Genomic DNA, 57671 nt, shown 5'->3' on the forward strand with positions numbered 1-57671 from the left:
CTGAAATCGACTATGATAAAGTAAGTAAAGTACGAGGAATGGATATCGTTATCGTTACAACTGCTAACACTGACGAGGAAGCTCGTGAATTGTTAACACAATTCGGTATGCCATTTCAAAAGTAATCTCTAATTATAAAGGAGGCTAATTAAGTGGCTAAAAAATCAATGATCGCTAAACAACAACGTAAACAAAAATTCGGAGTTCGTGAATACACTCGTTGTGAACGTTGTGGACGTCCACACTCAGTATATCGTAAATTCAAACTTTGCCGTATTTGTTTCCGTGAACTAGCATACAAAGGCCAAATCCCTGGCGTACGTAAAGCTAGCTGGTAAACTCAAAAGAATGAAAGGAGGAAACACAAATGACAATGTCAGATCCAATTGCAGATATGTTAACTCGCGTGCGTAACGCAAACATGGTACGTCACGAAAAATTAGAGTTACCTGCATCAAACATTAAAAAAGAAATCGCAGAAATCCTTAAAAAAGAAGGATTCGTAAAAAGCGTAGAATATATCGAAGATGATAAGCAAGGTGTTATCCGTATGTTCCTTAAATATGGTCAAAACAACGAGCGCGTTATCACAGGATTAAAACGTATTTCTAAACCAGGTTTACGTGTATATGCTAAAGCTGACGAACTTCCAAAAGTTCTTAACGGTTTAGGTATTGCACTTGTTTCTACATCTGAAGGTGTTTTAACTGATAAAGATGCTAGACAACGTGGAATCGGTGGAGAAGTATTAGCTTATATCTGGTAATTATAAAATTATAAGGAGGTGCCCACATAATGAGCCGTGTTGGTAAGAAAATTATTGAGATCCCTTCAGACGTTACAGTTACTATCGAAGGTAACACAGTAACAGTTAAAGGATCTAAAGGTGAATTAACTAGTACTTTTAATGAAGAAATGACATATAAACAAGAGGACAACAGCTTAGAAGTTGTACGTCCATCTGACTCTAAAGAACATAAAACAATCCATGGTACAACTCGTGCGTTAATCGCTAACATGATTGAAGGTGTATCTAAAGGTTTCGAGAAAAACTTAGAACTTATTGGTGTTGGTTACCGTGCCCAAATGCAAGGTAAAAATATCATCTTAAACGTTGGTTATTCTCACCCTGTAGAAATCGTTGCTGAAGATGGAATCACATTATCAGTAGAGAAAAACACTAAAGTTAAAGTAGAAGGTATTTCTAAAGAACGTGTTGGTGCAATTGCATCTTATATCCGTTCAATCCGTCCACCAGAACCTTATAAAGGTAAAGGTATTCGTTACGAAGGCGAATATGTTCGTCGTAAAGAAGGTAAAACTGGTAAGTAATCATTAAGATAAGAAAGGAGCACTAACATGATCGCTAAAATCGACAAAAATAAAGTTCGTTTGAAAAGACATGCTCGTGTACGTGCTAAATTAGCTGGTACAAGCGAAAAGCCACGTTTAAACGTATATCGTTCAAACAAACATATTTATGCTCAAGTAATTGATGACTTAAACGGTGTAACAATCGCTCAAGCATCAACTGTAGATAAAGAATTTAATTTAGAGCAATCAGGTAATGTAGAAGCAGCTGCTAAAGTAGGCGAAATCGTTGCAAAACGTGCCGCTGAAAAAGGCGTTGACGCTGTAGTATTTGATCGTGGAGGATATTTATACCACGGACGTATCAAAGCATTAGCTGATGCAGCTCGTGAAAACGGACTTCAATTTTAATTTAAAGGAGGGACACTCATGCGTCGTAAAGAACAAGAAGTTAAAGAATTTGAAGAGCGCGTAGTTACGATTAACCGTGTAGCTAAAGTAGTTAAAGGTGGTCGTCGTTTCCGTTTTACAGCTTTAGTAGTTGTTGGAGATAAAAATGGTCGCGTAGGTTTCGGTACTGGTAAAGCTCAAGAGGTACCTGAAGCTATTAAAAAAGCAGTAGAAGATGCTAAGAAAGAATTAGTAACAGTTCCACGTGTTGAAGGAACAACTCCTCACCAAGTTATTGGACGTTTTGGTGCAGGTCGTGTTTTAATTAAACCAGCAGCACCTGGTACAGGTGTTATTGCAGGTGGACCAGTTCGTGCCGTATTAGAACTAGCTGGTATCACTGATATCTTAAGTAAATCATTAGGTTCTAACACGCCAATCAACATGGTTCGTGCTACAATTGAAGGACTTAAAGAACTTAAAAATGCCGAAGAAGTAGCTAGTCTACGCGGTAAATCAGTAGAAGAATTATTAAATTAAGGAGGGAACAAACACTATGGCTAAATTAGAAATTACCCTCACTCGTAGCGTTATTGGTCGTCCTGAAACTCAACGTAAGACAGTTCAAGCGCTAGGACTTAAAAAAACAAACTCAACTGTAGTAGTTGAAGATAATCCTGCGATTCGTGGGCAAATCAACAAAGTAAGTCACTTAGTAAAAGTTACTGAAAAATAAATTCATCTAAAGTATTAAGGAGGTGCCAAAATGAAATTACATGAGTTGAAACCAGTTAAAGGTGCTCGTAAAGAACGTAACCGTGTAGGTCGTGGTATGGCTACAGGTAACGGTAAAACAAGTGGTCGTGGTACTAAAGGTCAAAAAGCACGTTCAGGTGGCGGTGTTCGTTTAGGTTTCGAAGGTGGTCAATTACCATTATTCCGTCGTTTACCAAAACGTGGATTCACTAACATCAACCGTAAAGAATATGCAATTGTTAATCTTGATCAATTAAATCGTTTCGAAGAAGGAACTGAAGTTACACCAGCGTTATTAGTAGAATCAGGTGTTGTTAAATCTGAAAAATCTGGCGTTAAAGTTTTAGGAAACGGTTCATTAGAAAAGAAATTAACAATAAAAGCTCATAAATTCTCAGCTTCAGCTATTGAAGCAATCGAAGGTAAGGGCGGAACGCATGAGGTGATCTAATGTTTGAAACGATCATTAGTTTTTTGAAGACTAAAGATATTCGTAACAAGATATTATTCACACTAGCAATGCTCGTTATATTTAAAGTTGGAACTTACATTCCAGCTCCTGGTGTTAATCCAGATGCTTTTAATCAAAATAAAGGTTCGCAAGGTATTACCGATTTGTTTAACACATTCGGTGGAGGTGCCTTGCAGAACTTCTCAATTTTAGCGATGGGTATTATGCCTTACATTACTGCTTCAATCGTTATGCAATTATTACAAATGGATGTTGTACCTAAGTTTACAGAATGGTCTAAACAAGGTGAAGTTGGTCGTAAAAAGATTAATCAATTTACACGTTACTTCACAATTGTATTAGCCTTTATTCAAGGCTTAGGTATGTCGTATTCATTTAATAATATGCTTGGTGGTAATTTAATTCAAAATACTTCAGTGTTAAATTATGTGTTAATAGCACTTGTTTTAACTGCAGGAACAGCTTTCTTAATGTGGTTAGGTGAACAGATAACACAATTTGGTGTAGGTAATGGTATTTCTATTATTATCTTCGCTGGTATTTTATCTTCAATGCCAAACTCATTAATTCAGTTCTACCAACAAAGTTTTGTTGGTGCAGATGATACAACTATGGCTTGGTTAAAAGCGATTGGTTTATTCGTAGGTATGATTTTACTAACTGTTGGTGCAGTTTATGTACTACAAGCAATTCGTAAAATTCCTATTCAATATGCTAAACGCCAAACTCAAGGTGCAGGTGGTTCATTATCTGCAAACGCAACATACTTACCTTTAAAAGTTAACTCAGCAGGTGTAATTCCTGTAATCTTTGCGATGGCATTCTTCATGCTTCCGAAGACATTAACATTGTTCTTCCCGGATCAAGAATGGGCGCAAACAATTACAAATTATGCTGATCCATCACATAATATTGGTATGATTGTATATGTTATTTTAATTATAGCTTTCGCATACTTTTATGCATTTGTTCAGGTTAATCCTGATAAGATGGCTGAAAACTTACAAAAACAAGGTAGTTATGTACCAGGTATTAGACCTGGAGATCAAACTAAAAAATACATCACTAAAGTGCTTTATCGTTTAACGTTTGTGGGATCAATTTTCTTAGCATTTATTGCTATTATTCCGATTTTAGCAATTAAGTTAATGAATTTACCTCAAGCAATACAAGTTGGTGGTACTAGCTTACTAATCGTTATCGGTGTTGCAATTGAAACAATGAAAACTTTAGAAGCTCAACTCAATCAACGTGAATATAGAGGCTTTAGAAGACGATAAGCAAGTAGGAGGGTTTTTATGAACATCATTTTAATGGGTTTACCTGGAGCAGGTAAAGGTACTCAAGCGAGTGAAATTGTTAAGAAATACCCTATTCCTCATATCTCAACTGGTGATATGTTCCGTAAAGCGATCAAAGAAGAGACTGACCTCGGTAAAGAGGCTAAATCTTATATGGATCGCGGGGAACTTGTACCAGATGAAGTGACTATAGGTATCGTTAGAGAAAGACTAGCTGAAGAAGATGCGAAAAAAGGATTTTTACTAGATGGTTTTCCTCGTACAGTTGAACAAGCTGATGCATTAAATGAAATTTTAAGTGACTTAGATCGTAAAGTAGATGCTGTTATCAACATCGAAGTTGCAGAAGAAGAACTTATGAATCGTTTAACTGGTAGAAGAATTTGTGAAGTATGTGGAACAACTTATCATTTAGTATTTAATCCACCAAAAGTTGAAGGTGTTTGTGATCTTGACGGTGGTAAATTATATCAACGTGAAGACGATAACCCTGAAACAGTAGCAAATCGTTTAAGTGTCAATGTTAAACAAACTAAACCACTTTTAGATTTCTATGAAAATCAAGGTGTCCTTAAAAACATCGATGGTTCTAGACAAATTGATAATGTTACTGAAGATGTTATTCAAATTCTTGAATCATTATAGTAATGACGCTTTCACCCCGAATTCGCCTAACTTTAGGTGATTCTTGAACGCGTGAATGCGTTCAATTTTAAGAATCAAGATAGTATTTAGGTTTTTGAAATACAATCGGAGTGATTACAAGAAGCGATAAGTATTTGAAGTGTTGTCGAATGCAAATCTTAAGTATTAAATCATCCCAATTTTATAAACCTGTGCTTATTCTATGTGATTTAATCACCTAAAGTATGTCTCTAATTTTGGACCAGGTTTTAAAACATGAAATACTTTTGTATTTCACTAGAATGAATAGAAAAAGGGGGAAATGATCATGGCTAAACAAGATGTAATCGAATTAGAAGGTACAGTATTAGATACTTTACCAAACGCTATGTTTAAAGTAGAATTAGAAAATGGACATGAAATTTTAGCACACGTTAGTGGTAAAATCCGTATGAACTATATTAGAATTCTACCTGGCGACAAAGTAACAGTTGAAATGTCTCCGTATGACCTAACACGCGGAAGAATCACTTATCGTTATAAATAATCGTCACTCCAAATACAAGGAGGTATACAAAGATGAAAGTAAGACCATCAGTAAAACCAATTTGCGAAAAATGTAAAGTTATTCGTCGTAAAGGTAAAGTAATGGTGATTTGTGAAAATCCAAAACACAAACAAAAACAAGGCTAATAAAAGAGAGGTGTAAATAAATGGCTCGTATTGCAGGTATTGACGTACCACGTGAGAAACGCGTAGTAATCTCGTTAACTTACGTATATGGTATCGGAAAAACAACAGCACAAAAAATTCTTAAAGAAGCAAACGTATCTGAAGACACACGTGTTCGTGATTTAACTGATGACGAATTAGGTCGTATCCGTGAAGTTGTAGATGGTTACAAAGTTGAAGGTGACCTTCGTCGTGAGAAAAACTTAAACATTAAACGTTTAATGGAAATCGCTTCATACCGTGGAATTCGCCACCGTCGTGGTTTACCAGTTCGTGGTCAAAACACTAAGAACAATGCGCGTACGCGTAAAGGACCAGTTAAAACAGTAGCGAACAAGAAAAAATAATAAGTAAAGGAGGCACATATAAATGGCACGTAAACAAGTTTCTCGTAAACGTAGAGTTAAAAAGAATATTGAAAGTGGTGTAGCTCACATCCGTTCAACATTCAACAATACAATCGTAACGATCACTGATGATTTCGGTAATGCATTATCATGGTCTTCAGCAGGTGCGTTAGGATTTAAAGGTTCTAAAAAATCAACACCTTTTGCAGCTCAAATGGCTTCAGAAACAGCTTCAAAAGCTGCTATGGAACACGGTTTGAAAACTGTAGAAGTAACAGTTAAAGGTCCTGGACCAGGTCGTGAATCAGCGATCCGTGCGTTACAATCAGCTGGATTAGAAATCACAGCAATCAAAGACGTAACACCAGTTCCACATAACGGATGTCGTCCACCAAAACGTCGTCGTGTATAATTTTTGTTAGTTCTAATGTTCAAGAGTCACTGGATAGAAATTAATAAAGTTTAATCGACGTTTATAAGGAGGATATATTTAAATGATTGAAATCGAAAAACCTAGAATTGAAACAATAGAAGTTAGTGATGATTCTACATTCGGTAAGTTCGTTGTTGAACCGCTAGAACGTGGTTATGGTACAACACTAGGCAACTCCTTACGTCGTATCCTATTATCTTCATTACCAGGTGCGGCAGTTAAAAATATCGAAATTGAAGGTGTACTTCACGAATTCTCAGCAGTTGAAAATGTAGTTGAGGATGTTACTACTATCATTATGAACATCAAGAAATTAGCTATAAAAATCTACTCTGAAGAAGACAAAACACTTGAAATCGATATTAAAGATGAAGGTGAAGTTACTGCGAAAGATATCATGCATGACAGTGATGTTGAAATTTTAAACCCAGATTTAAAAATTGCAACAGTTTCTAAAGGTGGACACCTTAAGATGCGCTTAATTGCTAATAAAGGTCGCGGATATGCTTTAGCTGAACAAAATAACACAAGTGATTTGCCAATTGGTGTCATTCCAATCGACTCACTTTATTCTCCAGTAAATCGTGTGAACTATACAGTTGAAAATACACGTGTAGGGCAAAGTAGTGATTATGATAAATTAACAATCGATGTGTGGACAGATGGTTCATTATCTCCTCAAGAAGCTGTTTCTTTAGGTGCTAAAATCATGACTGAACACTTAAACATTTTTGTTAATTTAACAGATGAAGCACAAAATGCTGAAATCATGATTGAAAAAGAAGAAGATCAAAAAGAAAAAGTACTTGAAATGTCTATCGAAGAATTAGACTTATCAGTACGTTCTTATAACTGTCTAAAACGTGCAGGAATTAATTCTGTACAAGAATTAGCAGACAAATCTGAGGCAGATATGATGAAAGTTCGAAACTTAGGTCGTAAGTCTCTTGAAGAAGTTAAATATAAATTAGAAGATCTTGGTCTTGGTTTAAGAAAAGAAGACTAATAAAGGAGGTTAATTCATGGGTTACAGAAAATTAGGTCGTACTTCTGATCAACGTAAAGCAATGTTACGTGACTTAGCTACTCAACTTATCGTTTCTGAACGTATCGAGACTACAGAAGCTCGTGCTAAAGAACTTCGTAAAGTTGTTGATAACTTAATTACTTTAGGTAAAAAAGGTGATCTAGCTTCACGTCGTAGAGCTGCTCAAACGATTCGTGACGTTAAAATCTTAGAAGATGACAAAACAATTACTGCATTACAAAAATTATTCAATGATGTTGCGCCACGCTATGAAGAGCGTCAAGGTGGATATACTCGTATCATGAAAGTTGGTCCACGTCGCGGTGACGGTGCTGAATCAGTAATTATTGAATTAGTATAATCTATTCTTTATTGGAGTGACGAAAGTCACTTCAATCATTTCTATATAAATACAATTTATTTCACACACACAAAGCAAATGAGTGCAATGATAATGTTTACCACACATAGATATTGTCTAGCTCAGAGTACTCCACCACATTTGAATGACTTATTGCGTGAACTCGTCTATGGTGGAGTGCGCGCTTTTTTATTTTAAATCCGTTTATACGGATTTTTTTTATTGCATTTTATTTTATAATAGGTAATATGTTTAAAGTAATTAATGCTTACAATTTCGTATGTATACTGTAAAATATATAGTAATTAACTTGTTGAAGGATGAATGTTATGGTGCAGGAAAATTTGATTAGGTTCTCGAACGTTACATTTAAATATGATGAAAATGAGCCAGCTGCACTTCGCGATGTTTCGTTTAATATACAAAAAGGCAAGTGGACATCCATTGTCGGACATAACGGTTCTGGAAAGTCTACAATTGCTAAATTAATGATGGGTATTAATCAAAATTATGAAGGTGAAATCATTGTTGATGGCATCTTACTGTCGAACGATACAATTGATGAAGTGAGAAGACATGTAGGTATTGTATTTCAAAATCCTGATAATCAATTTATTGGTTCAACTGTAGAGTATGATGTAGCATTCGGTATGGAAAATCAAAGTATAGACTATCACGTTATGCATGAAATAGTTGATGAGGTATTAACAGAAGTTGGCATGTCAGACATGAAAACATTCGAACCAAGTCATCTTTCAGGTGGACAGAAACAACGTGTCGCGATTGCAGGTATATTAGCGATGTCACCAGACATTATGATTTTAGATGAAGCGACAGCTATGCTTGATCCTGAAGGTAAAGAGAGTATTATGAACTTAATTAAATCTATTCAAAGTGAACACCACTTAACAGTTATCTCCATTACACATGATTTAGAAGAAGCTGTTAATGCTGATGAGATTATTGTGATGAATAAAGGTGAAGTTTATAAACAAGACATACCTGAAGAAATATTTAAGCAAGGTGCCTATTTAACTGAAATTGGCTTAGACTTACCTTTTGCTATGAGAATGAACTACTTGCTCAATCATAATTATGAATATACAACATTCGAACAGTTGGTGAATCGATTATGAAAATAACGTTTGATCACGTCACTTATGACTACAGTATAAAGACACCATATCAATATAGAGCTTTAAATCAAGTTTCTACAACATTCACAGAATCTAAATTTTATGCTATTGTTGGCCAAACAGGTTCTGGTAAATCAACATTAATTCAGCACTTAAATGCTATATTAAAGCCGACAGAGGGACAATTAACAATCGGTGATACAAACATTACGAAGAAGACGAAATCAAAGAAATTAGCGCCAGTGCGTAAAAAAGTAGGTATCGTCTTTCAATTTGCAGAACATCAATTATTTGAAGATACAGTTGAAAAAGATATTATTTTTGGACCGCTCAATTACGGTATGAATAAAGAAGCAGCTATTCAAAAAGCAGAATCTCTAATGGATTTGTTAAACATGGATCGTAGCTTATTAAAGAAATCGCCATTTGAGCTCTCAGGCGGTCAGAAACGACGTATAGCCATTGCAGGTGTATTAGCTATGGAACCTGAAATACTTGTCCTTGACGAGCCTACAGTAGGCTTAGATCCGAAAGGGCAACATGATATGATGGAACTCTTCAATGACATCCATGAAAATCTCGGTATTACGGTTATCTTAATTTCACACCAAATGGATATCGTACTTAAATATGCGGATGAAGTTAAAGTCATTAAAGCTGGTGAAATCGTTGCAGAAGATAAGCCAGTTAATATTTTTACAAATGAAGAACTTCTGAATCAAACGCATCTTGAACCACCTAATATTATTAAACTTCAACAAGCAGTTGAAGCTAAATATAATATGAAGTTTGATCAAATCGCGACAAGTGAAGAGATGTTTAAAGATATGTATGAAAAGCAGGTGAAGCCTCATGACTGATAAGTTAATAATCGGGCGATACATACCTGGTAATACAATAATCCATCGATTAGATTCACGCATGAAAATGCTGTATGTATTTATATTTATGATATTAATATTCTTTTGTAATTCATGGGCATCTTATGGCTTTATGGTGTTAACAGTGTTAATCATTATGTATTTAGCACAAATAAGATTCTGGTTCTTAATTAAAGGACTAACACCTGTTATGCTGCTGTTTATTTTTACGTTCATCATGCATTTAATTGTGACTAAAGGCGGACCAGTCATTATTGATTTAAAACTATTCACAATTGAACAAAATGGTGTTGTACAAGGTGCATTTATTGTTTTAAGACTTGCACTTTTAGTGATGATTTCAACAATCATGACGTTAACAACAAGTCCGATAAGCTTAACAGATGCAATAGAATCAATGTTGAGACCATTAAAAAAGGTTAAGTTCCCAGTACATGAACTCGCAATGATGATGTCCATATCCCTTAGATTTATCCCAACATTAATGGATGAATTAGATAGAATCATAAAAGCACAAACATCAAGAGGATCTGACGTAACAGCAGGTAGTATATTTAACAGATTAAAAGCTATTATTCCACTACTCATACCAATGTTCATATCGGCGTTTAAACGAGCAGATGATTTAGCAGTTGCTATGGAAGCTAGAGGTTATAATGCTTCAAATCAACGAACAACCTATCGAAAATTAAAATGGAAACTAAGAGATAGTATTGGACTCGCAACAATTATTGTTGTAGCGATAGCATTATATTTATTAAGGAATTGAGGTGCAGACTTTGAGAATGTTAGTGAAAATTTCATATCACGGTGGACAGTTTATGGGATTTCAAATTCAACATCATGAACGAACTGTGCAATATGAATTTGAGAGAATTCTAAAAAGAATGCATCAAACATTTGTAAGAATACATCCTTCAAGCAGAACTGATAAAGGCGTGCATGCAATAGAGCAGTATTTTCATTTTGATACACCATTAAATATTAAACCAGATAAATGGGAATATGCTTTTAATTCAGTATTGCCTAAAGATATACACGTACAAAGTGTAGAACAAATTGATGAAGATTTTCACTGTAGATATGATTGTGTCGGTAAGAAATATCGTTATAAAGTTTATATCGATCCAGAAAGACATGTATTTGAACATGACACAAAAGTACAACAAAAGAAACCCGTTGATATTGATTTGATGAATCAAGCTGCACAACATTTTATAGGTACACATGACTTTACAAGTTTCTGTTCACAAAAGACTGAAGTGCAAAATAAAGAACGTACCATTTATCAAAGTGAAGTCGTTGAAACAGATGACGGATTTGAATTTATCGTTACAGGATCAGGCTTTCTATATAATATGGTAAGAGTCATGGTCGCTTATTTAATACTCGTCGGTGAAGGGAAGAGAAGCGGTGATGATATTCATCAGCTTCTAGAAGAAAAAGATCGAAACAAAGTACCACATACAGCACCAGCACATGGGCTATATTTAGAAAAAATTTACTTAGATAAAGCAGAACTTATCAAAGAGTTCGGAAATGATATCAAAATATATAATAAAAAGTCTTCAGAAAATGTTTAAAACCAATTGACAAAAAGACAAATAAATTATATTATAGACAACGGTATTGTTTTATATCACCACCACGATAAGCCCCGGAATCTTATTGTGTTTTAAGATATAGAAGCAGGAATCAGACTAAGGAAATAAGATGTATATATGAAGCTTTGGTACAGGTTAATATATACATCTTAACCCAGAACTTTTTTAAAATTTAGGAGGACACTATAATGCGTCAAACATTTATGGCTAATGAAGCAAACATCGATCGCAAATGGTACGTTGTTGATGCTGAAGGACAAACGTTAGGTCGTTTATCATCAGAAATCGCATCAATCTTACGCGGTAAACATAAAGTAACTTACACACCACACGTTGATACAGGAGATAACGTTATCATCATTAACGCTGAAAAAATCTACTTATCAGGTAATAAAGAACAAGATAAAATTTACTACCGTCACTCAAATCACCCAGGTGGATTAAAATCAGTATCTGCTGGTGAATTAAAAGAGAAAAACCCAGTTCGTTTATTAGAAACATCTATCAAAGGTATGTTACCTAAGAGCAAACTTGGTGAAAAACAAGGTAAAAAATTATTCGTATATGCTGGTGCAGAGCATCCACATGCTGCACAACAACCTGAAAACTACGAGTTACGTGGTTAATTAAGAGGAGGATACTACATTGGCACAAGTTGAATATAAAGGCACAGGTCGTCGTAAACATTCAGTAGCACGTGTACGTTTAGTACCTGGTGAAGGTAACGTAACAATTAACAAACGTGACGTACGTGACTACTTACCATTTGAATCATTAATTTTAGATTTAAACCAACCATTTGATGTAACTGAAACAAAAGGTAACTACGATGTTTTAGTAAACGTTCAAGGTGGAGGTTTCACTGGACAAGCACAAGCTATCCGTCACGGAATTGCACGTGCATTGTTAGAAGCAGATCCAGAATACCGTGGATCATTAAAACGCGCTGGATTACTTACACGTGACCCACGTATGAAAGAACGTAAGAAACCTGGTCTTAAAGGTGCTCGTCGTTCACCACAATTCTCAAAACGTTAATATCCCAAAGTTGTTGCGAACTTGTTCGCTTACAAATTTGGTACGCAAATTGCATACGCAATTTGTGTTCAACAGAATATACGTTTCAACACTTCTCGAACAACTTCGAGGAGTGTTTTTTTATTTTATGGACTAGTTGTATTGAGTTTGTCATACTGATAGAAGTTATAATGGTTTCAAGTAAGTTTATTCTTAATAAAAGTTAAATTAAGGAGATATTATGAATGTAATGAGAGGTCAGTATAAACGTATTTCTGCAGGATCAAGACATGTGCTTATTCGTGAGAAGGATAATAAAGTAATAGCTAAAGGTAATAATAAAAATGGGCAATGTAATGTTGATTTATGGAGTAATATTAAACTACTTAGTGCTGGGAATGTACATAAAGCAAGAAATACTGGTAATACACATTCAGTAGGATTAATGCACAGTGGTTCAGTTATTGGAAGCGGGAATAATCAGCATGGACAAATTGACGTACATGATTGGCAAAATGTAATAGATATAGATTGTGGTTGGATGCATACAGTAGGTGTATTGAAAAATGGCAGCGTGCAAGCAATCGGGAGAAATACTGAAGGTCAATGTAATGTATCATCTTGGAATAATATCATTCAAGTTTCTGCTGGAGATTGGCATACATTAGGTTTATCTATAAATGGTTCAGTTGTTGGTGCTGGCAATAACACAAGAGGACAGATTAACGTTTCAGACTGGAACCATATAAAACAAATTTCAGCAGGATATCTACATTCATTAGGATTAAAACAAGATGGAACAGTTGTAGCAACAGGAGATAATAAATATGCTACTTGTGATATAGAAGATTGGAAGAATATCGTGTATCTTTCAGCAGGTAGTTATCATTCTGTAGGATTAACTCAATCAGGAAACGTAGTAGCAACCGGGAAGAATGATAATGGGCAATGTGATACAACTGAATGGGAAAATATCATTTGTGTAAGTGCAGGATCAGACTATACTATTGGTATGAATAAAGATGAAGAAATTTTAATAGCTGGAAATGATGAATGGATTAGCGTGTAATATAAATTGTATAACTTTAAAACACTTCTCGAACAACTTCGAGGAGTGTTTTTTTGTAAGTGGAAATTTAAATAACTAAAATGTGATGTAAATCATATTAGGAAAAACATTTTCTCTTTATAATATATTAATAATTTTTTTAAGGAGAAAGCCGATGATTAAAATATTATTACAAAGTAAGAAATTTATTTTAGTAACGGTATTAATGACTATCGTCACATCATTATTAACAGTTGCTATTCCTATACTCCTTACACAAGTATTCTATTCAAATTATAAGTTAAATACTAATGCACTCTATTTAGTCATTATATTCATGTTTATAACTTATATGTTACAAATATTTATGGTAATTATTAGAGAAAATTTTGCCTTAAGTTTCAATAAAAACTATGCTACTGATTTGTATAAAAAAGTATATGATATGAAATATGATGAAATTTTAAAAAAAGAACCAACATATCTTATTGATCGTGTTGGTCAGGTGGTTATCAGTTTATATTTTTTTGTAACAAAATCGTTAATTGGTACATTAAGCAATATCATCATATTAATAACGTGCTTAATAATAGTTTTTTATATCAATATTTATATAGCGATAACACTGCTTTTATTGATTCCATTAAACTATTTTGGCTATAAAATGATTAATACAAAACTTCAAGAAAAAAGTTTGCAAATGCAAAAAGAGACTTCTACAGGATATAAGGAAATTATCGCTGTTTATAAAAATATAGATATGATGAAACAAGAAAGCTATGATAGAATTGAAAATTTGATTTCTCCATCAATTGAAAGAATATACAAATCGATGGCTGAGGTTAATAAATTTGGTCAGAGTACTAGTTTAGTAATAGAGTTAATTAATACTTTTGTCCAAAATTTAACGTTTTTCATATTAGCATATCTAATCATAATTGGAGAAACAAAAGTAGAAGATTTAGTCATTATCAGTGTGATACTACCTATTTATTTCATATCATTGCAAGCTTTTACCAATGTAAATCTTGAATTACGAGATCTACTTGCTTCTAAAGAATTTTTGGATACAGAAGTTCAAAATAATCAAGAAGCCACAAGTGATTTAAAACTAGATACTATAAAATCAATAGCATTTAATAATCCTACAATAACAATAAATGAAAGAGAATTTAGATATCATTTTAGTGAAGAGTTTTATCATGGTGATATCGTTTTTCTTGAAGGGCATTCTGGTTCAGGAAAAAGTACGTTAATGAAGTCATTGCTAAACTTTAGAGAGAGTTCAGGAATTCGAATTAATAATATAAATGTATGTGATATTGAAAAAAATAGTTTGAGAGAAAAAATTCTTTATATTTCTCAAGATATGTCTATTCTTCCAATGGAATTAAAGCACAACATACTCTATGGTAAGAAAGATGACAATATAAATTGGGATACATTAAAAGAAAACATCATTCTAAAAAGTATTTTAAAAGATAAAGACATTGATGATACTGTCTATGAAGGTGGAACTAATTTTTCAGGTGGAGAAAAACAAAGATTGATGCTATCAAGAGTATTGCATGAAAAGGTAGACTGCATTATATTAGATGAAGCAACTAGTAACATTGATAAAGCATTAGAAAATGAGATCTTTAAATTTATAACAGAACGATATTCAGACAAAATTATTTTTATCATTTCCCACGATTTAGAAAACAAGAAGTATTGTAATAAAGTTATCGAATTGAATAATAATATTAATACCTAAATCTTCAACACTTCTCGAACAACTTTGAGGAGTGTTTTTTGTGATGATAAAGGTATCTGAAAGAAAATTTTTTATCTTAAAAGTTGTTGTAGTTTAAATCATCTGAACCAGTATAACAATATATATAATGAATGTATTTCTATCTGTAATATTTATACAGAAAATAGATTTTCAAAATTTAATGGGAATTACTTTAAATTATTAATTATTATAACTCATAAAAAAATAAAGAAAATTAACTGAATATTCTATATAATAATGATATATTATATAGAAAGTGAGAGGTGATTAATATGGTTATAGGATCAGTGAAAAAAATAGAAATTAACCCTCCCTTGGGTATTAATTTTATTGGTTATCATCGTGATAAACCTATTTTAGAAATTTTACATAATATATATGCTATTGTGCATTATATTAAAGATAGTAAAAAAGAGATGTTGTTTATATGTATAGATAATGTGGGCTTATTAAAAGAATTTAGCGATGAGATAAGGAATAGAATTTCTGAAGCTCATGATATTGAATTTAATAATATTATATTGAATTTCAGTCATACTCATTCTGGTCCAGCAACAGCAGATGGGAAACAAATTACCATTAAATATAATCAAGAGTTAATAAATAAATTATTAAAAGTTTCATTAGACTGCATAAAAAATGCTGAACCTATTGAGATTTCGTGGAACCTTGATCAAATAGAAATTTCTGATAACCGAAGAGAAATAATAAATGGTTTAGCCACTATGGGAGTAAGAAAGAATACATCAGTGGATAATAGAATCGGATATTTAAGTATTAGAAGCAAAGATAGTAAAGAAAATTTAGGATTATTGATATTTATGTCATCACATCCTAATATTTTGAAAAGTAATAGTTATGTCCTTTCCAATGATTATATAAGTGTCATAAGAAAAAGATTAGAAAGTAAACATGCTAATGTTTCTGTGGTACAGCTAGGTACAGGAAATTTAAATCCTAAATGGCGTGGTAATCGAAAAGATTTAAGTATTGTTGCTAAAAAAATAGAAGAGTCATTTAGTAGTCAAACACTTATTTATGAAGACGTAGAATCATTTAGAATCTTTAATAAAAAGTATGATATTGAGCTTATGAAGGCTCAAACGTTTATTCAAATAAAAGAACAAGCAAAATATGCATCTAATATCTGGAATTTAAATACAACAAAATGGGAATCTGAAATGCTGAAAAGAATTAATGAACCAATGTTCTTAGAATTTGAAATTAGTGGTTTCAAATTAAATGAGGGTATATTTATAGGTATTCCTTTTGAACCATTCTATGAAATGTCGCTAGAAGTCAAAGAATTGTTAGAAAATGATTTTAATTTTTTCGGTGGATATACTAATGGTTATTATGGTTATTTACCATATAAAACAGAATATCAGTATAGAGGTTACGAAGTAGATATTAATCCTGTTGTATATGGTCCACTAACAGGAATGTGGATGCCTGTATCAATTGAAGAGTCAAATAACGTGATTGTTAATACAATTAAATTAATAAAAGAAACTAATTTGATTTGAAATGTTATATGAATTAGAACAATTATGGATATCGAGTAGTAAATTAAATTTTTTTGTGGTGAAAGTAATTGTGAAGTCAGTTTTAATTTTTAATTCAGTAATTGAGATACTTTATATCTATAACAATAATTAACGAATATTTGTATAAAGTAAATCACTGTCATAAAAAGTGTTATTAACATAGTTAAAATGAAAAATAATATAAAGTAGTTTGTATATAAACCAATATGAAAGGGAGTAAGTAAATGGTCGGAAATAAATGGTATAAGTGTGATCTTCACATACACTCAACGGCAAGCAAATGTTTTCATGATAAATCAGTCACTGCAGAGCAATGGGTTGCAAAGTGTAAAGAAAAAGGACTGGATTGTGTTGCTTTGACTGATCACAATACGGGTGCTAATATCGATGAATATAAAGAAGTAGCCGAAAAAAATAATATTATATTGTTTCCTGGTGTTGAGTTAACCTGTGGAGAAAGTAAGACGCATTTATTAGTCTTATTTGATCGTAATTCTGGAACTACAGAGGTAGAAGATTTTATATTGAAAATGGAGATTGAAAGGGATAAGATGGCGTCATCAGATGCAAATTCACCAAAAACTGTTTTAGAGGTGATAAACTATGCTGAAAGACATGGATTAGTCGTTATTCCAGCCCATATTGATGAATATAACGGTCTATCAGGTTTAAGTTATGCTGTACGACAAGATGTCTTTAAAGCACCTAATATTTCATCTGTTCAAGTCGTACAAAAAGAATTCTTAGATATTTTGCAAGATAATCTTTCAGGTGAAGATGCAAAGAGAAAAATTGCTAGTGTTGGACAACGATATGGAAACGTTGGAGAGGATACTCTTGCAGAATGGTTAAAACCTGTACGAGAAGCAATAAATAATAATATTAATTTTTTGACGTTCTCAGATAACCCTCATGAAGAAGGGAATCCGAAGCATGGTTTGTGGGGAATAGGCCAAAGATATACATATATAAAAATGAAAGAAAATCCTGACTTATATTCGCTTAGAGATGCATTGATGCTTGGTAAAAGTAGAACTCAATCAGATTTTATTAATTCTAATAAAAATGATAGGAAGGTATCAATCAAAACACTTAGTTTTTCAGGCACTACTTTAAGTAGTAAGGAAGTTAAAGTAGATTTTAGTAATAATTTAACAACGATAATAGGTGGAAGAGGCACGGGAAAATCATGTATAACACGACTGTTATTTTATGTATTAGGTAAAGAAGATAAACTTAGAGATTATTCAGAAATATACGCTGACTATTCATAATTTTCTAAAATAGCAGATAATGAGTCAGGTGTATTTACTGAAAATACAAAAGTTGTTTTAGAAGTTTCTTATGAAGGATCAATGTATAAAATTATTAGAACACCTATATCACATCAGGTATTTTCAGTGGATTTTGAAAAAAATGAAGAACTTACTGACTTTAAACGTTTGGAAATGCTTTCGGAAAACATTAGCCTTTATATGCAAAAACATATTTATGAGATTTCGAAAAATCAAAAAAGCATTCTTGAATTGGTGGATACATTTAATTTTACAGAAATAGCTGAAATAAACGAGGAAATTAATAGTTTTAAAAGTGATATTCTGAAAATTAATATGGACAATGTTAAGCTTAAAGAAGAAGTAGATAAAAAACAAATTTTACAATTAGGAATTGAGGATTTAAAAAATAAAATATTAAAGTTAGGAACTGGACATAACAAGAAAGTGTTTGAAAAAAACAATCAAGAAACACAAAATAATAAAACTATAGATGACGATTTGACTCAATTTCGTAAAATTCCTGCACAATTGCAGAGTTTGATAGATCAAGTTTTTATACCCGCAAAAAAACTATCAGTTTCTTCTGAAATTGATGGATTTAGAAGTAATTTGTTAGATAAGATAAAATATGAAATTGATGGAATATCTGAACATATTCTAGAAATAACGAAAAATATCGATGAATATCAAAAAGAAATAAATAATTCAAATTGGCATAAAGAGTTTAAAAAAATTGATGAAGAGTTTAAGCAGATGAAAGATGAATTAGAACCGGGTGAACTCGAATCGATGGAAAACCTAGGTTTACTTCACGAGGAACTAAAAGTGAAAGAAAAACAATTAGAAAAAGTTATTGAAAAAGAAGATAAATTCAAGCAGAATAATAGAAAAATAGAAGAATTAAGCAAGCAAGTAGACTTAAGCCTTAAAAGATTAACTCAGGAAAGACGTAGGTTTTGTAAAGAGATATTCAAAGATATTGATGGAATAACCGCACAAATACAACCTAATAGAGATTTTTCATCTTATGTTGAGGAATTGAGAGTAATATTAGGCAAAGAAGATAGCTTTGGATCTGAATTTGATAGTCTTCTTCAAAAGTTAAAGGGGTCTGATTATTCTTACAAAGATGTCTATAAAGATATTAAAAAAATCAGATTAGGAGAAGAGAGTACTATTTTTACAAATAAAAAATTGATTAATTATTTTAATAAGTTATCAAACACTCAATTATCTGAAGTTCAGGTTTTAACTCCAAATGATTTGATAACTATAACAATTGAAATAAACAAAAAAAAGATTAGTCTATCTAATGCGTCAGCAGGACAAAAGACATCAGCAATTTTATCAATGATACTTGCACATGGAGATTCAGTACTAGTACTTGATCAACCAGAAGATGATTTAGATAGTCAATTGATTAATAATTTAATAGTTAAGAGTATATTAAAACGTAAAGAAAATCGTCAAATAATAATTGTTACCCATAATGCTAATATTCCAGTAAATGGAGATTCAGAATGGTTAATTTGTATGGGTGATTTGAAAGAAGTTATGCCAGATCTTTATGGTTCGGTAGATGAGCCTACAGTTAAAAATCGAATCTGTAAAGTTATGGAAGGTGGAGAAGATGCATTTAATCACCGTGCAGTCAGATATGGTTTTAAACAGAATATGAAATAATATATGATGAAAAAATAACGTAGTGAAAGTTGCAAAAAGAATTTCTAATTTTTGTATAGTTATTACATATGAGGTGAAGAACATAACATTATAATAAAAATTAAATTCAAAGTATGACTAGTCTATTTTATAGTGTTAATTGGTGTTAACTTTGTCTAAATCAATGAGTTCCTATTATCGGATTAGCATCTTAATATTTTGTAATCATTGATATAAAAGAATTAATTTGTATTGTGTATTTTTCGTTTCAGCACATACAATTCTCAAAACGGTAATATATTTAGAATATATCATCGTTGCAACACTTCTCGAACAACTTCGAGGAGTGTTTTTTATATGTGGAAATATATGTGGTGGTATAATATATTTAATATAAATAGAGAACTTAATGCATTTAATGATAACTAAAGGGGGGGAACGTGATGAGTACAGAATTGGCAGTAAATAATAAAGTTCTATCTCGATACATTCATAATTCTAATACACCTATTGACGCTATAGCTAAACGCATTAAAAGTATAAATCTCATTCTCGATGGTAAGAAAAATCCTACTTTTAATCAGTTATCCACTATTTCAAAAATGATAAATGTACCAGTTGGCTTATTAATTTTAGATGATTATATTGAACCATATGAAGAAAAATTAGATTTTAGGACAATTAATTCATCTGATATTGAAGAGATGAGTAGTGAACTTAAAGATACGATTAAAGAAATGAGAGTTAAGCAAGATTTCTTGAAAGATGAAGTAGAAAATCATTTAGATTTTATAAACAAATTTAGTATCAATGATAATTATCAACATGTAGCTGAAGAGATTAGAAAATATTTAAATATAAATATTAATTACTTTGAAAATATCGATGATAATCCATTTACTTATTTCCGTAATAAAATAAGTCAGATTGGTGTTTTTATTTTCTTGAATGGTAAATATAAAGACAATACTCATAGAAATTTGAATATTAATGAATTCAGAGGATTTGTTTTAGCTGATCAAAAAGCACCTATTATTTTTATTAATCAAAAAGATTCTAAAAAAGGACAACTCTTCACACTTGTTCATGAACTTGTCCATTTATTTATAGGCTATGATGAAATATATAATATTAAAGAAATTAATCATAGTAAATTTGATAAAGTAGAAGCCTTTGTAAATAAAGTTACAGCTGAAATATTAGTACCAAGTAAAATATTTGAGACTATAGGTAATAAGCCGATAGATGAATTATTAAAAATATTTCCGGTTAGTGAATATGTCCTTATAAGAAGACAATACGATTTTAACTTTATTACGCATAATGAATATAAAGAACAGGTTAAAGTATTAGAAGAAAACTATCAAGAAATCAAAAATATTGATAGAAATAAAGGTGGAAACTACAGAAATAACTTGAACTTTAGGATGGATAAAAACTTTTTTAATTATGTTGAAAATGCAGTTAAGTCAGATAAAATTTCGTATACTGATGCTTTTAAAATATTAGGAGTAGGATATAAAGGTTATAAAATATTAGAGAACTAACTCTAAATAATGCATTACACTTCTCGAACAACTTCGAGGAGTGTTTTTTTAGGTAATGGTATAATATATTCCATAACCTTACAGACTAAAAGGGGATTTTTCGATGTATAAACATATTTTATTTGATTTGGACAATACTTTATTAGATTTTAATGCTGGTGAAAGGGAAGCGATTAGAGCGGTTTTTGAATCTGAGGGTATTGTGTTTAATGAATTGAATTTTAAGCAGTATCAGGATATTAATAAGCGTTTATGGTTAGAACTTGAGCAGGGCAAGGTTTCTAAGGATGAAGTGTTAACGACTCGCTTTAAGGAGTTTTTTGAGTCATTTGATTTAAATGTTGATGCGCGTGCTAAAGAGGCTATTTTTAGAAAGACGTTGAATGATAATCATGAGCTGGTTGATGGTGCGAAAGATATATTAAGTTATTTGAAAGAAGCGGGTTATCATCTTTATAGTGCTTCTAATGGTGTTTATGAAACTCAGATGAAACGCATGCATGATGCAGGTATTTTTGATTATTTTGATGATCATTTTATTTCAGAGAAAATTAGATTTGAAAAGCCTCATAAACAATTTTTTGATCATTGTTTAAATGTTATTAAAGATGATGATACGTCACATTATTTAATGATAGGAGATACGTTAACATCTGATATTGTTGGTGCAAATGAATATGGTATTGATTCATGTTACTTTGACCATCAAAATCTTGGTAACGGGGATATTGCGACGTATGTTATAAATCATTTAGAAGCGTTAAAGGATATATTGAAATAAGCTGAGACGTATTGTCTCAGCTTTTATAATGCTTATATTTAGTTCTCTTCGTTGATATACATTCTATAATAGAATCCTTGTTTGTCTATTAGTGTGTCGTGATTACCAGATTCTATAATGCCTTCTTTTGTTAGGACGTATATGTTATCTGCATTTCGAATTGTTGATAATCGATGGGCGATAACGATAGTTGTGCGATTGAGTGTCAGTTGTTCCAATGATTGTTGAACGACTTTCTCACTTAAATTATCTAAAGCACTTGTGGCTTCATCTAAGATGACAACTTCTGGGTTTTTTAGAAACATTCTTGCGATACTAAGTCTTTGCTTTTGTCCGCCAGAAAGTTTAGCACCTTTTTCACCAATTTGTGTGTGATAACCATTTGGCAGTTGTTGAATAAATTCATGTGCATTGGCTAATTTAGATGCATGAATGATTTCATCCATTGAAGCTTCAGGATTACCATATTTAATATTCTCGTAAACGGTACTTGAGAATATATAGACATCTTGTTGAACGATACCTATTTTTTGTCTAAGTTCTTCAAGAGGGATCGTTCTAATATCTTGATGATTAATCGTTATGGATCCTGATGTGACATCGTAAAATCTTGGTAGCAGATTGGCGATGGTTGATTTACCTGAACCTGATGGGCCAACTATCGCAATATATGCACCGGGTTCGATTGTTAAATTTAAATTATGGATAATATATTCTTGGTCATATTGAAAGTAAACATGATCAAATTGAATAGCACCATTTGAATGTTGTGTTTGTTGTTGGTGAGTATTCTCTGAAGTTATATCCGGTTTAAGTTGCATTAATTTAAAGAAGCGGTTAAAACCTGAAATACCTTCATTATATTGAACAGACAGCTTAACAAGTACTTCTATAGGTGTTGCGATATTACCTACATAAAGTACAAATGCTAACAAATCCCCAATAGAAATTTCTTTTTTCATAATTAGTAATGCACCGAGTACAATGATGATGACAGGCATTGCTTGAATGATGGACCCTATAATCTCATTATATAGAGCTTCATATTTATGAACTTTCTTTTTGATTTCAATTGCTTTTTTATTAAGTGATTTATACTGATTACTTTCAAATGATTCATTCGTAAAAGATTTTGTAACTTTAATTCCTGATATCGTATTTTCTAAAAATCCATGAATTTCAGCATTGGTAGCTTTATCTTGTTCATAGATAGAAGAGAGCTTTTTGATGTAGTACCAATAAACCACAATCATAATAGGAATAAATAGCATCATCACAATTGTTAATTCTACATTGATATACAAGAGAATAATGACAGCACCTATAAAACGAATAATGTACATTAAGATATCTTCAGGACCGTGATGATATAACTCTGATAAGTTCTCAAGATCACCCGTTAATCTCGACATCAAACCACCTGTACTATTTCGGTCGAAAAAGTGATGAGGTTGGCTTTGAATATGTTCATATAACTCTTCGCTCATATCTTTCTCCATCTTTGCACCCATAACATGACCATAATAATCTATAAAAATATGGCACAAAAATTGAATCAATATGAGCAATACCATAGCAGCACCTAGTAAGTAAATTTCTTTAACATGCGCTACAGAGAAATGTTGAATTAAATTCTCTGTGATATAACGAATAATCAATGGTATTACAAGCGTTATAACCGTAACAAGTAATGAACAAATTAAAGTTAAACCGAAAATTCGTTTATAAGGTCTGTAGTATGATATGAATTTTTTAAATTTCACAATAATAGCTCCTTAAGTTTTATTGGTGTCGTTTACCAATAAACTTAATACATTTCACTTAAAGGTAAACGACCTCAGTGGCAGTAGTTAAAAGGATACGATTATTATTTTTTCTCATGGTAATCTTCCTCTCTAGTGTAAAATTACAGTAAAGACTGTTACTGAGAGTATAAGTTAAAATCCAATAAAACACAACGTGGATGAGAATTACTTGATATAACTCTTTTTTTATCGAAAAACAATAATTTTTATTGATAAACAATAAAAAAGGTGTTAAACTTTTATTGAAAAACGATAAAAGGGAGAGGTTTCGATGAGTAATATTAGTAATACTGAAAAACGTAGTTATTTGATTACATTAATAGCGATGATCATACATGCTTTGTTAGTGGTTGTTAATCTTGTGGTTTTCTTTAGAAAAGTACCTTTGAGTACTGCATTTGATATAAAGAGTGGCGTATTATACTACATGATATGTTTTATTATTCAAGCACTGTTGTTAATTGCTTTCTTTATATTTGTGTTGAGCTTTATAAAGAACATCAACAAAAAGGATTTCTTTAATTCAGGAAATTATAATAAAATATTCTTTTCTTCAATCATTATTATGGTATATGGTACATTAAACTCAATGAAGAGTTTAATTGGTGTTGACGTCACATATAAAGAATTATTAAGTACTACTCCTTATACAACGGTATTATTGCTGAGTATCTCTTTAATGATGTTAAACTTCTTAACAATTTATAATGAATCTGAATCAATGAAAGAAGAACATGATTTGACTGTTTAAGGGTGACAAGATGATAAAAATTAAATTAGATGAAATATTAAAAGAGAGGCATGTTTCTCTGACTGAACTTGCTCAAGAGGTAGATATTACGATCGCAAATTTATCTATTTTAAAGACTGGAAAAGCTAAAGCTGTTAGATTTAGTACACTAGAAGCAATATGTGAATACTTGGATTGTCAGCCTGGTGACATCATGGTTTATGAAAAGGATACAGAGTGAAATTAAACTTTGTTATTTTTGCACTTGAATCATATATAGCGTATTCTAAATGTAATAAATGAATGAAGGTGATATGTATGATTGAAAAGTTACATCAAGTCATGTTATATGTTGATGATCAAGAAAAGGCTGTTGAATTTTGGAAAGATGTAATGAACTTTGTTGTGAAGTCTGAAGACGAGTTGCCTGAAGGTTTCAAATCTGTAGAGATTGCACCTAGTGAAGATGCTGAAACGTCATTTGTATTATTCGATAAAGCTTTTATTGAAAAGTACAGTCCTGAAGTGAGTTTAGAAACACCTTCTTTAATGTTTAAAGCTTCGAATTTTGATGAATTATATAAGTCGTTAAAAGAACAAGGATTAACTGGTCATGATATTATAGAAATGCCTGAGGGTAGAGTATTTAATTTTCATGATAAACAAGGTAATTATTTTGCAATTACTGAGTAAAAACGGAGGGAATTGAAATGATAGAAACGCAGTTCCGAATTTCTTATAGTATGTTATCTGATGTTGTCAAAGATATAGATGAGAAACAAGCGGATTTTCAACTGGAGTTAGCGAACAATAATATTAAATGGCAACTTGGTCACGTAATTGTGGCAAATGAATCATTTGTCTTTGGTACAAGTGAAGAAGGTAATATACTCGGTGAAAAATTAGGTAAATCATTCTCACCAGGTACTTCACCACAAGATTTTACAGGTGTAGAACCAACTTTCCAAGAATTAAAAGGCATATTAAATCAACAACTAGAAAGAATATTAAATGCACTTGATGAACAAATGGACAAATCAAGAAAAGCACCGATAGCGAATATGGATACTTTTGCAGAAACAATTTCATTTGGCATATTGCATACGAATTATCATACTGGTCAAATTAAGTTGATGAAATCAATGTTAGATAAATTAGATCAAGGCGTATAAAAATATAGAGAGAAAAGAAACGATTATGTTTCTTTTCTCTCTTTTTCATTAGAACAGTCAAAGCATAATAATGTTTTGTCTTCTTGCACGACACCTTCTATAAAGCCACTATTACAATAAATATCTGTTTGGCATTTGGCACATTTACCTACGAATTCTTTTTCCATAGAATCACACCTTAAAATTCATTTTATGTACTTAAAAGTGATATGATAATTATGTATATACTAACATATTTTTATGGAGTGATAGAAATGGCTTTAGAGATGAAACCAAATTGCGAAAAATGCGGATATGAATTTCATAAGAAAAGTAATGCTTTTATATGTGTTCAAGAAACAACATACTGTAGAGAATGCGCTGAAAATTTATATTATGTATGTCCAGAATGTAATGGTGAACTAGTCGTTCGTCCGAAAGCAAAAGCTGATACTAAAACTGTAATGGGAGACCGTTAAGGATAAATGAGGTGATGGATTGAATATTCGAAGATTACAACTCAATGAGATAGAGAAAGTTGTTGCTGTATTTGATGACTATCGTGTTCATTTTGGACAACAATCAGATATAAAGATGACGTATGAATTTATATATAGAAATGTTTCTCGTGAAGATGCTGTTATATTTATAGCTGAAGCGAATGAGCAAGTGATAGGATTTGTACAGCTATACAAGATGTTGTCATCAATGAAAATGTCAAACCTACTTATTATTAATGATTTATTTTTAACAGCAGATGCGAGAGGTCAACGAATTGGTGAGCAATTAATGAACCAAGCATTTACTTATGGGAAAGAAAATGGATATGAGACAATATATTTAGAAACCGAAAAATCAAATAAAGCTGGTAATCGTTTATATCAAAAATTAGGCATGCAAATCGATGATGAACATAACTATTATCATAAACATTTATAAACAAGAGGTGACTTTTAGATGAAAGCAATTGGGTTTAGTAACAGTTTTGATTTGAGAGTATCAAATGAATTTGAAGAAAGAGATATACCAGTTCCAGAAGCTAAAGGCAGAAATATTTTAGTGAATGTGAAGGCTGCGAGTATAAATCCTATAGATACGAAATCAAGAAATACATCTGATGGGGAATTTAAAATATTAGGGTATGATGCAGTAGGTGTTGTAGAAGCGGTCGGAGAAGAAGTAGAATTATTCCACGTAGGTGATGAAGTATATTATTCTGGCACAAATACGAAACAAGGATCGAATGCAGAGTATCAATTAGTTGATGAACGACTTGTTAGCATTAAACCAGAACACTTATCTTACGTTGAATCAGCAGCTTTACCTTTAACAGCACTAACGTCATTTGAAGCATTATTAGAAGGACTAAATATTTCATCTAACCCTGAAGATAATAAAGATAAGAAGTTACTTATTATAAATGGTGCTGGTGGTGTAGGTTCTGTAGCTACTCAAATTGCGAAACATTTGGGGCTAACAGTTATCACGACAGCATCACGTAAAGAAACAAGAAGATGGTCAGAGAAAATGGGTGCTGACATCGTGCTCAATCATAAACACCATTTACCAGATGAATTAAGAGCACATAAAATTAATCAAGTAGATTATATTTTTAATACACATAGTAGCGATGCATACTTTAATGTAATGGCAGAAATGATTAAGCCAAGAGGAAAAATCGTAGCACTTGTTAATTTTATGGATAAAGTAGATTTAAATTTATTAAAAGATAAAAGTGTGACATTCTCATTTGAATTTATGTTCACTAGACCAAAATATGAAACAGACGACATGATCGCACATCACGAATATTTAAGAAAGTTAACATATTTATTAGATAGAGGTACGATTAAAACGACAGTAAATAAGACACTAAAAGGATTAAGCGTAGAAACAATTACAGAAGCACATCGTTTAATAGAAGAAGGAAAAAGTATTGGTAAAATAGTAATAGAATATTAAGTGTACTAATAGAGATTTCGTTACGAACACTTCTGGTCAAACTTGTTTATAACGGGTGCGTTAATTACAAAAGTCAGCCGAAATGTAACTAATGGCACCGCCACTACTTAAAATAAACTACAAAAAAGCACAACCTCACACGAGGTTGTGCTTTTCTACATCTTAATAGTCGTTTTCGTTTGCGATACGTCTTAAGTGTGGATATTTAGAACGTATTACATATACAAGTAATGTTAGTGCTGCGAATACAATTGCGATAAGTCCTATTATAAGCATTGATTGTCCATAAGTTACGTCGCTTGTGAAGTTAAAGATATTTTCTCTTAATGCTTTAATTACATAACTCATTGGAGAGAATGGGTGTAAGTCTTGGAAGAACTTACCTGATAATTCTATTGGGAATGTACCTTCACTTGATCCTAATTGTAAGATTAATAGTATAATCGCTAAGAATTTACCGATATTACCTAATACAACTGTTAGGAATGTCACAATCATATATGCTGCAATACTCCATAAGATAAGTGTTAAAGTGAAGTGTCCTGGATTGGCGATATCAATTTCAAATCCGTATAAACATAGTACCGCTAATGCTAATGCTGACCCTAAAGCTTGCATCATGAATATTGCAAACTTACTTAACCACCATTTGAATCCTGTAGAATCACCAATTCGTTTATCAATAGGGTAAACTGCTGAGAATGCAACTGCACCTACATATAAACTTAATGATAAGATATATGGCGCAAAGCTTTGACCATAGTTATTAACTTCTGTTAAATCATCTTCGTTTGATACGACTGGATTATTGATTGCTTTAACATTTTTATCTTCAAAGTATTTATCATCTGATTGTTTAATAGCTTTATCAATATTTGCTTTTAATTTATCGTTATTAGCTTGTAAATCACTTAAACCTTGAGATACTTTCATACTGCCTTGTAAAAGTTGTTGTCCTTCTGCACCAGCCATTGGAGCAAGTTGTTCTAATCCAGATTCAACTTGTTTATTACCATCAATGAGTTGAGATTCTGCATCTGACATTTGTCCAAGTGCTTTAGAAGTATCTTTATAACCATCTGTTAATTTATTCATACCTTTAAATGATTCTGAAATATATTTCTCACGAACAGATTCACTTAAATTATCTTCAACAGCTGTAATAGCTTTAGATGCGATTTGTGAACCAGTGTAACTATAACCAGGGTTCGTTTTAACATTTAAGTCGATTTTTTTAGGATTTTTATCTAACATAGAACCTGCATTTTTAGTCGTTTCAGCTGGTATTGAAATGACAGCATAAGATTCACCATGTTCTAAATGTTTGTCTGCAGTTTCTTGAGAAACAAATTCCCATTTAAATTTATCATTGTCTTTTAATTTATCTACTACGTCTTTACCGATGTCTGCCTTTTCACCATTGATTTTTCCACCATTATCGCTATTTACTACAGATATCTTTAATGAATCCGTCTTTCCGTATGGATCCCATAAAGAACCTACAAATACTGAACTATAAATAAGTGGAATAAGCATAATTGCTATTAGTGATACGAGTAGAAACTTATGTGTCCATAAATTTTTTATATCATCAAACATGATTAACATTGTCCTTTCCTGTTATAAGTTTATTAGCTTTCTCTAATTGTTTAACAAACGTTATAATTTCTTCGTCTGAAAAGTGAGAAGACAGTTTACGATTAAATGTTTCGTAAATAACATCTTCAGTACGCTTTACAAGTTCTAAACCTTTATCTGTTAGCAAAACAGATTTCTCTCTTTTATCTTCGCCTTGCTGAATAGCAATGAGGTCTAGATGCTTCAATTTATTAATTCTGTTTGATATAGCAGTCTTAAAGACACCTTGTTTAGAGGCAATAAAACTGTATGTGCATCTAGGAAAATCTTTAATAATTTTTAAAGTTTGATATTGTTCTTTAGAAACAACTTCATCTAACCCAGAATTATTTAAAATCTTTGCAACTTCACTGTGTATATTAATGATGGATTCTTGGAATAGGTTAAAAGCTTTTTTTAATTCTTCTTCCATGATTAGTACACCTCCTGTACTTAATACAAAGAGTATAGTACACCCTATGTACTATAATTGCAAGAGGTTTAACTCAAAAAAGATACAATCGTTTGCGTGTAAAGGCTTTCTTTTAAAAATAAATGGTTTATATTGTCGTGAATTATTAATGCAATCGTTTGCATAAAATTGTTGACTTTTTAACTTTTTACACATATGATAAATCTATATTAAATTTTGAAAGCGATTACAATTATGGAGGGTTTATCTATGGCTGAAATGAAATTAGAGAATATAAAGAAGACATACGACAAAGGTAATACTGTAGTACATGATTTTAACTTACATATTAAAGATAAAGAGTTTATTGTTTTCGTTGGTCCATCAGGGTGTGGAAAGTCAACAACTTTGAGAATGATCGCAGGATTAGAAGACATTACATCAGGAAATTTTTTTATTGATGATCGAAGAATGAATGATGTCGCACCGAAAGATAGAGATATCGCAATGGTCTTTCAAAATTATGCTTTATACCCACATATGACAGTCTATGACAATATGGCATTTGGACTTAAACTACGAAAAATGAATAAAAAAGAAATAGATAAAAGGGTTCAATACGCAGCTGAAATTCTTGGATTGAAGGAATATTTACCAAGAAAACCTAAAGCTTTATCAGGTGGTCAAAGACAAAGGGTTGCATTAGGTCGAGCAATTGTAAGGGATGCGAAAGTATTCTTAATGGACGAACCTTTATCTAATTTAGACGCGAAATTAAGAGTTCAAATGAGAACAGAAATATTAAAGTTGCATGAACGATTACAAACTACAACGATTTATGTCACACATGACCAAACAGAAGCTTTAACGATGGCAACACGTATTGTGGTCTTAAAAGATGGCGATATTATGCAAATAGGTACACCACGTGAAGTATATGATGCACCAGAAAATGAATTTGTTGCACAATTTATTGGATCACCAGCAATGAATATTTTTGACGCAAAAGTTAATAAAGACGAATTAGTGATTGGCAATCAAGTGATTAAATTAAATGAAAGTAAAGCACGCATGCTTAATCATAATGGCTATGATGGCAAGACGATACGATTCGGTATTCGACCAGAAGATATTCATGATGAACCTGTATTTATTAATGCTAATAAAGATGTAACTTTCAAGACTAAAGTACTTGTTAGTGAATTATTAGGTTCTGAAATTATGATTCATGGATTATTTAACGATGAAGAAATTTGTGCCAAGTTAGATGCTAGAACAGTCATTCATCCAAATGATGAAATTGAGCTCGCTTTAGATTTAAATAAATGTCACTTCTTTGATAAAGAAACTGGAGAGAAAATTAAAAATTAATTGATTGAGTGAATTAACAATTAATGAAAGAAGGGGATTAGATGAAACATTTACTAAAAATTTGCTCAATATTACTCGTGACATTATTGCTTGCAAGTTGTGGTCCTAATCGAACACAAGAAGATATTGATAAAGCACTGAATGATGATGAAAAAACAGCCAAACCTAAGTCACTTACGATGTGGGTAGATGGCGATAGACAAATGGCTTTTTATAAGAAAGTAACAGAAGTTTATACAAAAAAGACAGGTATTAAAGTCATTCTTAAAAATACAGCTCAAGATGACCAAGTAGATAACTTATCGCTTGATGGTCCTTCAGGTAATGGACCTGACTTATTCTTCCAACCGCATGACCGTGCAGGAGATGCTTATTTACAAGGATTAGCGGCAGAAATTGATTTTACAGATGAAGAATTAAAAGGTTATTCCAAAGAAGCATTACAAGCTTTAAATTATGAAGGTAAACAGTTAGCATTACCCGTTATCGTAGAATCAACGGCTGTTGTCTATAACAAGAAACTCGTTAAAACACCACCAAAGACGATGGATGATGTTGAAAAAATCGCAAAAGATGTAACGGACAAAGATAAAAAGCAATATGGATTTATGTTTGATGCAAAAAACTTCTACTTTAATTATCCATTTTTATTCTCACAAGGCGGATACATATTTAAAGAAGAAAAAGATGGATTTAATACAAATGATGTTGCTGTAAATGATCCATCTGTCGTGAAAAATGGAGAGAGATTACAATCTTGGTATGACAAAGGTTATATTACGAAGTCAGCTAATCAAGATGTTATTGTAGGACTGTTTAAAGAAGGTAAAGTAGGCATGTTTGTAACAGGTCCTTGGCAAACGAATGAGTTTAAAGAAGCACTTGGCGATGATTTCGGAACTGCAACTTTCCCAACTGATAATGGTAAAGAAATGAAACCATTCTTAGGGGTAAGAGGTTGGTTTATATCCGAATATAGCGAAGAGAAGTACTGGGCTAAAAACTTAATGCTGTATTTAACAAATAAAGATAATATGCAGAAATATACAGATGAAATGCAAGAAATTACAGGTCGTACAGACGTTTCTTCTAAAAATGAATTATTAAAGCCATATGAAGAACAAGCTCAAAATGCCATTCCAATGCCAAATATTCCAGAGATGAGTCAAGTATGGGATCCGATGGGAAATGCAGCGACATTTATGTCCAACGGTAAAGACCCTAAAGAAGCGCTTGATGAAGCGAAAAACGGTATTAATGAACAAGTAGAAATTATGAATGCATCTAAAAAATAAAAGAAGGTGTGAAAATGAGAAATCCAAAATTAGCTGCCATACTATCGATTATTCCAGGTATTGGCCAATTCTATAATAAAAGATATATAAAAGGTAGTATATTTATCGTATTTTTTATTAGTTTCATTTCAGTATTTTATCAATTTATGAATATTGGGTTCTGGGGATTATTCACTTTAGGTACAGTGCCTAAATTAGATGATTCAAGGGTTCTATTAGCACAAGGTATCATATCGTTATTATTAATTGCATTTGCGATCACTTTATATGTCGTGAATATTATAGATGCTTATCGTAATGCAGATCAATATAATAAAGGATTTGAAATTAAAGATCGTAAAGGTCGAATGACGGCGACATGGGATAAGACTTTCCCATATTTATTAATATCACCGGGTATCTTTTTATTAATCTTTGTTGTCGTATTTCCACTTTTATTCATGTGTTTTTTAGCTTTTACAAATTACAATTTATATAATGCACCACCTAGACATTTATTAGAATGGGTAGGATTTGATAACTTTAAGTCATTAGTTACAGTACCTATTTGGAAGACAACATTCTTTAACGTATTAACTTGGACGATTGTTTGGACTTTAGTAGCGACTACTTTACAAATCGCGTTAGCGTTATTACTCGCTATTATTGTTAATCATCCACTTATTAGATTTAAAAAGCTTATTAGAACAGTATTAATCTTACCTTGGGCAGTTCCATCGTTCGTGACAATATTAATCTTTGCGGCCATTTTTAATGATGATTTTGGTTCGATTAATAATGATATCCTACAACCATTATTCGGCATTGCACCAGCTTGGTTAAATGATCCATTCTGGGCAAAGGTTGCTTTAATCTTAATTCAAGTTTGGCTTGGATTCCCATTCGTATTTGCTTTATTCACTGGTGTTCTACAAAGTATTTCATCAGATTGGTATGAAGCGGCAGATATGGACGGCGCATCAAGTTGGCAAAAATTTAGAAATATTACGTTTCCACATATTTTATTTGCGACTGCACCATTATTAATTATGCAATACGCAGGAAACTTTAATAACTTTAATTTAATTTACTTATTTAATAAAGGTGGTCCACCTGTTTCTGGTCAGAATGCAGGTAGTACAGATATCTTAATTTCATGGGTTTATCGATTAACATTTGATATGCAAAATTATAATATGGCTGCAACGATTTCATTAATTATCGGTGTGTTTATTGCCATTATTGCATTCTTACAATTTAGAAAGACAAGTACTTTTAAAGATGAGGGGGATATTTAATGAATAAGAAGAATAAAAATATATTAAGAGCGATTATCATGTATGGCATTTTGATTATTATGTTTATTATCATTATTTATCCATTACTGTGGACTTTAGGGTTATCACTTAACTCAGGTTCCAATCTTTATGGTTCTTCTATGATACCGAAAGATGCATCTTTGAAAAATTATATTTATTTACTAACTGATCCATCAAGTGACTACCTTACTTGGTATAAGAATACTTTAATCGTGGCGACGGCTAATGCATTATTTTCAGTGATCTTTGTTGGTTTAACGTCATACGCATTTTCTAGATATCGTTTTGTCGGTAGAAAATATGGACTGATTGCATTTTTAATTTTACAAATGTTCCCGGTATTGATGGCAATGGTAGCAATTTATATCTTATTAAATACAATAGGCTTATTAGATTCACTATTCGGTCTTACGTTAATTTATATAGGTGGTTCCATTCCGATGAATGCTTTCTTAGTAAAAGGATATTTCGATACAATTCCTAAAGAATTAGATGAATCTGCTAAAATAGATGGTGCAGGACATATGAGAATATTTTTCACAATTATGTTACCGTTAGCTAAACCGATTCTAGCAGTTGTTGCATTATTTAATTTTATGGGACCATTTATGGACTTTATTTTGCCAAGAATTTTATTAAGAAGTCCTGAAAAATACACACTAGCAGTCGGATTATTTAATTTTATAAATGATAAATTCGGAAACAACTTTACAGTATTTGCTGCTGGGGCAATGATGATTGCAATTCCAATTTCTATCGTATTCTTATTATTACAAAGATACTTAGTGACTGGATTAACGGCAGGTGCTACAAAAGGATAATAAAGGAGTGATCTCGTGGTTACAATAAAAGATGTTGCGAAAGAAGCAAATGTTGCACCATCAACAGTATCAAGAGTGATTAGTGGACATAAAAGTATAAGTGAAAAGACATCAAAGAAAGTAAAAGCTGTGATGAAGCAATTGGGCTATCAACCTAATATTGCCGCGAGAACACTTGTAACACAAAAATCTAAAACGATTGGTTTAATTTTAAAATCAGCTTCTAAAGAAATGACGCAAAACCCATTCTTTACAGATGTTCTGATGGGGATATCAATAGCCTGTAAACAAAGAGAATATTCAACGATTATGACAACTTCTGTTGAACAAGCTGACTTATTAGTTGAAGTAGAAAATCTCATTAAATCTAAATCGATAGATGGCTTTATTATGCTTTATTCAAAAGAGAATGATCCGGTTACACAACTACTCAAAAAATATCAATTTCCGTTTGTTGTTGTAGGTAAACAACTAGGCGAAAGAGAAATTATTCATATCGACAATGATAATGTCGAAGCAAGTCAAATGATTACAGAATTTATGATTGATAAAGGGCATGAGCATTTAGCTTTTATAGCTGAACCAGATTCATATGCTGTTGCATTAGACAGGGTAGAAGGCTTTAAGAAAGCTTGCGATAAACATGGTATTAACCAATATGACATTTACCATGCAAATCCTAACAGAGATGAAATATTAGCAATCATTAAAGAAATGAAAGAAAGTGCGACTTTTCCTACAGCGATTATTACGTCAGATAGCATGATCAATATTAATTTATTAAGTGCATTATATGAACTTAATATAAGAGTGCCAGATGAAGTGATGACAGCAACTTTTAATGATTCATTTATTAATACTTTTGCTTCACCACCTCAAACGGTCGTAAATATTTATCCTGAACATTTAGGTGAGGAAGCGGGTATAGCTTTAATTAAACTGATTGAGAATCCTAATATTTTAAGAAAAAATACGATTATTCCAACAGATATAATAGAGAGAAAATCAACGATAAAATAAGAGGTGACTGAATGATGGAGGAACGAATTTGGTGGAAAGAAGCGGTATGTTATCAAGTTTATCCTAGAAGTTTTAATGATTCTAACAATGATGGTATTGGTGACATAAATGGTATTAGAGAAAAGTTAGATTATTTGAAAGGTCTAGGTATAGATGTGATTTGGGTTTCACCAATATTTAAATCACCTAATGATGATAATGGCTATGATATTAGTGATTATCAAGATATTATGGATGAGTTTGGTACGATGGAAGACTTCGAATTACTTTTAAAAGAGACGCACGATAAAGGTATGAAACTCATATTGGATTTAGTCATCAATCATACATCAGATGAACATCCATGGTTTATCGAGTCTAAATCGAGTAAAGACAATCCTAAAAGAGATTGGTACATATGGCAAGAAGGAAAAGACGGCAAAGAACCTAATAACTGGGGAAGTATATTCAACGGTTCAGCTTGGGAAAAAACTGAAGAAACTGATGAATACTACTTGCATATTTTCAGTAAAAAACAACCAGATTTAAATTGGGAGAATGAAGCGGTTCGCTCTGAATTATATAAAATGATTAACTGGTGGTTTGATAAAGGCATCGATGGTTTCCGCGTAGATGCGATTACACATATTCAAAAATCATTTGAAGATGGCGACATACCAGTCGAACCAGGTGATGAGCAGTATAAAGCAGCATTTGAACGTTATACGAATAGACCAGGTATATTAAATCATTTACGTGAATTGAGAGATGAAACATTCAATAAATATGACATTATGACAGTAGGAGAAGCAAATGGTGTCAGTACTGATGATGCGAATGATTGGGTAGGCTTTGATAATGGTATATTTAATATGATTTTTCAGTTCGAACATTTAGGATTATGGAATACAGAAGATAGTGGATTTGATGTTATTCAATATAAAAATATCATGTCTAAATGGCAAGACCAACTTGAAGGAGTTGGCTGGAATGCGCTATTTATCGAAAATCATGATCAACCAAGGCTCGTTTCAACTTGGGGAGATGATGAGCAGTATTGGTATGAAAGTGCAACAAGTCATGCGACAAATTATTTCTTACAAAAAGGGACACCGTTTATTTATCAAGGACAAGAAATAGGGATGACGAACTATCCGTTTGAATCATTAGAAGATTTTAATGATGTTTCAGTTAAAAATGAAATTAAATTGAAAGAACAAAATGGCGAAGATACATCATCTTTATTAAATAATTTGAGTAAAGTAAATAGAGACAATTCTCGTACAATGATGCAGTGGGATAATCGTGCGTATGCAGGATTTTCAACAACAGAACCATGGTTCCACGTAAATCCAAATTACAAAACGATCAACGTAGCAGATCAGTTAGAAGATGAACATTCTGTATTAAATTATTATAAGCGTTTGATTCAATTGAAAAAAGATTACGACGTGTTTAATTACGGTAAATACGAACTAGTCGATAAAGATCATAAACAAATTTATAGTTATAAACGCATATTAGATAACGAAGAAGTCATTATTATGAGTAACTTAACAGGCGAAAAAGCTACTATCACATATCCACTTAATTTAGAAAAAAGTAAGTTATTATTACACAACTATACAACGATAGAAGATACAAACATATTAGAACCATTTGAAACAAGAGTATATCGAATAGAAGAATAAGAGTGGGGATCCGAGACAACAGGCTTTGTCTCGGATTTTTTATTTATGTGTGGGAATGTAACGACCATAATTCAGAATAGTGGTAATAAGAAGGCGCTAACGACCATAATTCGGAAAAGTGGTAATAAGAATGCTGTAACTACCATAATTCGGAAAAGTGGTAATAAGAACGTCCCCTCGTTAGGGACATTTCTCAGAATTCTGTCCGCATGCGCCACATACAAGCTCATTCCCAAATTATCATTTCTTATTAACTCATATTGTTAACGCTTACCTATCTAAACGTTTTATAATGGAATAGAAAACATAGAATTCAACGGGAGGTCATTATATGAAGAAATTAATGAATGAAAAAACAAACTTTGTAGCGGATATGCTTAAGGGAATCGAAGTGATGGATAACTCAGTTGAAATTATTAGCGACAATGTTGTCGTTCGTAAAAATGTTAAAAAGAGTGGTGTTGCTTTAGTTTCTGGTGGTGGGTCTGGTCATGAACCTGCGCATGCTGGTTATGTTGCTGAAGGTATGTTAGATGCAGCTGTATGTGGTGAAGTCTTCACTTCTCCTACACCAGATAAGATTCTCGAAGCGATTAAACATGTCGCGACTGATGAAGGTGTCTTATTAATCATTAAGAACTATGCCGGAGATGTTATGAACTTTGAAATGGCACAAGAGATGGCAGAAATGGAAGGTATTTCTTGCCAATCCGTTATCGTACGTGATGATATTTCTATTGAAAATGAACAAGATAGAAGAGGTGTAGCGGGTACAGTTCTTGTACATAAGTATGCCGGCTATCTATCTGATAATGGATATAACTTAGCAGCTATTAAAGAAAAAGTAGAATCATTTATTGAAAATATTAGAACGATTGGAATGGCCATTTATCCTTGTTTAGTACCAACAACTGGTCAATACGGATTTGATTTAGATGATAATAAAATGGAGATTGGTATTGGTATTCATGGTGAACGTGGTATTTATCAAGAAAATATTGAAACAATCGATAAAATCATTAACCGTTTAATGCATGAACTTGAAAAGGAAGTTTCTGATAAATCATTAATTGTTATGATTAATGGTATGGGTGCGACACCTGATTCAGAGCTTGCAATCATCGCACATTATTTTAATGAATATGCAGAACAAAATAAATTAGATGTTAAAAAATACTTTGTTGGAAATTATATGACTGCATTAGATATGCAAGGATTTTCTATTACATTAGTGCCTTATCAACAAGAAGTTGAAGAAGCATTTAACGCACCGACAGAAAGTAAATATTTTAAATAGGAGGCATTTTAAATGAACGCAGAAACATTGTTAAACAAACTTAAAGATTTAAGTCATACATTTGAACAAGAAGAACAAAATTTAACACAATTAGACAGAGCAATTGGTGATGGCGACCATGGTGTTAATATGTTACGCGGATTTAAAGCAGTAGACGAAAAAGTTACAGGAGATACAGTAAGTGATGTATTGAAATCTACAGGCATGACTTTAATGAGTTCAGTAGGTGGTGCATCAGGTCCATTGTATGGATTTAGCTTTGTTAAAATGGCAGGTCTAGATTATGACGAAATCACTTCTGATAATTTATTAGAATATATCAATACTTTTAAAGATGCTGTTGCTGCTAGAGGTAAAGTAACAGGTGGCGAAAAAACAATGTATGATGTGTTGTTAAAAGCCTCAGATCATTTATCAAATGGAGAGTCATTATCTGAAGATGTGTTACAACAGTTCGCTGAAGATACGAAAGATTTAGAAGCAACTAAAGGTAGAGCAGCCTATTTCAAAAAAGATTCTATAGGACATATAGATCCTGGTGCTCAAAGTATGGTATACGTATTAAAAGCTTTAAGTGAGGATGTGTAAACATGGCGACAATAGGTATTATTAGTCATAGTAACGATATCGCACAAGGTGTAAAAGCATTATTGGAGCAAATGTCTCCAAGTGTTACAGTTATCGCAAATGGCGGTACAAATGAAGGTGGAATCGGTACAAGTATTGATACGGTTAATGAAGTAATTGATGCGTTAACTGAAGATGCATTGTTATTTTATGATATTGGTTCATCTGAAATGAATTTAGAAATGGCGTTAGACTTATATGATGGTGAACATAAATTGTACAAAGTAGACGGTCCCATTGTAGAAGGTGCATTTTTAGCGAGTGTATCTTTATCAACAGGTGCAACATTAGAAGAAGCAATGGAAAGTATTAAAAGAGAATTTCATCAATAATTTAAATTCTTTAAGATGAAATATATTTTAAATGATATAATTGCTCTACTAATGATTTTAACAAGGTGGAGAAAGAAGAATGAAGATATCGAACAAGAAATTATACGAAAAAGTTGCAGATGTCATCATATTAGATATTAATGAAGGTCGTTTGAAAATAGGAGACCGCTTACCATCTATAAAGGCTTTATCTGAAAGTTTTGGGGTAGGACAAGCAACGATAAGAGAAGCATTGAATGCGTTAAGAGCAATGGGATATGTAGAAATTAAACACGGGCAAGGGACTTTCATCGTTGAAAGAGAAGAAGTTTATTTTAATATCGAAGCAATTAATGGAGACGTTAAAGATATTGAAAATCTACTAGAAGTCCGTAAAATTGTTGAAGTCGGTGTATCAAGACTTGCAGCTGAAAAAAGAACGGATGATGACTTGCATGCTATTGAATCTGCATTAAAAGATATGAAACAAGCCATTCAAGACAATGAATTAGGAGAAGCTTCTGATTTGAAATTTCATTTAGCTGTAGTAGAAGCGGCTAAAAATGATATGCTTAAACAATTATTGTTAAATGTATCTGAAATTATGAGACATACAATGAAAGAAACAAGAAGAATTTATTTATATACGAAAAGTAAATCAATAGAGAAGTTATATAACGAGCACAAAGAAATTTTTGAAGCTATTAAATCTCAAAATGCAGAACTTGCGCAACATAAGATGGCATTTCATTTAGAAGAAGTGGAAAAAGTTGTACTCAGTAATATTAAAAAAACAGAACAATAATACTTGATAATCATAACTGCTATTAACCTCTAACAGAGACATGATAGCAGTTTTTTATTTTATGCAAAATTAAAAGCGATAAGCTTCAGGAGGCTTATCGCTTTAGGGTATGTAACCCCATCCGTTCCATTTCATAATCATATATAAAGACTTCTTACAGTTAATAATAAATTGCATGATGTCTATTCGAAAATGAAGTACATTTATTACAACTTATCATCTGTATACTTAGTATAAGGTCAACGGTGCACTTTATCAATGTTAATTCTTAAAAAAAGATGCCAAATTTACACTTAAATGTGATTTAAAATTTTATATAAAGACTTGTTATCAAAACATTTGTAAAATTATCAGAACCTTCAAAAAATAAACACAGTTTGATATACTGTTTTTAATTTACTTATGGGAGGATAATATATGAATCAAACAAAAGAAAAAGTTTCAATCATTAATAGATTTCTAAATTTAATAGAAAGAGCAGGAAATAGACTGCCCGATCCGAGTATACTATTTTTCTTCTTATGTGCAGCGTTAATATTTCTGTCTTGGTTTATTTCATTATTTCACATAAAAGTGGAAAGTCCTGCAACTGGGAAGACTGTAGAAGTTACAAATTTAATTTCTAGAGAAGGTTTTGGAAAAATTATTAGTGAATCTATCACGAATTTTTCAGAGTTTCCTGCGTTAGGCTTAGTCCTTGCTGTTATGTTAGGTATAGGTGTTGCTGAGAAGACGGGTTATTTTGATAAGTTAATGATCCAAGTTGTTCAAAAAGCACCTAGAAAAATTATTGTTCCCATTATTATATTTGTAGGTATTATCGGTAATGCTGCAGGAGATGCAGCACCAGTTGTGTTACCGCCATTAACAGCGTTAGTCTTTATAAAGTTAGGTTATCATCCGATTGCTGGACTTGCGATGGCTTATGCCTCAGCACTAGGTGCATTTGCTGCGAACGTTACGTTAGGTATGAGTGATGCGTTAGTATATGCGTTTACGAAACCAGCAGCTGAAATCATTGATAAAGACATCAGTTTAAATGTAGCAATGAACTGGTATTTTATTGCAGCATCAACAATCATCTTATTACCAGCAATTTATTATGTCAGTATGAAAGTCGTTATTCCACGTTTAGGTACATACAAACCTGATGAAGGTTCTGAGGATCAAAGTGATGATAATGAAATTAGTGCAAAAGAAAGTAAAGCATTGAAGTTTGCGAATATTAGTTTCTTTATTGTTGTAGCGTTATTACTTGCTTTAGCAATTCCTGAAAATGGATGGTTAAGAAATCCAAAGACAGGTAGTTTAATTGATAAAGCACCATTGATGGATGGTGTAGGTATCATTATATTAGTTATCTTTTTCGTGCCTGGTTTTGTATATGGTATTCTTTCAGGGAAAATCTCAAATACAAAAGATTTAGGAAAAATGTTATCAGATTCCATGTCCACAATGGGTAGCTTTATCGTTATTGTATTCTTTGCAGCTCAACTTTTAGCATATTTAGAATGGAGTAATCTAGGTATTGTCATTTCTGTAAAAGGTGCAGAATTATTGCAAGGTCAAAATGGGGTCATCTTAATTATTGGATTTATCATTCTAAGTAGTCTGATCAATTTATTAATCGGAAGTGCTTCAGCTAAATGGGCAATATTAGCACCAATCTTTATACCAATGTTTATGTTATTGGGCTATCATCCAGCATTTACACAAATGGTTTATCGTATCGGAGACTCTATTACAAATCCGATTACACCAATGATGCCATACTTACCATTATTACTTTCATATGCTCAAAAGTATGATAAAAATATGAAACTAGGTACATTGATTTCAAGTTTAATGCCATATTCAATTGTGTTAGGAATCGTTTGGCCGTTATTCATGATTATTTGGTTCTTACTGGGCTTTCCATTAGGACCAGGTGGAGATATTCATTTGAATAAATAGTATTATACATTTTAATAATTATAAAATTATTAATAGTTATAAATTCAATCTATCTGTGTTATGAGTATTCCACAATATAGTGTCGTTATGGTACAATCACCATTGGTACATTAAAACGATTATAAAAATAAGCGGTATACAATATATAACAACAATTAGAAAAGGATGATTGAATGTCTCCATTAATTTTAAAGCCTGTATTCAAAGAACGTATATGGGGTGGTAGAAATTTAGAAAATATGGGATATAACCTGCCTGAAGGACGAATCGGTGAATGTTGGGGGATATCTGCACATGTAAATGGGCCAAACGAAATCGCAAATGGTCCATATAAAGGACAAACTTTAGATGAAGTTTGGTTAAATCACCCAGAACTTTTCGGTAATCCTACAGAAGAAAAGTTCCCATTATTAACTAAGATTCTTGATGCAAATGAACAACTATCTGTACAAGTACATCCTGATGATACATATGCACATGAACATGAAAACGGTGAATTTGGTAAGACAGAATGTTGGTATATTATAGATGCTAAAGAAGATGCAGAAATTATATATGGTACATATGCAAATACAAAACAACAATTAGAAGAATTTATTCAGAACGAAGATTGGGATCATTTATTTAAACGCGTAAAAGTAGAAAAAGGCGACTTCTTCTATGTACCTAGTGGAACAGTTCACGCAATAGGTAGCGGTATTATGATTCTAGAAACACAACAAAATTCTGATACAACTTATAGAATTTATGATTATGACAGAATTGATAAAGACGGCAAGAAAAGAGAACTTCATTTAGATAAGAGTATCGACGTTATAACTGTTGGTGCACAAAGTCCAAATGTACCACCTAAAAAGATTGATGATGAAGACCAAAAAGGCACATTATTAATCGAAAGCGAATTCTTTACAGTTGCTAAATGGGAAATTAGTGGGACGTTTAATTTTAGAAAACCTAGAGACTATTGCTTAGTAAGTGTGATAGCTGGAAGCGGAGAAATCATTACAGATGGTAATGTATTTGAAGTAGAAAAAGGCGATCATTTAATCATGACAGCAGATGATTTAGATAATCACATAAATGGTGAATTAGAAGTCATCATTAGTTATGTGTAGATTGGAGTCTATCAAATGAAAAAATTTCTATATTTATCATTAGTATGTGCAGTTATTGCAGGATTAGGTTTATTTTTCGGAATGCCTAAGTATCCAACGCCAGTCATTCCATTTATCATTGCGTTAATTGGTTTAATACTTGCAATCTCTACATTAAAAGACAAAGACATATCAGCAGGACTCAAAATAGGCGGCATATTAGTCAATCTTATGCCATGCTTAGCAGGGTTATCGTTGATCGTATAAAGCATAATAAATCAACAGTAGAAATTCTGTAAAAGAATTTCTACTGTTTTTATGTATGATAGGGTAATATCGCACGAAGACTCGGAGATATCGTGCGCTAGGGTACAAAATCAGGGTGTAACGCACGAAGACTCGGAGATATCGTGCGCTAGGGTACAAAATCAGGGTGTAACGCACGAAGACTCGGAGATATCGTGCGCTAAGGTACAAAATAAGGGTGTAACGCACGAAGACTCGGAGATATCGTGCGCTAAGGTACAAAATCAGGGTGTCTCGCACGAACACTCACACATATTACCTTCCTACCCACGTCCAAATTATCTTGCGCTATTTATAATATGCGATTTATTATATTTGTTCATTTTCTAATTAATCTTTAAAAGTAATATACTATTATAGGATTAATGAAAATGAAATAAAACTGTAATATAAACGGTAAAGATTACGGTGTATAATTAATAAGAATTCATAAATAAACTGTAAGAAGATGGAGGTAAGTTATTTTGAAGAAAAAGACAATAGCGGCATTTGTTGGTGCTTCGGTTGCAGTTGCAGTATCTTCTCATCAAGCGGAAGCAGCAACTTATAAAGTTAAAAGTGGAGATTCTTTATGGCTGATTGCTGATAAGCATAATACGACGATTGCGAAAATTAAAAGCTTAAATAAATTAAGTTCAAATCTTATTTTCCCTAATCAAGTATTACAAGTTCCTGGTACTTCAAATTCATCAAGTACATCGAACACGAGCTCAAGAGCTACTTCAACTTCATCAACGACATATTACACAGTAAAATCGGGAGATACATTAGGGGTTATTGCTGGTAAATATGGTACGACGTATCAAAAAATTATGTCATTGAATGGGTTAAGTAACACGATTATTTATCCGGGACAAAAATTAAAAGTTAATGGAACAGCAAGTTCTAGTAGTAACACGGGTAGCTCTAGTAACAGTGGAGCGTCTAATGCTTCAGGTAGCACTTCTACTTATACAGTTAAGTCAGGAGATTCACTATCAGCGATTGCAGCTAGATATGGAACGACATACCAAAAAATTATGTCATTAAATGGTTTATCAAACTTTATCATTTATCCGGGACAAAAATTAAAAGTAAGTGGAACAGCATCAAGTTCAGGTTCTACTTCTAATTCAAATAACAACAGTGGTTACACATCACCGACATTCAATCATCAAAATTTATACGACTGGGGTCAATGTACATGGCATGTATTTAACCGTCGTAAAGCTATAGGTAAACCAATTAGTACTTATTGGTGGAATGCAAACAATTGGGCAAGTGCTGCTGCTAAAGATGGTTATGTTGTAAATCGTACACCTTCAGTAGGATCAATCCTTCAATCATCAGCTGGCTATTATGGTCATGTATCATTTGTTGAAAGAATTAATTCAAACGGAAGCCTTCAAGTATCAGAAATGAACTTTAGTTCATCACCAGGTGTACTAACATACAGAACGATACCAGCTTCTCAAGTTTCAAGTTATAATTATATACATTAATCATTGAAGAGTCTTGGACATTATGATGTGTCCTCGGCTCTTTTTTTATAATTGTAAACATAGACATGAGTGTGAATGTCTTATACAATGTTAATATTAATGTGTTGTTAAAAAAGTAAATTTTAAGCGTAATTTTTATATGAAAATAAAATTAAGATATCAAAGTAAACATCATTATGAAAATCGATCATTATAGATATTAAGGAGTATACATATGTCTGAAGAAAGAAACTACTTTTGGTTAAATTGTGGATATAATAGGTGGCGTCATACGGAACCATTAGAAGGCCAAACTGCAGTGTTTGAATCAGGTGCAAGCTTTAATCCAACGCAAGGTTATCATGCATTTAAGACAGCTAAACCAGGAGATAAAGTCATTTATTATCAAGTGCAAAATCAAGTCGGCTTACTTGGATTCGGTGAAATCTTACAAGTTCAAACGGGTGGCAATCAAAAAGTAAGTATCCAATTTAAGTTTGAGCAATCTTTAACAATGTTATCAATTGAATATTTAAAGAGAAGTGAACAATTAGAATCTAGAATTAAACAAATGACAGAACAATTGTTTAATCGCATTACGAAAGAAGAATTCGATTTAATTATAGGGTTAGGACAAGGCGCTATAAAAATTCCTAGGTATTTTTTACTTACAGAAGAAATTCAATTTGAACCAGATCAAACGTATACAATATTTACACATACTGTAAATGGTATAAAGAGAAATGGTTATACGTACTATACTCAGTTGGAAATAGGAGACCAAATAATATTTTTAAGTAGAAATGCTAATCAGTCCATTATCGGAACTGGGGAAGTGTCAGATAGTATACATAAATTGCCACCACAACCAGGTAGAACAGATTCTACATGTATTGAAGTTAAATATCATGAAGATATTAACCCTGTGAATATTGGCGAATTAAATAGACATCAAACGTTAAAGAAATTATATTTCTTACAAGATAGTTCGAAACAATCTATTGCTAATTTAACAAAAGCACAATATGATGCGATGTTAGATATGAGTAACGGGACGTACAAAGAAAGTTCTAGTAATCAATATGAGATGTCTGTTCAACGTGATCAGGAAAATGAACCTAAAAAAGATAAACCTATTATTTTAATGCTCTGTGACAATAAAGAAGACGGTTTGAAAAAAGCGAAACATTATGTTGAACGTGAACTTGCGAAAGGTATATATACAGTAGGTCATCCTGATTTCTCAGAAGAAATGTTATACGGTCGATATTTACCAAATGAAAGTGGCGCTTTATATTATAGAGAAGGTTTCATTACAGGACATATTACGAACTCAGAAAGAGAATGGCTTGTGATTGACCAGTTTGAAAGAATAGATCCAGAAATCTTTCAATTATTCTTAAATGTGCTTGATGGTCATGAAATGACATTACCAAGATATAATCATGAAGGTAAGATGGTGAAGTGGAGTTTAGAAAAAGACTCATTCTATCGTCATAATCCTAAATGGCGCATGATTGGTTTATGTTACGGCTCGATTGAAGACATAAAAGAACAATATTCACATCAATTCTTAAAACATTGTAGAGTATTACATGTAGGATAAAATAGACGGAATAAAATCTTAACACTTAAGATTTTATTCCGTTTTTATTTTTTTAAAGGTTTATAAATTGCTGAATATTCTGTAATATAGAATTATGCTTGGTTAATATTTCACAAATAAAATTGCAAAGGGGTCATTTTATGGAGAAAATCGTAGCATTCTCAGATTGGTTATGGGGGTATCCAATCGTCACACTTTTATTAGTATCAAGTTTATTTTTAACATTGTATTTAGGATTAATACAATTTAGACATTTTGGTTATATGATGAAACAAACTTTTGGAAGTATTAATAAAGAACCTAAAGGTGAAGGTACAATTACGCCGAGGCAAGCGTTAACGTCAGCTTTATCATCAACAGTAGGTGCGGCAAACATTGTCGGTGTACCTACAGCCATTATGATGGGTGGACCTGGTGCAGTATTTTGGATGTTAGTAATCGCATTTCTAGGAATGGCATTAAAATATTCCGAAAACGTACTAGGTATATATTATCGTGAGAAAAACGATAAAGGAGAATTTGTTGGTGGACCTACATATTATATGAAAAAAGGTTTCAAAAATAAAAAAGTCGGATTAGTATTTTCATTTGTATTTGCATTTGCTTTAATGCTTGAACTTATCCCAAGTATTATGGTACAAGGGAATTCAGCTGCAAGTACTGTTCAAGATACATTCGATATTCATATGGGTATAACAGGAATCGTGTTAGCTGTTATTGCTGCTTTAGTTGTATTTGGTGGTATTCAGCGTATTGCAACATTTACCGAAATGATCGTACCGGTTATGGTCGGTTTATATTGTATTATGGGATTCTTGATTATCATACTGAATATTCAACATGTGCCTAGTGTAATTGCGTTAGTTGTTGAGAAAGCATTTAATCCAGATGCAGCATTAGGTGGTAGTTTCGGTGCTGCTTTAGCCACAACAGTACGTTGGGGATTTGCACGTGGTATTTATTCAAACGAAGCGGGTCTTGGTACGTCACCAATTGCGCATGCTGCTGCAAAGACTGACCATCCTGTAAGACAGGCATTCTGGAGTGTTAGTGAAATCGTTGTAGATACATTAATCATCTGTAGTACGACAGCGTTTGTCGTTTTAGTATCAGATGTATGGAAAGATAATGATGCTAAAGAACAATCCGCTGCACTGACAGCTCGTGCCTTTAATAATGCATTTGGAACATTTGGAAGTTGGATTGTATCTATTTCAATGGTCTTCTTCGTATTCTCAACAATCATCGTAGTTATATACTATGGATCAAGAATGGCAGAATATTTATTTGGCTTAACAGCAGGCTTTATTATGAAGGTTGTTTATGTACTCTCAATCGCGCTTGGTGCATTCGGTGCAGGTACACAACTTTGGAATTTATTAGATATCGCGCTTGCATGTATATTGATTCCGAATATTATCGCAGTCGTGATGTTAGCACCTAAAGTTAAAAGTTTAACTACAGAATTCTTTACAGGAAAAGAATTCTACTTAAAAGATAAAGCTAAAAAGTAAATATCTACAATTAATTGAATACAAGAAAAAGATTATAACGATTACAGTTATAATCTTTTTTTATTTGTAAAATAATAGTACTTCTATATACTTTGTGAGTTAGTGATTTCAGTTTGATAATTAACCACGAGAAAAATACATAAATTGTCAAATATATATTTAAATTCCATATTGATGTTATTTAATTTTGTGTTAAAATTATTTTAAGAAAATCAAATTCACGGGAAACAGGAGGTAAAACTATGAAGACTCAATCTTATTCAGAAGCAATTTCAACATGTTCAGAATTTTTCGATCAGCAAAATAAAATTGATAATATCTTTTTAGTTATTGAACAAAAGTATGGTCTAAAGAAGCATGAATTTTTCTTTTTAATGAAATTAAACGAAGTGGAAGAAGTGCATCTTAAAGATGCTATTGAAAAAGGCTATATTAAACAAAATAAATCAGCGAGAGCGATTAAACGTTTATTTGAGAAAAGATACATATTAAAAAATCGCTTAAAATCAGACGAACGAGCAGTAATTTTACGTTTTAACAATGAGTTCAAAGAAGAATTCAATGAAATTATGCAAGAAGTCATATATATGTTAAATGAATAATTATATAATTTATAAGTATGAGCCTGGTACAAAATATTTGTCCAGGCTTTGTCATTATGGGATTGTAATATGTTGCATAAACTATTAAAATTATAAATGTAAGCGCTTTATTTTTAGGAGGTTATCTATGGAGAATAATAGTACATCTAAGAAAGAAATTAGTTTCTTTTGGGCCGTTGTGCCATTTTTATTTATGATTATCAGTATGTTATTTACGGTAGTCGTTTTAGAGCAAGCTCCGCACATACCGTTAATGATAGGAACAGCAATTGCTGCAATTGTAGCTTACTATCATGGGTATAGTTGGCAAGACATCGAAGAAATGATGTATAAAGGTATTAGACTAGCCTTACCAGCAATCGTCATTATCATTTTAGTTGGTTTAATCATTGGTGCTTGGATAGGTGGAGGCGTAGTAGCCACAATGATTTACTATGGATTGAAATTAATAACGCCGTCATTATTTTTAGTAACCATCGCAGTTATTTGTGCAATCGTAGCATTAGCTATTGGTAGTAGTTGGTCAACAATGGCAACAGTTGGTGTAGCTGGTATGGGAATTGGATTAAGTATGGATATACCAGCAGGCATGATAGCAGGTGCTATTATATCTGGATCATACTTTGGTGATAAGATGAGCCCATTATCAGATACGACAAACTTAGCAGCAGGTCTAACAGGTACAGATTTATTTGATCATATTAAACACATGTTCTATACGACAGTACCTGCCGTTATTATTTCATTAATTGTATTTTTTATTTTAGGACAACAATTTTCAGCTGGTAATATGGACCAAGCAAAAATTGATGCCATCAATAATGAAATGCTAGACAAATTTACAATTTCACCGTGGTTGTTGCTCGTACCTGTAATAGTTATTATATTAGTTGCATTTAAAGTACCTGCAATACCAGCATTAGTTGTCGGTATTGTTTTAGGATTTTTATCGCAAATATTTATTCAAGGTGGAAGTCTACATGACAGTGTGAAGACATTACAAACTGGATTTGTATTAGAATCTAAAAATGATTTAGTCAAAGAATTGTTCAATAGAGGTGGATTAGAATCCATGTTCTATACAATTTCAATGACTATCGTTGCGATGACATTTGGAGGCATTCTTGAATATTCAGGCATGCTAAAATCAATCATTACAAAAATCTTAAAAATCGCAAAAGGTACTGGTGGTTTAATAGCATCTGTTATTATTTCATGTATAGGTACGAACGCTTCATGTTCAGAACAATACATATCGATTGTAGTACCTTCAAGAATGTACATTAATACATTTTTAGAAAGAAGACTACATCCGAAAAACTTATCACGTGCACTTGAAGACGGTGGTACAGTAACATCCGTATTCTTCTTGTGGAATACATGTGGGGTATTTATTGCCCAAACATTGAATGTGAACGTATTAGATTATGGCATTTATGCAGTATTCAACTATACGGTACCAATCATATCTGTCATCTTTGGATATGTAGGATTTAAAATTATCAAAATTAACGAAGAAGAATATAAAGCATTTAAAAAGCAAGCTGTTTAATAATAGAAATGATGAAGTGCTAGGACAGAAAAGTCCTAGCACTTTTTGTTAGGGACATTATTCAGAATTGTGTCCGTAAGAGCCACCGTTAGGGACATTATTCGAAATTGTGTCTCTAAGAGCCCATGTTAGGGACATTATTCGAAATTGTGTCCGTAAGAGCCACCGTTAGGGACATTATTCGAAATTGTGTCCGTAAGAGCCACCGTTAGGGACATTATTCAGAATTGTGTCTCTAAGAACTTCCATTAGGGACATTATTCGAAATTGTGTCCATAAAACTTTTATTTATCATACTGTCGTGTTACGTTTAAGAAAATGATGATTGGAGTGATTGTTATCGCTATTGTTTATTATGATGGGGATTGTGGATACTGTAATCGTGCTGTGATGTGGTTAATTCATCATAAGATTTCACATCGTTTTCAATTTGCTCAACTGGAATCTTCATATGGTGATCATTTATTTGAAGCGCGACCTGATTTGCAAAATATAGATAGTATTATTGTTGTAGATGGCGACAAAGTATGGATTAAATCAAACGCGATTATTCATTTATTAGGCCAAATAAAAGGCTATCAATTTTTAGGATGGACTTTGAAATGGATACCGAAATTTGTACGAGATGTTAGCTATGATGCATTTGCCAAAATCAGACATAAAGTGATTTTGAAAAATGCTTGTCGATTACCGACACCTGAAGAAAGAAAATATTTTTTAAATTAATATTGCATAAATAAAGATTGCGTGATATCCTTTTGTGTAAACGGTTACACAAAAGGAAGTTGAAGTATGGCAACAATTAAACAAGTTGCGCAACATGCAGGAGTATCTGTTGCTACTGTATCTAGAGCGCTTAATAAAAGTGGTTATGTTAAGAAGGAAACACAAGATAAAATTGATAAAGCAATTCAAGAATTAAATTATCGACCTAATGAAACAGCAAGAACTTTATATAAACGACAATCTAGAATGATAGGACTATTGTTACCAGATATGAGTAACCCTTTTTTTACAGTAGTTGCTAGAGGTGTTGAAGATGAAGCGATGGCGATGGGCTATCATATCATTATTGGAAATGGTGATGGTAATGATGAGAAGGAACTTGCGTATTTAAATACATTTAACGTACATAATTGTAGTGGTATTATTGCTTCACAATTATCGAGTAAGGAAACTTTTGATTCATTTAAATCTTATAATATGCCTTTTGTTCTATTAGACCGTGTGTACGAAGATCATGAATTTGTTGAAACAAATCATTACAAAGGTGGACAACTTCAAGCTCAGGCAGTGATTAACGGTAAAGCACAATCTGTTCTTATTTTAGAACAAGATTTAAATTACAAATCATTTAGAGAGCGATTCAATGGTGCGAAGTTAATGTTAGATGAAGCGGGTATCACGTATGTTTCAGCTAATGAATTATCTTTAACAGAAGATGATTTGCTTAACTTAATTAAAGAACACGACATTGATAGCATTATTTGTAGTAATGATGTTGGCGCATTTAACGTCATGAGTATTCTTTATAATCATCAATACAAAGTGCCCGATGATATACAAGTGGTTGGTTATGATGATATACCGTTATCACGTACATATTCACCAAGTTTAACAACGATTCATCAACCTGCTTATTTAATTGGTCAAAAAGCATGCCAACAATTAATTAAACAGTTGGAAGGTAAACAAAGAGAACATCATCAAATATTAGATGTTACTTTAGTGGAAAGACAATCAACAAGGAGAGATTAATATGAAGAAAATAACAGTTATCGGAAGTATGTCTATAGATTTAGTTGTATCAGCGTCTAAAAGACCAGGTAAAGGAGAAACAATTCTTGGGGACGATTTCTTTACAACACCTGGTGGGAAAGGTGCAAACCAAGCAGTCGCAGCTGCAAGATTAGGGGATAACGTACATATGATTGGTAGAGTTGGTGATGATGATTTTGGTAAAGAAATATACGAAAATCTTCAAAAAAATCACGTTATTGTGGATGGTGTGGAACCCGTTACACAAATGCCATCAGGAACAGCACATATAACATTATCTGAACAAGATAATAGTATTATTGTCGTACCTTCAGCTAACAATGAAGTGACACCAGACTATGTTAAAAAACATCTAGAAGCATTGTCAGAAGGCGATATCGTTTTATTACAACAAGAAATTCCAAGTGAAACAGTTGAATTTGCGGTTAAATATTGTTCAGAACATGGTTTGATTTCAATTCTGAATCCTGCACCGTATAGAGAAGTAAGCAACACTGTTATCGAAAAAGTTGATTACTTAACACCTAACGAAACAGAAAGTGATGAGATGTTTAAAGGTGAATTAGATGAAGCGTTAGCTGCTTATCCAATGAAATTGATTGTAACTTTAGGAGATAAAGGTGCAGCTTATCATAATGGTAAAGAAAAAGTTCAAGTACCAGGTTATAAACGTGAAGTGAAAGATACGACTGGTGCTGGCGATACATTTAATGGTGCATTTGCAGTAGCGCTTCAAAAAGAATACAGCTTAGATCAAGCATTAGCATTTGCTAATTTAGCAGCAAGTCATTCAGTAACTGGATTAGGTGCACAAGGCGGAATGCCAACATTACAAGATATTGAAGGAGAATGGCATGTATAAGACAGGGATATTAAACAGTGAAATTTCTAAAGTATTAAGCGATCTTGGTCATACTGATTGTATTGTGATAGCAGATTGTGGTTTACCAGTACCGAAAGGCGTGCGAAAAATTGATTTAGCACTGACTTTTGGTGTACCAAGTTTTGAAAGCGTTTACGCTATTTTGTTAGAACATATGTCTGTACAGAAAATGATTTTTGCAGAAGAAATGAAGACGGATAATTCAACACTTTATGAAAAGATTCAAGAAACAGATGTTGAAAGAGAATTTGTATCACACGAAGCATTTAAAAAATTAACACAAGATACTGTCGCAATTATAAGAACAGGGGAAGCAACACCATATGCAAACGTCATATTAGAAAGTGATGTTTTATTTTAAGGAGGGATTTCATGCTAGAAATGTCTGGTGTACATAAAGCGTTTGGCCAAAATAAAGTGTTAACAGGCGTAGATTTTAAATTAAAAGAAGCTTCAGTTCATGCACTTATGGGAGAAAATGGTGCAGGGAAATCAACTTTAATGAAGATTCTTGTTGGTATTCATGAAAAAGATGCAGGTCAAATTAATTATCACAATCAAGAAGTTGTCTTTAAAGATGCCCAAATGTCAGAAGAAGCAGGTATTACGTTTATACATCAAGAGCTTAATATTTGGCCAGAGTTAACAGTGCTTGAAAATTTATTTATCGGGAAAGAAATGCGCAATAAATTTGGCATATTAAATGAGAAGAAAATGAAGCAAGAAGCATTAAAAGTCTTTGAAAAATTAAACTTTAATATCTCATTGAAGAAAGTTGCAGGAAAATGTTCAATCGGTGAACAACAAATGATAGAAATTGCAAAAGCTTTAATGACCAATGCAAAAATTATCATCATGGATGAGCCAACTGCAGCACTTACAGATAAAGAAATCACACAGTTATTTAAACTTATTAAAAATCTTCAAAATCAAGGCGTTTCATTCGTTTATATTTCACATAGAATGGCTGAGATATTTGAGATTTCTGATGAAATTACCGTTATGAGAGATGGTAAAACTGTATTATACAAGCCTACAAGCGAAACCAATTACGATGAAATTGTTAAATCAATGGTAGGTAGAGACTTAACAGAGCAGTTCCCAGAAAGAACCGTTGAACCAGGTGAAACATTGATGCATGTTAAATCCCTAAATAATGATGAACAAGGCATCAAAGATATTTCATTCTCATTAAGAAAAGGTGAAATATTAGGATTTAGTGGCTTAATGGGTGCTGGTAGAACTGAGATTATGAGAAGTCTGTTCGGAATTGATAAAGGTCATAAAGATATAGACATTAATGGTAAATCCGTATTGATTAAGTCACCGGAAGATGCAATGAAACATGGTTTAGGCTTAATTACTGAAAATAGAAAAGATGAAGGACTGATTCTCGATTTCTCAATCGAACATAATATGGTTCTACCATCTCTTGAAAGCTTTTCAAATAAAGGATTTATTAAAGAACAAGCGACGCATGTGTTTGCAGATCAAATGAGCAAAAGGCTCAATATTAAGACGCCACGAAAAGCGCTAGTATCATCACTTTCAGGTGGTAACCAACAAAAAGTAGTATTAGCAAAATGGATTGGTACAGGTGCTCAAATATTGATTTTAGATGAACCGACAAGAGGGATAGACGTTGGTGCTAAGCGAGAAATTTATCAGCTGATGAATGAGCTAACTGAACGTGGTGTATCGATTATTATGATTTCTTCAGAGTTACCTGAAGTTATCGGTATGAGTGATCGCGTTATTGTAGTTCAAGAAGGCAATATTAAAGGTGAAGTTGAAGGCGAAAATATAACAGAAGAAAATATTATGACATTAGCTACAGGAGGGGAATTACATGCAACAACTAACAGCTAAGACTTCATTAGTCGAAAAAATTATTCCATTTATAGGACTTATATTATTAATCGTCGTGATTAGTATTATGAACTCAGCATTTCTAGATTTATCGAATTTATTAAACTTATTAAGACAAGTTTCAATTAACGGGTTAATTGCTTTTGGTATGACATTTGTTATTTTAACTGGCGGAATAGACTTATCAGTCGGTTCGATACTCGCATTATCAAGTGCATTTACTGCAATCTTAATTACAAGTGGTTTAGATCCAATCGTAGCATTGATTGTCGGAGTACTTGGCGGCTTCTTATTAGGTGTATTTAATGGTGTATTAGTAACATTCGGGAGTATGGCACCATTCATCGCAACACTTGCAACGATGACAATATTTAGAGGTTTAACACTCGTTGTAACAGATGGTAACCCTATTACTAATTTAGGTGATAGTTATATGTTCCAACTATTTGGTAAAGGTTATTTCTTCGGAATTCCAGTACCAGCAGTCACAATGATTATTGTATTTATTATATTGGCGATTATTTTACAAAAAACAACATTTGGTAGACATACATATGCTATCGGTGGTAATGAAGTCGCTTCAAAAATTTCTGGTATTAAAGTAAACAGAGTGAAAATTTTAATTTATGGTATTTCTGGTTTAATGTCTGCATTAGCAGGTGCAATTTTAACATCACGTTTAAACTCAGCTCAACCTACAGCTGGTACTTCATATGAGTTAGATGCTATCGCTGCAGTTGTATTAGGCGGAACTTCTTTAACAGGCGGTAAAGGTAGAATTGTTGGAACGCTTATTGGTGTACTTATTATTGGTGTACTTAATAACGGTCTGAATTTATTAGGAGTATCATCATTCTACCAACAAGTCGTAAAAGGTATTGTTATTTTAATTGCTGTATTAATAGATAGAAAAAAATAATCAATTAGATTGAGGGGAAAACAAATGAAGAAATTATTAATACTATTAATGACAACTGTGTTATTTTTAGCGGCATGTTCACTTGAATCGCCTTTGAAAAAAGATAATGAAGGTAAAACAAATAAGAAAAAATCTGATATAACGATTGGTGTCAGTGTTTCAACATTAAATAACCCATTCTTCGTTTCAATTAAAGAAGGTATTGAAAAAGAAGCTGAAAAACAAGGTATGAAAGTAAAAGTAGTTGATGCAAGAGATGATTCAGCTAAACAAACAAATGATATAGAAGATTTAGTTCAACAACAAGTTGATTATTTAGTAGTCAATCCTACAGATTCTAGTGCAATTTCTAGTGCCGTTCAGTCAGCAAATAATGAAGGTATACCTGTTATTACATTAGATAGATCAGTTGATAAAGGTGATGTTGCAACATTTATCGCTTCAGATAACGTTGAAGGCGGTAAAATGGGCGGACAATTTATTTTAGATAAATTAAGTAAAAATGCTAAAGTTGCTGAATTAGAAGGTGTTCCAGGTGCAAGTGCAACAAGAGAAAGAGGAGAAGGCTTCCATAAAGTTGCCGACAAATCACTTGATGTCATTGCTAAACAAAGTGCTAAGTTTGATCGAGCAGAAGGATTAAACGTGACACAAAATATCTTACAAGCACATCCAGAAGTAGAAGCGATATTCTCACACAATGATGAAATGGCACTTGGTGCTATCGAAGCAATTGGTGATAAAGATGTAATCGTAGTTGGATTTGATGGTAATGAAGATGCAATGAAAGCAATTAAAAGTGGCAAATTAGATGCAACTGTCGCGCAACAACCTGATAAGATGGGTAAAGCTTCAGTAGACTCTATCAATAAATTGATGGACGGTAAGAAACTTGAGAAAGAAATTAAGATTCCACTTAAGCTTGAGAAAGCAGAATAAATGTTTATAAAACGATAAAGAAGGTATAAGTCTAATGTAGGCTTTACCTTCTTTTTTATGTAGATTTAAACTCTTATTTATAATTATTATAAATAAGTTGCTAAATATCGTTGACAGATTAGAATGATTATAATATAATAATTAATGTAATCAAGAAAAGATAACTACAGAGGAGTGTAAAATAAATGACAAATAATAAAGAAGTAATCGAAGCGTTAAATAAACAAGTAGCAGAGTGGACAGTATTATATACTAAATTACACAACTATCACTGGTATGTTAAAGGACCAAATTTCTTCTCACTACATGAGAAATTTGAAGAACTTTACAATGAAGCAAGTGTGTATGTTGACGATTTAGCTGAACGTATTTTAGCAATTGAAGGTAACCCAATCGCTACTTTAAGAGAAGCATTAGAATGGTCAGTTATTGAAGAAGCTGAGAAAAACTTAACTGCAAACCAAATGGTTGAACAATTATCTAAAGACTTCACAACTGTAATTGCTCAATTAGAAGAAGGTATTCAATTAGCAGAAAAAGTTAACGACGATATGACTGGTGACATGTTATTAGCAATGGTAACAAGTCTTGAAAAACACAACTGGATGTTAAAATCATTCTTAAAATAATATTGAATTACAAATACCTAATCCATGAACATATTGGATTAGGTATTTTTTAATTATAAATGTAAACGTATTCACTTGAAATGAAAATTAAAGTAAACAGTGCTATCATGAATATAATTTCATATTGAGGGGGGATAACATGGAAGAACTCTATCATGCTTTAAAGAAACATTTAGATAATGGGCGCGTTTCTAAAGAAGTAGCGGATCTTTCAAGTTATAGTTTTGATGCTTCTTTCGGTGAATATATGCCTGATATTATTTGTCAGCCAATGTCTACTGAAGAAGTGGTGCATATTGTAAAGTTAAGTAATCAATATGACGTACCGATTTATCCGAGAGGT

The 57671-nt window shown here is 32.3% G+C and carries 67 protein-coding genes (2 of these 67 running past the window's edge); 63 read left to right on the top strand and 4 right to left on the bottom strand.

The features are described from left to right. The 29 genes from rplE to LQ673_RS08800 all read left to right on the top strand — a co-directional run. Positions 1-125, top strand: partial view of a 50S ribosomal protein L5 gene (gene rplE, locus LQ673_RS08660; RefSeq protein WP_025906788.1) — the 3' end only. 415 nt of this gene lie to the left of the window's left edge; only the last 125 of its 540 coding nucleotides appear in the window; its start codon lies beyond the left edge, outside the window; its stop codon occupies positions 123-125. Positions 126-152: 27 nt separating this feature from the next. Beyond that, positions 153-338 (top strand): type Z 30S ribosomal protein S14, encoded by a 186-nt coding sequence (locus LQ673_RS08665; RefSeq protein ID WP_016998812.1) that lies wholly within the window; start codon positions 153-155, stop codon positions 336-338. A gap of 29 nt (positions 339-367) precedes the next feature. After that, on the top strand, positions 368-766 hold the full coding sequence (gene rpsH, locus LQ673_RS08670) for a 30S ribosomal protein S8 (RefSeq protein ID WP_025906787.1): 399 nt from the start codon (positions 368-370) through the stop codon (positions 764-766). A gap of 29 nt (positions 767-795) precedes the next feature. After that, positions 796-1332, top strand: a complete 537-nt coding sequence (gene rplF / locus LQ673_RS08675) for a 50S ribosomal protein L6 (protein ID WP_025906786.1) — start codon at positions 796-798, stop codon at positions 1330-1332. A gap of 27 nt (positions 1333-1359) precedes the next feature. Then, positions 1360-1722 (top strand): 50S ribosomal protein L18, encoded by a 363-nt coding sequence (gene rplR, locus LQ673_RS08680; protein WP_037589017.1) that lies wholly within the window; start codon positions 1360-1362, stop codon positions 1720-1722. A gap of 18 nt (positions 1723-1740) precedes the next feature. Further along, positions 1741-2241, top strand: coding sequence for a 30S ribosomal protein S5 (gene rpsE / locus LQ673_RS08685; RefSeq protein ID WP_037589016.1), 501 nt, complete (start codon positions 1741-1743; stop codon positions 2239-2241). Between the two features lie 16 nt (positions 2242-2257). Continuing rightward, positions 2258-2437 carry a 50S ribosomal protein L30 gene (gene rpmD / locus LQ673_RS08690; RefSeq protein WP_037589015.1) on the top strand — a complete coding sequence of 60 codons (180 nt, stop codon included), beginning with the start codon at positions 2258-2260 and terminating at the stop codon, positions 2435-2437. Positions 2438-2467: 30 nt separating this feature from the next. Then, positions 2468-2908 (top strand): 50S ribosomal protein L15, encoded by a 441-nt coding sequence (gene rplO / locus LQ673_RS08695; RefSeq protein ID WP_025906782.1) that lies wholly within the window; start codon positions 2468-2470, stop codon positions 2906-2908. After that, positions 2908-4209, top strand: a complete 1302-nt coding sequence (gene secY, locus LQ673_RS08700) for a preprotein translocase subunit SecY (protein WP_191836486.1) — start codon at positions 2908-2910, stop codon at positions 4207-4209. The genes rplO and secY overlap by 1 nt, the downstream gene beginning before the upstream one ends. 18 nt (positions 4210-4227) lie before the next feature. Further along, complete coding sequence (locus tag LQ673_RS08705) at positions 4228-4875, top strand: adenylate kinase (protein WP_025906780.1); 648 nt, start codon at positions 4228-4230, stop codon at positions 4873-4875. A 307-nt stretch (positions 4876-5182) separates the two neighbouring features. Further along, entirely contained in the window at positions 5183-5401 is a 219-nt protein-coding gene (gene infA / locus LQ673_RS08710; RefSeq protein ID WP_001118443.1) for a translation initiation factor IF-1, read from the top strand. 32 nt (positions 5402-5433) lie between these two features. Further along, positions 5434-5547, top strand: coding sequence for a 50S ribosomal protein L36 (gene rpmJ / locus LQ673_RS08715; protein WP_003156543.1), 114 nt, complete (start codon positions 5434-5436; stop codon positions 5545-5547). Between the two features lie 20 nt (positions 5548-5567). After that, a complete protein-coding gene (gene rpsM, locus LQ673_RS08720; RefSeq protein ID WP_037589013.1) occupies positions 5568-5933 on the top strand; it encodes a 30S ribosomal protein S13 in 366 nt (121 codons plus the stop codon). Positions 5934-5955: 22 nt separating this feature from the next. Beyond that, positions 5956-6345 carry a 30S ribosomal protein S11 gene (rpsK, locus tag LQ673_RS08725; protein ID WP_025906484.1) on the top strand — a complete coding sequence of 130 codons (390 nt, stop codon included), beginning with the start codon at positions 5956-5958 and terminating at the stop codon, positions 6343-6345. Positions 6346-6427: 82 nt separating this feature from the next. Continuing rightward, a complete protein-coding gene (locus LQ673_RS08730; protein ID WP_025906483.1) occupies positions 6428-7372 on the top strand; it encodes a DNA-directed RNA polymerase subunit alpha in 945 nt (314 codons plus the stop codon). Between the two features lie 16 nt (positions 7373-7388). Next, positions 7389-7754, top strand: coding sequence for a 50S ribosomal protein L17 (gene rplQ / locus LQ673_RS08735; protein ID WP_037589012.1), 366 nt, complete (start codon positions 7389-7391; stop codon positions 7752-7754). 329 nt (positions 7755-8083) lie between these two features. Beyond that, positions 8084-8890, top strand: coding sequence for an energy-coupling factor transporter ATPase (locus tag LQ673_RS08740; protein WP_191836485.1), 807 nt, complete (start codon positions 8084-8086; stop codon positions 8888-8890). Continuing rightward, the gene (locus LQ673_RS08745; RefSeq protein WP_191836484.1) at positions 8887-9750 is read left to right on the top strand and encodes an energy-coupling factor transporter ATPase; all 864 of its coding nucleotides are present in this window, start codon (positions 8887-8889) and stop codon (positions 9748-9750) included. Before LQ673_RS08740 ends, LQ673_RS08745 begins: the two co-directional genes overlap by 4 nt. Beyond that, complete coding sequence (locus tag LQ673_RS08750; RefSeq protein WP_025906477.1) at positions 9743-10540, top strand: energy-coupling factor transporter transmembrane component T family protein; 798 nt, start codon at positions 9743-9745, stop codon at positions 10538-10540. The genes LQ673_RS08745 and LQ673_RS08750 overlap by 8 nt, the downstream gene beginning before the upstream one ends. A gap of 10 nt (positions 10541-10550) precedes the next feature. Continuing rightward, positions 10551-11354, top strand: coding sequence for a tRNA pseudouridine(38-40) synthase TruA (gene truA / locus LQ673_RS08755; protein ID WP_239745037.1), 804 nt, complete (start codon positions 10551-10553; stop codon positions 11352-11354). Positions 11355-11563: 209 nt separating this feature from the next. Next, positions 11564-12001, top strand: coding sequence for a 50S ribosomal protein L13 (rplM, locus tag LQ673_RS08760; protein ID WP_025906474.1), 438 nt, complete (start codon positions 11564-11566; stop codon positions 11999-12001). Between the two features lie 19 nt (positions 12002-12020). Beyond that, on the top strand, positions 12021-12413 hold the full coding sequence (rpsI, locus tag LQ673_RS08765; RefSeq protein ID WP_025906473.1) for a 30S ribosomal protein S9: 393 nt from the start codon (positions 12021-12023) through the stop codon (positions 12411-12413). Positions 12414-12633: 220 nt separating this feature from the next. After that, the gene (locus LQ673_RS08770) at positions 12634-13461 is read left to right on the top strand and encodes an RCC1 domain-containing protein (protein ID WP_191836483.1); all 828 of its coding nucleotides are present in this window, start codon (positions 12634-12636) and stop codon (positions 13459-13461) included. A 154-nt stretch (positions 13462-13615) separates the two neighbouring features. Beyond that, positions 13616-15196: an ATP-binding cassette domain-containing protein gene (locus LQ673_RS08775; protein WP_191836482.1), complete on the top strand. Its 1581-nt coding sequence runs from the start codon at positions 13616-13618 to the stop codon at positions 15194-15196. Positions 15197-15489: 293 nt separating this feature from the next. Next, positions 15490-16743 carry a hypothetical protein gene (locus tag LQ673_RS08780; RefSeq protein WP_191836481.1) on the top strand — a complete coding sequence of 418 codons (1254 nt, stop codon included), beginning with the start codon at positions 15490-15492 and terminating at the stop codon, positions 16741-16743. 245 nt (positions 16744-16988) lie between these two features. Next, on the top strand, positions 16989-18038 hold the full coding sequence (locus LQ673_RS08785) for a PHP domain-containing protein (RefSeq protein WP_191836480.1): 1050 nt from the start codon (positions 16989-16991) through the stop codon (positions 18036-18038). A gap of 81 nt (positions 18039-18119) precedes the next feature. Beyond that, positions 18120-19724, top strand: a complete 1605-nt coding sequence (locus LQ673_RS08790; RefSeq protein ID WP_204171093.1) for an AAA family ATPase — start codon at positions 18120-18122, stop codon at positions 19722-19724. A 422-nt stretch (positions 19725-20146) separates the two neighbouring features. Further along, on the top strand, positions 20147-21250 hold the full coding sequence (locus tag LQ673_RS08795; RefSeq protein ID WP_191836474.1) for an ImmA/IrrE family metallo-endopeptidase: 1104 nt from the start codon (positions 20147-20149) through the stop codon (positions 21248-21250). 103 nt (positions 21251-21353) lie between these two features. Continuing rightward, positions 21354-22031, top strand: coding sequence for a YjjG family noncanonical pyrimidine nucleotidase (locus LQ673_RS08800; protein ID WP_191836473.1), 678 nt, complete (start codon positions 21354-21356; stop codon positions 22029-22031). Positions 22032-22069: 38 nt separating this feature from the next. On the opposite strand, the gene LQ673_RS14840 is transcribed toward LQ673_RS08800, so the two are convergent. Continuing rightward, a complete protein-coding gene (locus LQ673_RS14840) occupies positions 22070-23794 on the bottom strand; it encodes an ABC transporter ATP-binding protein (protein ID WP_191836472.1) in 1725 nt (574 codons plus the stop codon). Positions 23795-24107: 313 nt separating this feature from the next. Here LQ673_RS14840 and LQ673_RS08810 point away from each other — a divergent pair, with 313 nt between their 5' ends. The 4 genes from LQ673_RS08810 (at position 24108) to LQ673_RS08825 (ending at position 25738) form a co-directional block, all read left to right on the top strand. Beyond that, positions 24108-24587 (top strand): hypothetical protein, encoded by a 480-nt coding sequence (locus LQ673_RS08810; protein ID WP_078354928.1) that lies wholly within the window; start codon positions 24108-24110, stop codon positions 24585-24587. A 10-nt stretch (positions 24588-24597) separates the two neighbouring features. After that, positions 24598-24807: a helix-turn-helix domain-containing protein gene (locus tag LQ673_RS08815; RefSeq protein ID WP_037589004.1), complete on the top strand. Its 210-nt coding sequence runs from the start codon at positions 24598-24600 to the stop codon at positions 24805-24807. Positions 24808-24887: 80 nt separating this feature from the next. Further along, complete coding sequence (locus LQ673_RS08820) at positions 24888-25259, top strand: VOC family protein (RefSeq protein ID WP_025906454.1); 372 nt, start codon at positions 24888-24890, stop codon at positions 25257-25259. Between the two features lie 17 nt (positions 25260-25276). Then, positions 25277-25738 carry a DinB family protein gene (locus LQ673_RS08825; protein WP_126477234.1) on the top strand — a complete coding sequence of 154 codons (462 nt, stop codon included), beginning with the start codon at positions 25277-25279 and terminating at the stop codon, positions 25736-25738. Between the two features lie 23 nt (positions 25739-25761). Here LQ673_RS08825 and LQ673_RS08830 read toward each other — a convergent pair whose 3' ends face one another. Then, positions 25762-25905 carry a hypothetical protein gene (locus tag LQ673_RS08830; RefSeq protein WP_167739975.1) on the bottom strand — a complete coding sequence of 48 codons (144 nt, stop codon included), beginning with the start codon at positions 25903-25905 and terminating at the stop codon, positions 25762-25764. Positions 25906-25992: 87 nt separating this feature from the next. Here LQ673_RS08830 and LQ673_RS08835 point away from each other — a divergent pair, with 87 nt between their 5' ends. The 3 genes from LQ673_RS08835 to LQ673_RS08845 are packed head-to-tail and all read left to right on the top strand — an operon-like array spanning position 25993 to position 27679. After that, positions 25993-26196, top strand: coding sequence for a DUF1272 domain-containing protein (locus tag LQ673_RS08835; protein ID WP_037589002.1), 204 nt, complete (start codon positions 25993-25995; stop codon positions 26194-26196). A 19-nt stretch (positions 26197-26215) separates the two neighbouring features. Beyond that, positions 26216-26656 carry a GNAT family N-acetyltransferase gene (locus LQ673_RS08840; RefSeq protein WP_191836470.1) on the top strand — a complete coding sequence of 147 codons (441 nt, stop codon included), beginning with the start codon at positions 26216-26218 and terminating at the stop codon, positions 26654-26656. An 18-nt stretch (positions 26657-26674) separates the two neighbouring features. Next, positions 26675-27679: a zinc-binding alcohol dehydrogenase family protein gene (locus LQ673_RS08845; RefSeq protein WP_191836469.1), complete on the top strand. Its 1005-nt coding sequence runs from the start codon at positions 26675-26677 to the stop codon at positions 27677-27679. A gap of 162 nt (positions 27680-27841) precedes the next feature. Here LQ673_RS08845 and LQ673_RS08850 read toward each other — a convergent pair whose 3' ends face one another. After that, the gene (locus LQ673_RS08850) at positions 27842-29278 is read right to left on the bottom strand and encodes a YhgE/Pip domain-containing protein (RefSeq protein ID WP_025906449.1); all 1437 of its coding nucleotides are present in this window, start codon (positions 29276-29278) and stop codon (positions 27842-27844) included. Further along, positions 29271-29729, bottom strand: coding sequence for a MarR family winged helix-turn-helix transcriptional regulator (locus LQ673_RS08855; protein WP_025906446.1), 459 nt, complete (start codon positions 29727-29729; stop codon positions 29271-29273). Before LQ673_RS08855 ends, LQ673_RS08850 begins: the two co-directional genes overlap by 8 nt. Before the next feature lie 249 nt (positions 29730-29978). On the opposite strand from LQ673_RS08855, the gene LQ673_RS08860 reads away from it, so the two are divergent. The 27 genes from LQ673_RS08860 to LQ673_RS08990 form a co-directional block, all read left to right on the top strand. Beyond that, positions 29979-31079 (top strand): ABC transporter ATP-binding protein, encoded by a 1101-nt coding sequence (locus LQ673_RS08860; RefSeq protein ID WP_058611907.1) that lies wholly within the window; start codon positions 29979-29981, stop codon positions 31077-31079. A 41-nt stretch (positions 31080-31120) separates the two neighbouring features. Then, entirely contained in the window at positions 31121-32374 is a 1254-nt protein-coding gene (locus tag LQ673_RS08865) for an extracellular solute-binding protein (protein ID WP_239705385.1), read from the top strand. An 8-nt stretch (positions 32375-32382) separates the two neighbouring features. Beyond that, the gene (locus LQ673_RS08870) at positions 32383-33651 is read left to right on the top strand and encodes a sugar ABC transporter permease (protein ID WP_107609238.1); all 1269 of its coding nucleotides are present in this window, start codon (positions 32383-32385) and stop codon (positions 33649-33651) included. Further along, positions 33651-34493 carry a sugar ABC transporter permease gene (locus tag LQ673_RS08875; protein WP_025906438.1) on the top strand — a complete coding sequence of 281 codons (843 nt, stop codon included), beginning with the start codon at positions 33651-33653 and terminating at the stop codon, positions 34491-34493. Before LQ673_RS08870 ends, LQ673_RS08875 begins: the two co-directional genes overlap by 1 nt. A gap of 15 nt (positions 34494-34508) precedes the next feature. Beyond that, positions 34509-35513 (top strand): LacI family DNA-binding transcriptional regulator, encoded by a 1005-nt coding sequence (locus LQ673_RS08880; protein WP_037588996.1) that lies wholly within the window; start codon positions 34509-34511, stop codon positions 35511-35513. A 14-nt stretch (positions 35514-35527) separates the two neighbouring features. Further along, the gene (locus LQ673_RS08885; protein WP_191836476.1) at positions 35528-37183 is read left to right on the top strand and encodes an alpha-glucosidase; all 1656 of its coding nucleotides are present in this window, start codon (positions 35528-35530) and stop codon (positions 37181-37183) included. Positions 37184-37514: 331 nt separating this feature from the next. Next, positions 37515-38480 (top strand): dihydroxyacetone kinase subunit DhaK, encoded by a 966-nt coding sequence (gene dhaK, locus LQ673_RS08890; RefSeq protein ID WP_037588994.1) that lies wholly within the window; start codon positions 37515-37517, stop codon positions 38478-38480. Positions 38481-38492: 12 nt separating this feature from the next. Next, positions 38493-39068 carry a dihydroxyacetone kinase subunit DhaL gene (dhaL, locus tag LQ673_RS08895; RefSeq protein ID WP_159315431.1) on the top strand — a complete coding sequence of 192 codons (576 nt, stop codon included), beginning with the start codon at positions 38493-38495 and terminating at the stop codon, positions 39066-39068. Positions 39069-39070: 2 nt separating this feature from the next. Then, positions 39071-39439, top strand: coding sequence for a dihydroxyacetone kinase phosphoryl donor subunit DhaM (gene dhaM, locus LQ673_RS08900; RefSeq protein ID WP_191836468.1), 369 nt, complete (start codon positions 39071-39073; stop codon positions 39437-39439). 79 nt (positions 39440-39518) lie between these two features. Further along, the gene (locus LQ673_RS08905) at positions 39519-40223 is read left to right on the top strand and encodes a FadR/GntR family transcriptional regulator (RefSeq protein WP_025906426.1); all 705 of its coding nucleotides are present in this window, start codon (positions 39519-39521) and stop codon (positions 40221-40223) included. A gap of 417 nt (positions 40224-40640) precedes the next feature. Continuing rightward, complete coding sequence (locus tag LQ673_RS08910) at positions 40641-42176, top strand: AbgT family transporter (protein WP_037588991.1); 1536 nt, start codon at positions 40641-40643, stop codon at positions 42174-42176. Between the two features lie 173 nt (positions 42177-42349). After that, positions 42350-43291: a mannose-6-phosphate isomerase, class I gene (gene manA / locus LQ673_RS08915; protein ID WP_239705387.1), complete on the top strand. Its 942-nt coding sequence runs from the start codon at positions 42350-42352 to the stop codon at positions 43289-43291. A gap of 15 nt (positions 43292-43306) precedes the next feature. After that, a complete protein-coding gene (locus tag LQ673_RS08920) occupies positions 43307-43537 on the top strand; it encodes a hypothetical protein (RefSeq protein ID WP_048541014.1) in 231 nt (76 codons plus the stop codon). 503 nt (positions 43538-44040) lie between these two features. Beyond that, positions 44041-45057 carry a LysM peptidoglycan-binding domain-containing protein gene (locus LQ673_RS08925; protein ID WP_126477241.1) on the top strand — a complete coding sequence of 339 codons (1017 nt, stop codon included), beginning with the start codon at positions 44041-44043 and terminating at the stop codon, positions 45055-45057. Between the two features lie 214 nt (positions 45058-45271). Beyond that, complete coding sequence (locus tag LQ673_RS08930) at positions 45272-46642, top strand: EVE domain-containing protein (protein WP_126477242.1); 1371 nt, start codon at positions 45272-45274, stop codon at positions 46640-46642. Between the two features lie 140 nt (positions 46643-46782). Continuing rightward, entirely contained in the window at positions 46783-48156 is a 1374-nt protein-coding gene (locus LQ673_RS08935; protein WP_126477243.1) for an alanine/glycine:cation symporter family protein, read from the top strand. Positions 48157-48398: 242 nt separating this feature from the next. Further along, on the top strand, positions 48399-48758 hold the full coding sequence (locus LQ673_RS08940; RefSeq protein ID WP_037588985.1) for a transcriptional regulator, SarA/Rot family: 360 nt from the start codon (positions 48399-48401) through the stop codon (positions 48756-48758). Positions 48759-48885: 127 nt separating this feature from the next. Then, positions 48886-50310 (top strand): Na+/H+ antiporter NhaC, encoded by a 1425-nt coding sequence (nhaC, locus tag LQ673_RS08945; RefSeq protein ID WP_126477244.1) that lies wholly within the window; start codon positions 48886-48888, stop codon positions 50308-50310. Positions 50311-50628: 318 nt separating this feature from the next. Beyond that, positions 50629-51036: a thiol-disulfide oxidoreductase DCC family protein gene (locus LQ673_RS08950; RefSeq protein WP_239705389.1), complete on the top strand. Its 408-nt coding sequence runs from the start codon at positions 50629-50631 to the stop codon at positions 51034-51036. Positions 51037-51102: 66 nt separating this feature from the next. Further along, positions 51103-52068, top strand: a complete 966-nt coding sequence (locus LQ673_RS08955) for a LacI family DNA-binding transcriptional regulator (RefSeq protein ID WP_025906408.1) — start codon at positions 51103-51105, stop codon at positions 52066-52068. Position 52069: 1 nt separating this feature from the next. Then, positions 52070-52951 carry a ribokinase gene (gene rbsK, locus LQ673_RS08960; protein WP_126477245.1) on the top strand — a complete coding sequence of 294 codons (882 nt, stop codon included), beginning with the start codon at positions 52070-52072 and terminating at the stop codon, positions 52949-52951. Continuing rightward, positions 52944-53333 (top strand): D-ribose pyranase, encoded by a 390-nt coding sequence (rbsD, locus tag LQ673_RS08965; RefSeq protein ID WP_191836467.1) that lies wholly within the window; start codon positions 52944-52946, stop codon positions 53331-53333. Before rbsK ends, rbsD begins: the two co-directional genes overlap by 8 nt. 11 nt (positions 53334-53344) lie before the next feature. Then, positions 53345-54841: a sugar ABC transporter ATP-binding protein gene (locus LQ673_RS08970; RefSeq protein ID WP_025906405.1), complete on the top strand. Its 1497-nt coding sequence runs from the start codon at positions 53345-53347 to the stop codon at positions 54839-54841. After that, complete coding sequence (locus LQ673_RS08975) at positions 54822-55760, top strand: ABC transporter permease subunit (protein ID WP_037588979.1); 939 nt, start codon at positions 54822-54824, stop codon at positions 55758-55760. Before LQ673_RS08970 ends, LQ673_RS08975 begins: the two co-directional genes overlap by 20 nt. A 24-nt stretch (positions 55761-55784) precedes the next feature. Next, the gene (locus LQ673_RS08980; protein WP_191836466.1) at positions 55785-56699 is read left to right on the top strand and encodes a D-ribose ABC transporter substrate-binding protein; all 915 of its coding nucleotides are present in this window, start codon (positions 55785-55787) and stop codon (positions 56697-56699) included. Positions 56700-56884: 185 nt separating this feature from the next. Beyond that, a complete protein-coding gene (locus LQ673_RS08985; RefSeq protein WP_025906400.1) occupies positions 56885-57328 on the top strand; it encodes a Dps family protein in 444 nt (147 codons plus the stop codon). Positions 57329-57467: 139 nt separating this feature from the next. Continuing rightward, positions 57468-57671, top strand: partial view of an FAD-binding oxidoreductase gene (locus LQ673_RS08990; protein WP_025906398.1) — the 5' portion only. 1206 nt of this gene lie beyond the right edge of the window; the window shows 204 of its 1410 coding nt (coding positions 1-204); its start codon is at positions 57468-57470; its stop codon lies beyond the right edge, outside the window.

Source organism: Mammaliicoccus sp. O-M54 (genome assembly GCF_022386035.1).
In the GTDB taxonomy this organism is placed as follows: domain Bacteria; phylum Bacillota; class Bacilli; order Staphylococcales; family Staphylococcaceae; genus Mammaliicoccus; species Mammaliicoccus sciuri_A.

Bases quoted from the DNA above. Each gene is read 5' to 3' on its own strand.
- rpsE (WP_037589016.1), top strand. From the start codon at position 1,741: ATGCGTCGTAAAGAACAAGAAGTTAAAGAATTTGAAGAGCGCGTAGTT.
- LQ673_RS08975 (WP_037588979.1), top strand. From the start codon at position 54,822: ATGCAACAACTAACAGCTAAGACTTCATTAGTCGAAAAAATTATTCCA.
- LQ673_RS08775 (WP_191836482.1), top strand. From the start codon at position 13,616: ATGATTAAAATATTATTACAAAGTAAGAAATTTATTTTAGTAACGGTA.
- rpmD (WP_037589015.1), top strand. From the start codon at position 2,258: ATGGCTAAATTAGAAATTACCCTCACTCGTAGCGTTATTGGTCGTCCT.
- rpmJ (WP_003156543.1), top strand. From the start codon at position 5,434: ATGAAAGTAAGACCATCAGTAAAACCAATTTGCGAAAAATGTAAAGTT.
- LQ673_RS08850 (WP_025906449.1), bottom strand. From the start codon at position 29,278: ATGTTTGATGATATAAAAAATTTATGGACACATAAGTTTCTACTCGTA.
- LQ673_RS08810 (WP_078354928.1), top strand. From the start codon at position 24,108: ATGAGTAATATTAGTAATACTGAAAAACGTAGTTATTTGATTACATTA.
- LQ673_RS08730 (WP_025906483.1), top strand. From the start codon at position 6,428: ATGATTGAAATCGAAAAACCTAGAATTGAAACAATAGAAGTTAGTGAT.
- LQ673_RS08985 (WP_025906400.1), top strand. From the start codon at position 56,885: ATGACAAATAATAAAGAAGTAATCGAAGCGTTAAATAAACAAGTAGCA.
- rpsH (WP_025906787.1), top strand. From the start codon at position 368: ATGACAATGTCAGATCCAATTGCAGATATGTTAACTCGCGTGCGTAAC.
- LQ673_RS08970 (WP_025906405.1), top strand. From the start codon at position 53,345: ATGCTAGAAATGTCTGGTGTACATAAAGCGTTTGGCCAAAATAAAGTG.
- LQ673_RS08940 (WP_037588985.1), top strand. From the start codon at position 48,399: ATGAAGACTCAATCTTATTCAGAAGCAATTTCAACATGTTCAGAATTT.
- LQ673_RS08865 (WP_239705385.1), top strand. From the start codon at position 31,121: ATGAAACATTTACTAAAAATTTGCTCAATATTACTCGTGACATTATTG.
- LQ673_RS08905 (WP_025906426.1), top strand. From the start codon at position 39,519: ATGAAGATATCGAACAAGAAATTATACGAAAAAGTTGCAGATGTCATC.
- LQ673_RS08860 (WP_058611907.1), top strand. From the start codon at position 29,979: ATGGCTGAAATGAAATTAGAGAATATAAAGAAGACATACGACAAAGGT.
- rplO (WP_025906782.1), top strand. From the start codon at position 2,468: ATGAAATTACATGAGTTGAAACCAGTTAAAGGTGCTCGTAAAGAACGT.
- LQ673_RS08930 (WP_126477242.1), top strand. From the start codon at position 45,272: ATGTCTGAAGAAAGAAACTACTTTTGGTTAAATTGTGGATATAATAGG.
- infA (WP_001118443.1), top strand. From the start codon at position 5,183: ATGGCTAAACAAGATGTAATCGAATTAGAAGGTACAGTATTAGATACT.
- LQ673_RS08770 (WP_191836483.1), top strand. From the start codon at position 12,634: ATGAATGTAATGAGAGGTCAGTATAAACGTATTTCTGCAGGATCAAGA.
- LQ673_RS08745 (WP_191836484.1), top strand. From the start codon at position 8,887: ATGAAAATAACGTTTGATCACGTCACTTATGACTACAGTATAAAGACA.
- dhaM (WP_191836468.1), top strand. From the start codon at position 39,071: ATGGCGACAATAGGTATTATTAGTCATAGTAACGATATCGCACAAGGT.
- rplM (WP_025906474.1), top strand. From the start codon at position 11,564: ATGCGTCAAACATTTATGGCTAATGAAGCAAACATCGATCGCAAATGG.
- LQ673_RS08980 (WP_191836466.1), top strand. From the start codon at position 55,785: ATGAAGAAATTATTAATACTATTAATGACAACTGTGTTATTTTTAGCG.
- LQ673_RS08885 (WP_191836476.1), top strand. From the start codon at position 35,528: ATGGAGGAACGAATTTGGTGGAAAGAAGCGGTATGTTATCAAGTTTAT.
- LQ673_RS08935 (WP_126477243.1), top strand. From the start codon at position 46,783: ATGGAGAAAATCGTAGCATTCTCAGATTGGTTATGGGGGTATCCAATC.
- LQ673_RS08950 (WP_239705389.1), top strand. From the start codon at position 50,629: ATGATGATTGGAGTGATTGTTATCGCTATTGTTTATTATGATGGGGAT.
- LQ673_RS08790 (WP_204171093.1), top strand. From the start codon at position 18,120: ATGTATAAAATTATTAGAACACCTATATCACATCAGGTATTTTCAGTG.
- manA (WP_239705387.1), top strand. From the start codon at position 42,350: ATGTCTCCATTAATTTTAAAGCCTGTATTCAAAGAACGTATATGGGGT.
- LQ673_RS08830 (WP_167739975.1), bottom strand. From the start codon at position 25,905: ATGGAAAAAGAATTCGTAGGTAAATGTGCCAAATGCCAAACAGATATT.
- LQ673_RS08875 (WP_025906438.1), top strand. From the start codon at position 33,651: ATGAATAAGAAGAATAAAAATATATTAAGAGCGATTATCATGTATGGC.
- rpsM (WP_037589013.1), top strand. From the start codon at position 5,568: ATGGCTCGTATTGCAGGTATTGACGTACCACGTGAGAAACGCGTAGTA.
- nhaC (WP_126477244.1), top strand. From the start codon at position 48,886: ATGGAGAATAATAGTACATCTAAGAAAGAAATTAGTTTCTTTTGGGCC.
- rpsK (WP_025906484.1), top strand. From the start codon at position 5,956: ATGGCACGTAAACAAGTTTCTCGTAAACGTAGAGTTAAAAAGAATATT.
- rplQ (WP_037589012.1), top strand. From the start codon at position 7,389: ATGGGTTACAGAAAATTAGGTCGTACTTCTGATCAACGTAAAGCAATG.
- LQ673_RS08705 (WP_025906780.1), top strand. From the start codon at position 4,228: ATGAACATCATTTTAATGGGTTTACCTGGAGCAGGTAAAGGTACTCAA.
- dhaL (WP_159315431.1), top strand. From the start codon at position 38,493: ATGAACGCAGAAACATTGTTAAACAAACTTAAAGATTTAAGTCATACA.
- LQ673_RS08825 (WP_126477234.1), top strand. From the start codon at position 25,277: ATGATAGAAACGCAGTTCCGAATTTCTTATAGTATGTTATCTGATGTT.
- rplF (WP_025906786.1), top strand. From the start codon at position 796: ATGAGCCGTGTTGGTAAGAAAATTATTGAGATCCCTTCAGACGTTACA.
- LQ673_RS08750 (WP_025906477.1), top strand. From the start codon at position 9,743: ATGACTGATAAGTTAATAATCGGGCGATACATACCTGGTAATACAATA.
- LQ673_RS08780 (WP_191836481.1), top strand. From the start codon at position 15,490: ATGGTTATAGGATCAGTGAAAAAAATAGAAATTAACCCTCCCTTGGGT.
- LQ673_RS08835 (WP_037589002.1), top strand. From the start codon at position 25,993: ATGGCTTTAGAGATGAAACCAAATTGCGAAAAATGCGGATATGAATTT.
- rplR (WP_037589017.1), top strand. From the start codon at position 1,360: ATGATCGCTAAAATCGACAAAAATAAAGTTCGTTTGAAAAGACATGCT.
- LQ673_RS08845 (WP_191836469.1), top strand. From the start codon at position 26,675: ATGAAAGCAATTGGGTTTAGTAACAGTTTTGATTTGAGAGTATCAAAT.
- LQ673_RS08955 (WP_025906408.1), top strand. From the start codon at position 51,103: ATGGCAACAATTAAACAAGTTGCGCAACATGCAGGAGTATCTGTTGCT.
- LQ673_RS08795 (WP_191836474.1), top strand. From the start codon at position 20,147: ATGAGTACAGAATTGGCAGTAAATAATAAAGTTCTATCTCGATACATT.
- LQ673_RS08785 (WP_191836480.1), top strand. From the start codon at position 16,989: ATGGTCGGAAATAAATGGTATAAGTGTGATCTTCACATACACTCAACG.
- LQ673_RS08800 (WP_191836473.1), top strand. From the start codon at position 21,354: ATGTATAAACATATTTTATTTGATTTGGACAATACTTTATTAGATTTT.
- secY (WP_191836486.1), top strand. From the start codon at position 2,908: ATGTTTGAAACGATCATTAGTTTTTTGAAGACTAAAGATATTCGTAAC.
- LQ673_RS08815 (WP_037589004.1), top strand. From the start codon at position 24,598: ATGATAAAAATTAAATTAGATGAAATATTAAAAGAGAGGCATGTTTCT.
- LQ673_RS08920 (WP_048541014.1), top strand. From the start codon at position 43,307: ATGAAAAAATTTCTATATTTATCATTAGTATGTGCAGTTATTGCAGGA.
- rbsK (WP_126477245.1), top strand. From the start codon at position 52,070: ATGAAGAAAATAACAGTTATCGGAAGTATGTCTATAGATTTAGTTGTA.
- LQ673_RS08740 (WP_191836485.1), top strand. From the start codon at position 8,084: ATGGTGCAGGAAAATTTGATTAGGTTCTCGAACGTTACATTTAAATAT.
- LQ673_RS08910 (WP_037588991.1), top strand. From the start codon at position 40,641: ATGAATCAAACAAAAGAAAAAGTTTCAATCATTAATAGATTTCTAAAT.
- LQ673_RS08855 (WP_025906446.1), bottom strand. From the start codon at position 29,729: ATGGAAGAAGAATTAAAAAAAGCTTTTAACCTATTCCAAGAATCCATC.
- rbsD (WP_191836467.1), top strand. From the start codon at position 52,944: ATGTATAAGACAGGGATATTAAACAGTGAAATTTCTAAAGTATTAAGC.
- dhaK (WP_037588994.1), top strand. From the start codon at position 37,515: ATGAAGAAATTAATGAATGAAAAAACAAACTTTGTAGCGGATATGCTT.